Below are 47,590 nucleotides of genomic sequence, written 5' to 3'. Positions count from 1 at the left end.
GTGGAGGACGGGCTCCTCCGCGCCCGGGTAGCGGAAGCCGACGCCGTCGAGGTCGAGGCGGCCGGGGCCGGCCGGGATCCGGACGGGGTGGGCGGGCGGGGTGACGGAGGGGCGGGTGTCGAGGACCTCGCGGACGCGCTCGGCGCCGGCTTCGGCGCGGGGCATGTGCATGAGGAGGAAGAGGACCATCATCACGGACATGGAGGTCTGGAGGAGGTAGCCGAGGAAGGCGACGAGGCCGCCCGGCTGGAGGGCCCCCGCGTCGATGCGGTGGGCGCCGACGTACACCAGGGCGACGGTCGTCAGCTGCCAGACGATCAGGACCGTGGGGAACATGAGGGCCTGGAGCCGGCCGGCCCGGAGGCCGACGGCGAGGAGTTCGTCGTTGGCGGCGGCGAAGCGCTCCCGCTCGTGCCGGTCGCGGACGAAGGCGCGGACGACCCGGACGCCGGTGATCTGTTCGCGCAGGATGCGGCCCGCGCGGTCGACGCGCTCCTGCATGCCGTGGAAGAGGGGCCGCATGCGCAGGACGACGGTGCCGACGGCGCCGGTCATCACGGGCACGAAGAGGAGCAGGACGAGGGCGAGCGGCACGTCCTGGCGCAGGGCCATGACGATTCCGCCGGCGCAGAGGAGGGGAGCGGCGACCAGCATGGTGAGGACGAGGACGGTGAACGTCTGGATCTGCTGGACGTCGTTGGTGGTCCGGGTGATGAGGGAGGCGGCGCCGAAGCGGCCGCGCTCGCGGGCGGAGAAGTCCTGGACGCGGCGGAAGACCTCGGAGCGCAGGTCGCGGGCGACGCCCATGGCGATCCTGGCGCCGGTGTAGGTGGCGGCGGCGGCCGCGGCGGCCTGGAGGAGGGTGACGGCGATCATGGCGGCGCCGCCGCGGAGCACGCGGCCGGTGTCGCCGCGCAGGACGCCGTGGTCGATGACGCCGGCGTTGAGGGTGGGCAGGGCGAGGGAGGCGAGGGTCTGGACGAGCTGGAGGGCGACGAGGAGGACGAGGAGGGGTCCGTACGGCCGGAGGCGGGGGGCGAGCAGTCGGAACAGCATGCCGAGGATCGTGATACCTCAAGTTTGGTTGAGGTCAAGTGCCGCATGTCCCGCGCCCCGCCAAGTACCGCCTCCTCCAAGCCGGTCGAGGCCGGACGCCGTCCGTTCGCCGTACGGTGAGGGCATGACGACTCCTCCCGCGCACATCGAGGTCGACGGCGTCCCGGCGGCCGATCCGCAGCTCCTCGCCACCCTCATGAGCGGTTACGGCCACTTCACGGCGATGCAGGTGCGGGACGGACGCGTGAAGGGCCTCGACCTGCACCTCGACCGCCTCGACCGCTCGACCCGCGAGCTCTTCGGCCGGAAGCTGGAGGGCAAGCGGGTGCGCGGGCTCGTCGCCGGGGCGCTCACGACCGCCGGGCGGCGGGACGCCTCGGTCCGGGTGTACGTCTATCCGGGCGTCCGCACCGTCGTGACCGTCGCCGACCCCGCCCCGGACGGGCTCGGCGCCCCGCAGCGCCTGACCTCCGTCGACTACTGGCGGCCCGCCCCGCACATCAAGCACCTGGGCGGCTTCGGCCAGCGCTTCCACGGCGAGGCGGCCCGGCGGGCCGGCTACGACGACGCCCTGCTGACCTCTCCGCACGGCGAGATCGCCGAGGGCGCGGTCACCAACATCGCCTTCTGGGACGGCACTTCGGTGGTCTGGCCGGCGGCGCCCTGCCTCAACGGCATCACCATGGCCCTCCTGGAACAGCGCCTGGAGTCGGTCCGGCGGCCCGTCACCCTGGCCGATCTGCCGGGCTTCCGGGCCGCGTTCGTGACCAACTCCCGGACCATCGCCCCCGTGACGGGGATCGACGAGCTGGCGTTCACGGTGGACGAGGAGCTGATGGGGCGGGTGTACTCGGCGTACGAGAGCGTGACGGCGGACGCCCTGTAGCAGCGGATCCACCGGGCCAACAGGGAGCATCCACACCTTTGTTCACCCGCGCCGGTACCATCGAAGGTCCGGACAGGCGAAGAAGGGGACCGGCATGGTCGCGCGGTACGTCGTCTCTCCGCACGGCGGCCGCCGCACGTACTCCGACATCACGTCCGCGCTCCACGCCGCCGCGGCACGGGGACGGCCCGCGCTGATCGAGATCCGGCCCGGCCACTACGACGAGGCGCTCACGGTCCGGGGCGAGGTGCGTCTGACGGCGGTCGAAGGGCCGGGTTCCGTCGTGGTGAGCCGGCTCCGCGGCGCGGTCCTGGACACCTTCGGAGCGGTCCACGTCCAGGGACTCGCCCTGACGGGCCGCGACGCCGACGTCGTCACCTGCCACACGGGCGCACTGACCCTCGAACACGTGGAGATCCGGGCGCCGGGCGCGGTCGCCGTGCACGCCGGACCGCACACCTCCCTCACCCTGCGGGACAGCGTGGTCCTGCACGGACGCACGGTCTTCACGGGCTCGGCCGGCCTGGTCGAGCGGTGTCGGTTCACCGACGCCGCCGACAACGCGATCGCCGTGATCGAGGGCGCCCGCGCGGCCGTCCGGGACAGCCGGATCGAAGGCAGCCGCATCCACGGCCTGCGGGTCAGCGAGGCACGCGCCGAGGTCACCGGCTGCGAGGTGACCGGCACCGGGAACGCGGCCCTCGCGGCGGACAGCCGGGCGGAGCTCGCCGTGACGGAGTGCGCGATCACCGCCGTGCAGGCGGAGGGGATCATGTTCGCCGAACAGTCCCGGGGTTCCGTGGACCGCGCGCGCGTCACCGACGCCCTGCACGGCGTGGTCACGAAGAGCGGCGCCGCTCCGGTGGTGCGCGGCAGCGTGTTCGCGGCGTGCCGCGACACCGGCATCAACGTCCAGGCCCAGGGTCTGGGCCGGTTCGAGGACTGCGAGGTCCTCGACGCGCGCAACGTCGCCGTGTTCTCCACGAGGGGCGGGGCACCCGAGGTGCGCGACTGCCGCGTCGTGCGGGGGAACGTCGGCATCGCCGTCACCGACGGGGCCAGGGGCCGCTTCACGCGCGTCCGGATCGAGGACCTGACGAACTCCGCGCTGCGGGTCCTGGACGGGTCCGCGGGCGTGTTCGAGGACGTCCGGGTGGAGCGTTGCACGCTGGGCCTGGACACGAACGGGGACGGCGGCGCGACGGCCGACCTCACCGGGGTGGTGTTCCGCGACTTCGAGACCGCCGTGACCGCCCTCGGCCGGTCCAGGGTCACGCTCAGGAACGTGACGGCCGAGCGAGGGGTCGTGGGCTTCGGAGCCGGCGAGGAGGCGTGGGTGCTCGTGCACGACAGCACGGTCACGGCGGTGAGCATCAGCGGGGCCGCCGCGTTCGGCAAGGGGCGGCTCCTCGCGCGGAACCTCACCGTGAACGGGTCCGCGGGAACCGGCCTGACCGGGAGCGAGTCCGGCTACCTGGACGTCGCGGACAGCGAGTTCACCGACTGCGCCGGCGCGGGCGCCGCCTTCGCCGACCAGAGCTCCGGCCGCCTGGTGGACTGCTCCGTGAACGGGGCGGAGGGACCCGCCGTCCTGCACAACGGCCGCGTCGAGCTCGTCTCGCTGCAGACGTCGCTGCCGGTCGTCCGCAAGGCCGTCCGCACGGTCGACCAGACCCCGACGGTCGTCAACCACATCGGTCCGGTGTTCCACGGGGACGTCCACGGCTCCCAGTTCGCCTGGAACAACGACCGCGTCACCCAGCACCAGCGAACCGAAGGAGACGATGCCTCCCCATGAGCGACCAGCAGAACACCCCGCGCGACGGCGGACCGGTCTTCAACGGTGCCGTCTCGAACGCCCAGTTCGCCTGGAACAACGAGACCGTCACCCAGAACCAGCAGAGCAACGGCACGGTCGCACCGGGGTACGAGACGCTCGCCGAGCGGGTGAACGAACTCCTCCGGGAACTCCCCCGGTACGGCCTCGCCGAGCAGGACCGCCAGGACACCCGGGAGGCGGCCGAGGAGGTCCTGGCGGAGATCACCGGGCCGGAGCCCGTCGAGCCGGGCCGGCTGCGGCGTGCCCTCACCACCCTGCGGGGCGCCCTCGCCCCCGTCGCGACGGGAGTCGCGGTCGGTGCGACGGCGGGGGCGCAGGAGTGGGCCGTGGCGGCGATCGGCGGGCTGACCGGGATCGGATGAGGCCAGGGGCCCGGCCCGCGGGACCGGCCGGAGGCGGGGGCCCGCACGGGGTGATCACCCGTTCGGCGCGGGCCGTCACCCGACGGCCCCCAAACGTTTCCGACCTGCGGAAACGCCGGAAATCCAGGCGACACACCGTCTCGGACGGAGCAATCCTGATGCCTCATCAGGAGGCGGGGCGCGCGACGTGCCTCTTATCTCGGTCACAGAAGGTCCGGCTCCGGGACGTCCCTCCCGGCAGGACCAGCCGGCATGACCGCTCGCGCGCTCCGGAGGATCCCCATGCGCACCACTGCCCGCCTGTTCACCGGTACCGCCCTGGCGGTCGCCGCGATCGGGGCGCTCGCCGCCCCCGCGGCGTACGCGGAAGAGGACAGCTGGAACTCGAACAACGAGAGCTGGAACTCGAGCGGCGGCGGCCACGAGTCGCTGGAGATCACCCCGTCGTCCGCGTCCCCGGGCGAGACCGTCACCGTGAACACGCTCGCCTGCGGCAAGCACGGGCACGGCGTCGGCGACGCGAACTCGCTCGGCGCGGGCGATTTCAAGCTGAGGCCGAGCACGCACAAGGAGGTCGTGGTCGGACAGTTCACGGTGCCGGAGCACGTCAAGGCCGGCTCCTACGGGATCAGCGTGGCCTGCGACAACGGCAAGACCGCCCGGGGCGACCTGTGGGTCAAGCACCGGAGTCCGAGCGGCCACGTCCAGACCGGTGTCGGGGGCAGCGTCGGCCCCGACACCGCCCAGGTCACGGCGGGCGCGGCGGTGCTGGCCGCGGCTGCCGTCGGCGGTGTCTGGCTCCTGCGGCGCCGGGCGAGCGGCGCGCAGGGCCGCTGAGACCACCGCCTGTCCTGCCCCCGCCGCGCGCCCGCACACGGCCCGGCGGGGGCAGGGCCACACCCCCACGAAGCGACCGAGGAAACCCAGGTGAGCAACAGGAGCAAGGGCTGGGGCATAGCCCTGGCCGCCTGCGTCGGGATCTGGCTCGTCCACAGCGGCTCGGAGAACGTCACCCCGCCCGTGCCGTCGGCCGCGCAGGCCTTCGCCGCCGGGCCGAGCGTGCACACCGACGCCGCCGCCGACCCGCTGCCGCCCTCGGCGCCGGTCCGGCTCCGGATCCCCGAGACCGACGTGGACGCCCCGATGACGCGGCTCGGCCTCACCGCGGACGGCGCGCTCGACGTGCCGCCGGCCGCGGACCGCAACCTGGCCGGCTGGTACGGGGACGGCACCACGCCCGGCGCCAAGGGCACCGCGATCGTCGCGGGCCACGTCGACAACGCCGACGGGCCCGCCGTCTTCTACACGCTGGGCGCGCTCAAGAAGGGCCACCGGATCGAGGTGGTCCGGGAGGACGGGCGGACCGCCGTCTTCACGGTCGACGCGATCGAGGTGTACGACAACGAGCACTTCCCGGACCGCAAGGTGTACGACGAGGCCGACCGGGCCGAGATCCGGGTGATCACCTGCGGCGGCGGCTTCTCGAAGAAGAACGGCTACCAGGGGAACGTGGTCGCCTTCGGCCACCTCATCGGGGTGAAGTAGGGCCTCACGCCCACTGGTCGAAGGCCAGCTTCGCGACCAGCGACAGGACCACGACGAGCAGCACCCCGCGGACGAACTCGGCGCCCTTGCTCAGCGCCATCCGGGCGCCGAGCGTCCCGCCGACGAGGTTGAAGAGGGCCATGACGCCCGCGAGCTGCCAGTACACGCTGCCCTGGTAGGCGAACATGGCGAGCGCGCCCGCGTTGGTGCAGACGTTGACGATCTTCGCGGTGGCGGAGGCGGTCACCAGGTCCAGGTGGAGCACGGCGGTCAGCGCGAGGACCAGGAAGGTGCCGGTGCCCGGGCCGAACAGGCCGTCGTAGAAGCCGATGCCGCCGCCGACGACCACGATCGCGGTCACGATCCGCGCCCGGGTCAGCGGCGCCCGCTCCTCTCCCCCGGCCCCCGCGCCGAAGGAGGGCCGCAGCATCACGAAGGCCGCGACGCCCAGCAGCACCACCATGATCACCGGGCGCAGGACCTCGCTGCTGATCCCGGCCGCGAAGAAGGCTCCGCCCATGGAGCCGGCGAGGGCCGCGAGCCCGATCCGTACCGCCGTCCACACCTGTACGGGCGCCTTGCGGAGATAGGTGACGGCGGCCCCGGTGGTGCCCACGATCGAGACGGCCTTGTTGGTGCCGAGGACGTACGCGGCCGGGACGTGCGGGAGGCCGAGCAGCAGGGCGGGCAGCTGGAGCAGCCCGCCACCGCCCACCACGGCGTCGATCCAGCCCGCCACGAGCGCGGCGAGACAGAGCAGGACAAGGGTGGTCAGTGAGATGTCGGGCATGACCGCGAGCCTAGGGAGGCGATCGTTGCCCCGTCCATCGATCGCCTGATCGTTGAGCTGCTTCAGAGCTTGCGGCCTCACAGCGGCCCCCGGGCCGGACGGAGATCAGCGTTCCGTACGGGAAACAGTCGGGATGCCGACGGGTAACACCGGCCCCGCACCCTTCCGGTATGAGTACACGGATCGTGGTGGTCGGAGGCGGAACGGCGGGCGCCCGGCTCGCCCAGCGCCTGCCCGTCACCCTCCTCGGCGAAGAGCCGCACGCCCCGTACAACAGGGTGCTGCTCGCCGACGTCCTCGCCGGACGGTACGCCCCCGAGGTGATCGCCCTGCCCGGAACCCGCGAGCCGGTACGGCTCGGGGTGCGGGCGGTGCGGATCGACCGGGCGGCGCGGACCGTCGAGTGCGCGGACGGCTCGCTCGTCGCCTACGACCGGCTCGTCCTGGCCACCGGCTCCAACCCCGTGCTTCCGCCGCTGCGCGGACTGCGCGGGGCGGCGCTCCCGGCCGGCGTCCACCCCTTCCGCACCCTCGACGACTGCCTGGAGCTGCGCGCCCTGGTGCGGCCCGGGGTACGGGCGGTGGTCATCGGCGGCGGACTCCTCGGGGTCTCCGCCGCGCGGGCCCTCGCCGAGCGGGGCGCGGACGTGGTCCTCACCCAGCAGGGCGAGCGCCTGATGGAGCGGCAGCTCGACGAGCACGCCTCGGCGCTGCTCCGGGAGCACGTCGAGGCCCTCGGGGTCGAGGTGCACACCGAGTGCCGGGTCAGCGGCCTGCGGCAGCGGGACGGAGTGGTCACGGCGGTCGAGCTCGCCGACGGCTTCGTCCTCGACGCGCAGGTCGTGGTCCTGGCGTGCGGGGTCCGGCCCCGGGTCGCGCTCGCCCGGGAGGCGGGCCTGGAGGTCGCGACGGGTGTGGTCGTCGACGACGAGCTCCGCACCTCGGACCCGTACGTCCACGCGATCGGCGACTGCGCGGAGCACGCGGGGCGCGTGTACGGCCTGGCGGGCCCGGCACTGGACCAGGCGGACGCGTTGGCGGAGGTGCTGCTCGCGGGGGCGGCCGCCGCGCCCGGGGCGTCCGCCCCCGCCCACCCCCGTGCGGGCAGTCGTCCCGCTGGGGCGGGACGGGTGGGCACACGGGACGGCGCCCCTGGCGGCGCCTCCGCCCCCCGCACCGACCCGCACCACGAGGGCGACGCCGACGGGGTGGGCGTCCAGGCGCAGGAGCCCAGGCCCGGCAAGGGGCGCCGTTCCGTTGTGCCCACCCTCCCCCAAGCTCTCGGCTCCGCTCGAGCAGGGGGGACCCCCCTCGCCCCAGCGGAACGGGTGCCCACAACGGCGGAAGCGCCGCCCACAACGGGGTACACGGGGACCCGCTCCCTCACCCGTCTCACCCTCCGCGGCCCGAAGCCCCTCGATCTCGCCGCCTTCGGCGAAGTCACCGCGCTCCCCGGTGACGACGTCGTCCAGCTCACCGATGCCACGCGCAGCGCGTACCGGAAGGTCGTCGTCCGCGGTGACCGGCTCGTCGGGGGCGTCCTCCTCGGCGACCTGGCCGCGGTCGGCGCGCTCGCAAGGGCCTGGGAGGGCGACGAAGCCCTGCCCGACGAGGCCCCCCTGCTCCACCTGCTCACCCACGACGGAGGCCCCTCATGACCACCCCCACCATCGTCCTGGTCGGCCACGGAATGGTCGGTCAGCGGTTCCTGGAGGCGCTCGCCGACCGTGGCGTCACCGAGCGGGCCAGGATCGTGGTCCTCTGCGAGGAGCCGCGCCCCGCCTACGACCGCGTCCAGCTGACCTCGTACTTCTCCGGCAAGACGCCCGACGACCTGTCCATGGTCGAGGCCGGCTTCATGGAGCGGCACGGCATCGAGCTGCACACCGACGACCCGGCCGTCGCCGTGGACCGGGAGGCCCGGACCGTCACGGCCCGTTCGGGGCGGGTCCTCGCGTACGACACGCTGGTGCTCGCCACCGGCTCGTACCCCTTCGTGCCTCCCGTCCCCGGCAAGGACGCCAAGGGCTGTTTCGTCTACCGCACGATCGAGGACCTGCTCGCGATCGAGGAGTACGCGAAGACGGCGACGACCGGCGCGGTCGTCGGCGGCGGCCTGCTCGGTCTGGAGGCGGCGGGCGCGCTGAAGGGCCTCGGCCTGGACACGCACGTCGTGGAGTTCGCGCCGCGCCTGATGCCGGTGCAGGTCGACGAGGGCGGCGGCGCGGCCCTGCTGCGGACGATCGAGAAGATGGGCCTGACCGTCCACACCGGGACGGGCACGCAGGAGGTCGTGGCGGCGGACGGCGCCGTGACGGGCATGAAGCTGTCGGACGGTTCCGAACTGGCCACGGACATGGTCGTGTTCTCGGCGGGCGTGCGGCCCCGTGACCAGCTGGCCCGCGACTGCGGCCTGACGGTCGGCGAGCGCGGCGGCATCGCGGTCGACGAGCTGTGCCGTACGTCGGACCCGGCGGTCTTCGCGATCGGCGAGTGCGCGCTGGCCTCGGACGGCCGGGTATACGGCCTGGTGGCGCCGGGCTACGAGATGGCGCAGACGGCGGCGGCGGTGATCGCCGAGGAGGAGGCCGGGGACGGCTTCACGGGCGCCGACACGTCGACGAAGCTGAAGCTGCTCGGCGTGGACGTGGCCTCGTTCGGCGACGCGCACGGGACGGCCGAGGACTGCCTCGACGTCGTGTACTCCGACTCCCGCTCGGGCGTCTACAAGAAGCTGGTGGTCTCCGGCGACGGGGTGCTGCTCGGCGGTGTCCTGGTCGGCGACGCCGAGCAGTACGGACTCCTCCGCCCGCTCACCGGCACGGTGCCGCCGGTCTCGCCCGAGCAGCTGGTGCTGCCGGCGGGCGCGGGCGCGCCGGTCGCGCTCGGTCCCTCGGCGCTGCCGGACGACGCGGTGATCTGCTCCTGCCACAACGTGACGAAGCACGCGATCGGCCAGTGCGAGTCGCTGGCCGAGGTGAAGAAGTGCACCAAGGCCGGTACGGGCTGCGGCAGTTGCGTGAAGGTGATCGAGAAGCTGCTGCCGGCGCCCGAGGACAAGGGGCTCTGCGGCTGCTTCTCGTACACCCGGAGCGAGCTCTACGAGATCGCCCGCACCCTGCGGCTGACCTCCTTCGCGGCGCTGCTCGACTCGCACGGTCGCGAGGAGGCGCGGGGCGGCGAGGGCTGCGAGGTCTGCAAGCCGACCGTCGGCTCCATCCTCGCGTCCCTCGCCCCGACGATCGGTTTGGGCGGCTACATCCTCGACGGCGAGCAGGCCTCCCTCCAGGACACCAACGACCACTTCCTCGCCAACATGCAGCGCAACGGCTCCTACTCGGTGGTGCCGCGCATCCCCGGCGGTGAGATCACCCCGGACAAGCTGATCGTGATCGGCGAGGTGGCCCGCGACTTCGGGCTCTACACGAAGATCACCGGCGGTCAGCGGATCGACCTCTTCGGCGCCCGGGTGGACCAGCTGCCCTCGATCTGGACGCGGCTCGTCGACGCGGGCTTCGAGTCGGGGCACGCGTACGGCAAGGCGCTGCGCACGGTGAAGTCCTGCGTCGGGCAGACCTGGTGCCGCTACGGCGTCCAGGACTCGGTGAAGATGGCGATCCGGCTGGAGCTGCGCTACCGGGGCCTGCGCGCCCCGCACAAGCTGAAGTCGGCGGTCTCGGGCTGCGCCCGCGAGTGCGCGGAGGCGCAGTCGAAGGACTTCGGGATCATCGCGACGGCCAACGGCTGGAACCTGTACGTCGGCGGGAACGGCGGCGCGACCCCGCGCCACGCGGACCTGCTCGCGCAGGACCTCTCGGACGCCGAACTGGTCCGCCTCATCGACCGGTTCCTGATGTTCTACATCCGGACGGCGGACCGCCTGGAGCGGACGTCGACCTGGCTGGAGCGCCTGGAGGGCGGGCTCGACCACCTCAAGGACGTGGTGGTGCACGACTCGCTCGGGCTCTGCGACGAGCTGGAGGCGCTGATGGCCGCGCACGTCGCCGACTACCGCGACGAGTGGGCCGAGACCCTGGACGACCCGGAGCGGCTGCGGCGCTTCGTCTCCTTCGTGAACGCCCCCGGGGCGCCGGACCCGTCGGTCCGGTTCGTGCCGGAGCGGGACCAGATCAAGCCGGACCTCACGATTCTCACGATCGGAACGCTGGAAGGGGCCACCTCCCGATGACGACGACACTCGAACCGGCGGGGACACTCGAACTCTCCCTGTCCCCCGACCTGTCCGACGACTCCTGGATGACGGTCTGCGAGGAGACCCGGCTGACCCCGGGCCGGGGCGTGGCGGCGCTGCTGCCGGACGGCCGGCAGGTGGCGGTCTTCCGGGACCGGTCGGGCCGGACGTACGCGATCGACAACCGCGATCCGTTCACGGGGGCGCAGGTGCTGTCCCGGGGGCTCCTCGGCTCGGCGGGCGGGCGGGCGTTCGTGGCCTCGCCGCTCCTGAAGCAGCGCTTCGACCTGGAGACGGGCCGGTGCCTGGACGACGACGAGGTGGCGGTGGCGGTGTACCCGGTGCGCGTGAACCAGCCTGTTCGATCGTAAACTTGACCGACCGTTCCAGATGGCCGTACGGTCTTCTCGTGGCCAGGACCAAGGAATTCGATCCGGAGGCCGCGCTCCAGGCAGCCCTCGAACTGTTCTGGGCGCGCGGCTACGAGGCGACGACGATGTCGGACCTCGTGGAGCACCTCGGCATCGGCCGCGCCAGCATCTACGCGACCTTCGGCAACAAGCACGAGCTGTACCTGAAGGCGATGGACCGCTACCTGGAGACCCGCGACCCGCGGATCGTCGAGGAGCTGTCCGCGCCGGGCCCGGCGCTGCCGGCCGTGCGGGCCCTCGTCCGCCGTTTCGCCGCCGAGGCGGCGGCGGACGGGGAGCGGCTGAACGGCTGTTTCGTCACCAACTCGGCGGCGGAACTGGGGCCGCACGACGCGGTGGTCGCCCGGCGGGTCGAGCTGAGCTGGGAGCAGATCGAGACGCTCCTGCACGGGGCGCTGGCCCGGGCCCGGGCCGGGGGCGAGCTCCCGGCCGACCGGGATCCGCGGGCGCTCGCCCGGATGCTGCTCGTGCTGCTGCAGGGGATCCGGGTGGTCGGCAAGGTGTCGAGCGAGCCGGGCCGGGTCACGGACGCGGCGGAGCAGGCACTGGGACTGCTGGACTGAGGAAAGGGCGCCCACGGGGGCGCCCTTTCTTCGGACCTCATATTGGAACGTACGGTCAAGTTCAGGGGGGATGGATGTCGACGACGAAGGCACGGGAGGCCCGAGAGGTACGGGAGCCGCAGGAGGCCCGAGAGGTGCGGGAGGCCCGCGGGACCGGCGCCCGTCACGGTTTCCTGCTCCTCGGCGCCGTGCAGACGACGCTCGTCTTCACGCTCGCCTCCCTCGCCGTCCCGCTCCCCCGCATCGGCGCCGAGTTCCGGCTCGACCGCGCCCAGTTGATCCTGCTGAGCGCCGCCTACGGGCTGACCTTCGCCGGACTGCTGCTCCTCGGCGGCCGGCTCGCCGACCGCTCCGGCGGGCGTCGGGCCCTCACCGCCGGTCTCCTGGTCTTCGGCGCCGCCTCCGCCCTCGCGCCGCTCGCCCCCGGGTACGGGACGCTGCTCGCCGCCCGGTTCGGGCAGGGCGTCGGCGCGGCGCTCGTCGCCCCGGCCGCGATGGCGGTGCTCCGGGCGCTGTACCCCGAACCCGTCGCGCACGGCAGGGCGATGGCCACCTGGGGCGGACTCTCCGTCCTCGGCGCGACCGCGGGGAACCTGCTCTCCGGGGTCATCGCGGCGGCCGCCTCCTGGCGCGGCACCTTCGCGGTCCCGCTCGCGGTGACGGCGACGGCGCTCTTCCTGGCCCCGAGGCTCCTGCCGGGTCCCGCCCCGGCCTCCGGCGCCCGCCGTCCCCTCGACCTGCCCGGTGCGCTGCTCGCCACCGCCGGGATCACCCTCGCCGGCTACGGACTCGTCCTCACCGAGGCCCGTCCCTGGGGCTCCGCCCCGGTCCTCCTCCCGCTGCTCGCCGGGAGCGTCCTGCTCGCCGCCTTCGGGGCCGTCGAGCGGCGGGCCGCCGACCCGCTCCTGCCCCCGGGCTTCCTGCGCGACGGCCGCCGCGCCCTGGGCCTCGCGGCGATCGGGCTCACGGCGGCCGGCACGGCCACGGTCTTCGTCCTGCTGTCCCTCGCGCTCCAGCAGCGGCGCGACTGGTCCGCGCTGCTCACCTCCGCCGCCTTCGTGCCCTTCGCGGTCGCCCTGCTCGCCTCTGGCCGGCTCGCGGGGCCGCTGATCGGGCGGTACGGCCCCTGGCGGGTGACCGCCGCCGGGCTCGGCACCGCCGCCGCCGGGCTCGGGCTGCTGGCCGCGACCGGCTTCGACACCTCCGCTCCGTACGCGTACGGGCTGCTTCCCGGCCTGCTCCTGCTGCCGGCCGGCGGCGCGCTGTCCTTCGCGGGCGCGGCGGTCCTCGCCACCGACGGAGTCCCGGCGCACCGTGCGGGCCTCGCCGGCGGCGTCCTGAACACGGCGATGGAGCTCGGTCCGACCGTGCTCTTCGCCGCCCTGCTCACCCTCGGCGGCGACGCGGTGTCGCTGGCGGCCGCGGCCGTCCTGTTCACCGTCCTCGCCGCCGCCACTCTCCTCCACCAGAAGGGCTGACCACCATGTCCGCACGCTTCACCGGCCGCACCGTCCTCGTCACCGGCGCCGGTTCCGGTCTCGGGCGCGCCATCGCGCTCGCCTTCGCCGCCGAGGGCGCGAAGGTCGTCGTCGCCGGCCGTACGGCGGAGTCCCTCGACGGGACGGTCGCCCTGATCGAGGCCGCCGGGGGCACCGCCGCCGCGGTCACCGCGGACGTGGCGAGCGCCGGGTCCACCAGGGAGCTGGTCCGGCGCGCGGTCGAGCTGTTCGGCGGCCTGGACGTCGCCGTGAACAACGCGGGGGTCTTCCGGGGCGGCGGCCACAGCGCCGCCGACCTCCCCCTGGAGGACTGGCGGACGCTGCTCGACATCAACGTCACGGGCGTGCTGCACGCCCTCCAGGCCGAGGTCGCCCACATGCGGGCGAACGGCGGCGGGGCCATCGTGAACATCGCGTCCAACCTGGGCCCGCACGTCCGGTTCCCCGGCCTCTTCGGCTACCAGGTCTCCAAGGCGGCGGTCTCCGCGATCACCAGGGCCGCGGCCCTCGACCACATCGGCGACGGGATCCGGATCAACGCCGTCAGCCCCGGCGCCGCGGAGTCCACGATGTCGCTCCAGCCCGGCGAGACGGAGGCCGAGCGTGAGGTGCGGATGAAGGAGCAGTCTCCGCTCGGCCGCATCTCGTCCGCGGCCGAGGTGGCGGCGGCGGTGCTGTACCTGGCGTCGGACGACGCGGGCTCCGCCGTCGGCACGGACCTGGTGATCGACGGCGGCGTCTCGGCCTGACCGGGGGCCGGGCTCAGCCCTGGACGGCCGCCGGGTCCATCCAGAAGACCTCCCAGTGGTGGCCGTCCAGGTCGGTGAAGGAGCGGCCGTACATGGAGCCCATGTCCAGCGGCTCCTTCGCCGGGGAGCCGCCGGCGGCGAGGGCGGCGTCGGCGAGCTCGTCGCACTTCTCGCGGCTCTCGGCGCTCAGCGTGACCAGGACCTCGGTGGTCCTGGTCGCGTCGGAGATCTCCTTGCCGGGGGCCATGAAGGACTTGAACTTGGGCTCTTCGAGGAGCATCGCGTAGATCGTGTCGCTGATCACCACGCAGGCGGACGTCTCGTCGCTGAACTGCGGGTTCGAGGCGTATCCGAGCTTCTCGAAGAAGGCCTTGCTGGCGTCGACGTCCTTGACGGGCAGGTTCACGAAGATCATCTGCGGGGCCATGGCGCTCTCTCTTCCGTCGTGCGGTGCTGTCGAGAGGTAGGACGGGCCCGCCCCCCGGAACTCATCGCTCTCCGGAGGATTCTTTTCGCTCAGGCGACGGAGCGCAGTTCGAGGGCCGCCAGCGGGACGAACCCGCCGCCCGTGCCCCCGGTGGCCGCGTCGGGCCCGGCGAGCCGGCGCAGCATGGCGAGGGCGATCCGCTCGCCCTGCGCCTTGGCCCGCTCGGCCCGGGGCCCGCTGTGGAGCCCGTCGACGCTCGCGTGCCAGAGCTGCACCCAGCGGCCGAAGTGGGCGGCGGTGAGCGGCCGGGCGCTGTGCAGGGCGGCGTGCGGGGCGAAGGCGTCGCGGCCGTGGACGGCGGTGCGGAAGAGGGCTCGCTCCCAGAAGTCGGCGATGCGCGGGAGGTGGACCTCCAGGTCGGTCCCGGCGATCTCGGTGAAGAAGGGCCCGATCAGCGGATCGGCGAAGGCGGCGCCGTAGAAGCGCCGCAGCAGCACGTCGAGGTCGCGGCGGTCGCCGATGTCGGGGGTCTCACGCATGCCCTCCAGTGTCCCCGGCGCGCCCCGCTCCCCCAAGTGCCGAAGGTCCCGCCCTTCAGGCCGTCCAGCGCCGGACGGTGTCCGTGGCGCGGTCGTACGTGAGCCAGCTGCCGTCGCCGAGGGGGCGGACGAGGCCCTCGGCCGGACCCGAGGGGTAGCGGACGCGCGCACGTCTGCGCAGGGTGCGGGCGTCGAGGAGCCAGGTGCCGTGCGCCTCGGGGTCGGAGTCGTACTCGACCTGGGTGGTGGCGAGGACGGTGTCGCCGTCGAGGAAGCCGCAGGGATAGTCCCACCGCACCTCCTCGTTCTCGGCGAGGACCGTGCCGTCGAGGGCGTGCGCCTGGAGGTCGTTGCCGTGGTGCTCGACCGTCAGGAAGCCGTCGTGGGCGGGGTGGACGTCCATCAGGATGCGGTCCAGACCGTCGTTCAGCCCGTCGTGGACGGTCAGCTCCCGGCCGTCCCGGCGCCCCCAGTACACGAGGACGCCGTCCTGCCCCATGCCGACGCACAGGCCCATGTGGACGCCGTCGGGGTGGGCGAGGTGCCACGAGCCGGAGGCCACGCTGTCCGGGAGCGGGAGCCGGGCCAGCTCGCGGCCGTCCTCGGCGTCGAGGACGACCCAGCCCTCCAGGTAGTCGTCGGGGTCGTCGCCCGCCTCCAGGACGACGTGGGCCCAGACGAACCGCCCGTCGTGGGAGATCCCGCTGGAGCCGGACTCGCTCCCCGGGCAGACCTGCCGCTCGTCGCCGCTGTGCGGGTGGCCGACCTCCTGGTCCCAGCAGGCGTGCCCGTACACCCACCGGGTCGTGCCGTCGGCGTGCACCGCCCGCACCGACCGCTGCCCCGAGAAGGCGGCGAAGGCGAGGTCCGGGGCCACCGCGTGGACCCCGCCGCCCCAGCCGGGCCACGGCAGCGGGAAGACGGCCTCCGGCGCCCGGTCCCCCGCGAGCAGCGCCTCCAGTCCGTGCACTTCGAGGTCGGCGCCGTGCAGCAGCAGGGCGCGGTGCCGGCCCGTCCCCCGTTCCTCGAAGGGGCGGCCGTAGACCAGTTCGCGTGCTCCCGGGAGCGCGACCGAATCGAGCAGGTGTGCGTCGACGTCCATGCCGCGAACCTAGCGCCCCGCACCGACAACGAACGCCCGCTTCCACTTCACTGCTTGTTGATGCACAGTCAACTCTGTACTCCTAGGTTCCGGAAGCGCGCGACCCCGTCGCCGACCGGTGTGGCGGGGCGGTTCACCACCCATCTCAGGAGTGAGACGTGGAGCGACGCAGTTTCCTGCGTGGAGCGGTCATCGGCACCTCGGCGGCCGCCTTCGGCGGCACTCTGATGCGCGGGGCGGCCTACGCCGCCCCCGCCCAGCCCGGCGCCGGCCCGTACGGGGCGCTCGGCGCGGCGGACGCGAACGGCATCCAGCTGCCGGCCGGGTTCAGCAGCCGGGTGATCGCCCGGTCCGGCCAGACCGTGGCCGGCACCTCGTACGCCTGGCACAACGCCCCCGACGGCGGCGCCTGCTTCGCCGACGGCACGGGCTGGATCTACGTCTCGAACTCGGAGATCAACCCGGGCGGCGGCGCGAGCGCGGTGCGGTTCGACTCGGCGGGCACGATCACCGGCGCGTACCGCGTCCTCTCCGGCACCCGCCAGAACTGCGCCGGCGGCAAGACCCCGTGGAACACCTGGCTGTCCTGCGAGGAGGTGTCCCTCGGCTACGTCTACGAGACGAACCCGTGGGGCGGCACCGCCACCCGCCGGGACGCGATGGGCAGGTTCAAGCACGAGGCGGCGGCGGCCGACCCGGTGCGCCGGGCGATCTACCTGACCGAGGACGAGACGGACGGCTGCTTCTACCGGTTCGTCCCCACCACCTGGGGCGACCTGTCCTCGGGCACCCTCCAGGTCCTCAAGGCCGGCACGGCCACCTCGGGCACGTTCACCTGGCAGAACGTGCCGGACCCGGACGGCGCGCCGACCACCACCCGCAACCAGGTCTCCGGCGCCAAGCGCTTCAACGGCGGCGAGGGCTGCCACTACGCGAACGACACCGTCTGGTTCACCACCAAGGGCGACAACCGGGTCTGGCAGGTCAACCTGGCCGCCGGGACGTACGAGCTGGCCTACGACGACTCGCTCGTCGTGGGCGGCGGCGCCCCGCTGACCGGCGTCGACAACATCACCGGCTCCTCCTCCGGCGACCTGTACGTGGCCGAGGACGGCGGCAACATGGAGATCTGCCTGATCACGCCGGACGACATCGTGACGCCGTTCCTGCGGATCAACGGCCAGTCCGGCTCCGAGATCACCGGACCGGCCTTCTCCCCCGACGGCACCCGCCTGTACTTCTCCAGCCAGCGCGGCACGACCGGCAGCTCCTCGGGCGGCATCACCTACGAGGTGAAGGGCCCCTTCCGCGCGTAGCGGGCCCCGCGCGCTCCGCGCGTAGCTATGACGTGACCTGCCCGTTCCGCGCGTAACCGCCCGGGTGGCAGCGCAGGTCCACCGGCCGCTGGGCGCCGCCGAGGAGGGCGGCGCCCAGCGGCGTCAGCGTGTGCAGGACCGCGTTGCCGTGGCGGAGGGTCGCGATGAGCCCGGCCTCGCGCAGCACGCCCGCGTGCTGGCTGGCCGAGGCCAGCGACACCCCGGCCCTGCGGGCCAGCTCGCTGGTCGTCCCGCCGTCCCCGATGGCGTGCAGGACGGCCGAGCGGGTCTGGCCGACCAGCTTGGCCAGCGAGGAGCCGCCCGGCGCGCGGACGGTCGGCGCCTCGCCGTGCGTCACGGGGTAGACGAGGACCGGCGGCAGCGCGGGGTCGCGCAGCACCACCGGGGTCCCCCGGCAGAAGAACGAGGGCTGGAGGAGCAGCCCGCGCCCGTCGAGGTGGACGTCCCGGTCGACCGGGTAGTCCGCCTCCAGGACGGGCGCGCGCCAGCGCAGCATCGGCGGCAGCGAGGCGAGCAGCTCCTCGGCGCCGCCGTCCAGGAGGGCCCTGCCGCGGCGGGCCCGGTCGGCCTCGACGCGGGCCCGGATGTGCGGCCAGTACGGTTCGATCGCGGCCCGGTGGTAGCTCCGCAGGGCCCCCACGAGCCGGTCGAAGGGCTCCGCGCCGCCGTCGGCGAGGGCGCGCAGCGAATGGGGCACGGTCCGGCCGCCGGAACGGTCGGCGGCGAGCAGCGAGAGTTCGCCGCGCAGCCGGCCCGGTTCGGTGGCGCGGATCGCCTGGAGGCCCTCGTCGAGCCCGTGGACGCCTTCGGCGGGCGTCAGGAAGTCGGGAAAATAGCCGCGGCTGGGAACGAGCGCGGCGAGGAGCCGGGTCTCGCCGCCGAGCCGCATCCGGGCGTCCGAGCGCCATTCCCCGTAGACGACGGAGCCGCGCCGGTCTCTTAAACGGTGAAAGCTCAGAATCGTTTCCCACAGAACGTCCGGCCGGGCGGCCGTCCGCACTCCCGCCAAGTCGTCTCCGGTGAAATGAATCCGCAGCATGAACGTCCCCACCTGTGCACTCGCAACCACCCCCGACGACGAGTATGCACAGCATCACTGCACGTTACCAGGGTGTTTCAGCCACAGTTGAAAGGCATCGCGGCAATCAGGGGGGAACCGAAAAGCTGTACGGGTCGGGCAGGAAACCTTCAGGACCGAGGTGACGTGGTGAAGACCGTGGGGGGCTTTGCCCGTCCGGCGGCGGTCGGCGAGGTTGTGGCTCACCTGCCCGGCATCGGTAAAGGGCGCGGCCTCCGGGTGGGGATCCGGGGGTCGCGCCCGCTCCGTTCTTTGCGCTGAAGAATCCGGAAGTTCAATCGCCAATAATCCAATCGGCCGTAATTGAACATTGACTCACACCAGCTCGACAAGCAGACAAACAACGGGACGGACACCTCCGCACAAAGGTGTCCGTCCCGCCTCTTTTGTGAATCCGGAGCCGCCGCCCGTCGGTGAGGGTGAGAGAGACCGACGGCGGCCCCGGTGGACTCAGCGGCTGTCGCTGCCCTTGGCCCCGGACGCGGCCCGGCCGGCCTCCAGGCGCGCCACCGGGATCCGGAAGGGCGAGCAGGAGACGTAGTCGAGGCCGACCTCGTGGAAGAAGTGCACCGACTCCGGGTCACCGCCGTGCTCGCCGCAGACACCGAGCTTGATGTCGGGGCGGGTGGCCCGGCCGGCCTGGACGGCGCTGCGCACCAGGGAGCCGACGCCGTCCTTGTCGATGGTCTCGAAGGGGCTGACGCCGAAGATGCCCTTCTCCAGGTACGCGGTGAAGAACGAGGCCTCCACGTCGTCGCGGGAGAAGCCCCAGACCGTCTGCGTCAGGTCGTTGGTGCCGAAGGAGAAGAACTCCGCGGCCTCGGCGATCTGACCGGCGGTCACGGCGGCGCGCGGCAGCTCGATCATGGTGCCGAGCGCGAGCTTCAGCTCGACGCCGGTCTGCGCCTGGACCTCGGCGATGACCTGCTCGGCCTCCTCGCGGACGATCTCCAGCTCCTGGACGGTGCCGACGAGCGGGATCATGATCTCGGCGCGCGGGTCGCCCTTGGCCTCGATGCGGTGGGCCGCGGCCTCCGCGATCGCCCGGACCTGCATGGTGAACAGGCCGGGGATGACCAGGCCGAGGCGGACGCCGCGCAGACCCAGCATCGGGTTCTGCTCGTGCAGCCGGTGCACGGCCTGGAGCAGGCGCAGGTCGTTCTCGTGCGGCTCCTTGCGGGACTCGGCGAGGGCGACGCGCACCGAGAGCTCGGTGATGTCGGGCAGGAACTCGTGCAGCGGCGGGTCGAGCAGGCGGACCGTGACGGGCAGCCCGTCCATGGCCTCGAAGAGCTCGATGAAGTCCTGCTTCTGCAGCGGGAGCAGCGCCTTCAGCGACTCCTCGCGCTCGGCGTCCGTGTCGGCGAGGATGAGCCGCTCGACGTACTGGCGGCGCTCGCCGAGGAACATGTGCTCGGTGCGGCACAGGCCGATGCCCTGGGCGCCGAAGCGGCGGGCGCGCGAGGCGTCCTCGGCGTTGTCGGCGTTGGCGCGGACGCGCAGGCGGCGGACGCGGTCGGCGTAGGCCATGATCCGGTGGACGGCGGCGACGAGCTCGTCGGCGTCGTCGGCGCCGGCGTGCATGCGGCCCTCGAAGTACTCGACGACCGGGGACGGCACGACGGGTACCTCACCGAGGTAGACCTTGCCGGTGGAGCCGTCGATGGAGACGACGTCGCCCTCCTCGACGACCTGGCCGTCGGCCGTGGTCATCCGGCGGCGCTTGGTGTCGACCTCGAGCTCCTCGGCGCCGCAGACACAGGTCTTGCCCATGCCGCGGGCGACGACGGCGGCGTGCGAGGTCTTGCCGCCGCGGGAGGTGAGGATGCCCTCGGCGGCGATCATGCCGTCCAGGTCGTCCGGGTTGGTCTCGCGGCGGATCAGGATGACCTTCTCGCCGGAGCGGGACCACTTGACGGCCGTGTACGAGTCGAAGACGGCCTTGCCGACGGCGGCGCCCGGGGAGGCGGCGATGCCGCGCCCGATCTGCTCGACCTTGGCGTTCTCGTCGAACTTGGGGAACATCAGCTGGGCGAGCTGGGCGCCGGTGACGCGCTGGAGCGCCTCGGCCTCGTCGATCAGGCCCTGGTCCACGAGCTGCGTGGCGATGCGGAAGGCGGCACCGGCGGTGCGCTTGCCGACGCGGGTCTGGAGCATCCAGAGCTGGCCGCGCTCGATGGTGAACTCGATGTCGCAGAGATCCTTGTAGTGGGTCTCCAGCGTCTCCATGATCTGCATGAGCTGGTCGTACGACTTCTTGTCGATCGACTCGAGGTCGGCCAGCGGCACGGTGTTGCGGATGCCGGCGACGACGTCCTCGCCCTGCGCGTTCTGCAGGTAGTCGCCGTAGACGCCCTGGTGGCCGGAGGCGGGGTCGCGGGTGAAGGCGACGCCGGTGCCGGAGTCCGGGCCGAGGTTGCCGAAGACCATGGAGCAGACGTTGACGGCGGTGCCGAGGTCGCCCGGGATGCGCTCCTGGCGGCGGTACAGCTTGGCGCGGTCCGTGTTCCAGGAGTTGAAGACGGCCTCGATGGCGAGGTCCATCTGCTCGCGCGGGTCCTGCGGGAAGTCGCGGCCGGTCTGGGCCTTCACGATCTTCTTGAAGTGCTTGACGACCTTCTTGAGGTCGGCGGCGTCCAGGTCGGTGTCGCTGGCGACCTTCTTCGCGGCCTTGGCCTCGTCGAGGGCCTCCTCGAAGAGCTCGCCGTCGACGCCGAGGACGGTCTTGCCGAACATCTGGATCAGGCGGCGGTACGAGTCCCACGCGAAGCGGTCGTTGTCGGCCTGGCGGGCGAGGCCGTTCACGGACTCGTCGGAGAGGCCGATGTTGAGGACGGTGTCCATCATGCCCGGCATGGAGAACTTCGCGCCCGAGCGGACGGAGACGAGCAGCGGGTCGTCGGCCTGGCCGAGCTTCTTGCCCATCTTCTGCTCGAGGGCGTCGAGGTGGGCGGTCACCTCGTCGCGGAGCTCGACCGGCTCCGAGCCGCTCTCGAGGTAGACTTTGCACGCCTCGGTGGTGATCGTGAAGCCCGGAGGCACCGGCAGGCCGAGGTTGGTCATCTCGGCGAGGTTGGCGCCCTTGCCACCGAGCAGGTCCTTCAGGTCCCTGTTGCCCTCGGTGAAGTCGTACACGAACTTCTGATCAATGTTTCCCGACACGGGTCTCGACTCCTCGACGACTCGGTTGGCTGCCCTGACGGCGAGGAACATACCCAGATCGAAGGCTTCTAGGGAGGTACGCCTGCCGGTCACGCGGTCTTAACCACCCATCCGCCACCACTTCGAAAGTTACCGATGCGAAGTATCCGGTTTCACGCCCCGAAGGCCGGTTGACCCAAATCAGGGAAAGGCCGCTCTTCTGAGCGCCCAATCGAGCATTTGCGTTCAACTCTTGAACGCAAAAGGGGTGGCACTCGGTGCCACCCCTTCAGGCTCCACAATCGCCCCCTATGTGCTCATCTGAGCGCAACACCCCTCAAGGGTGGCGAGGATCACTCCTCCGGAAGGGGCCGAATCTCAGCCGCCGGACGTGTCCAGCTCGGCGTCCTCGCTCACTCCGGCGCAGTCGTACGGGTCCTTCAGCCAGCCATCCGGCAGGACAACCCGGTTGTTTCCGGACGTACGGCCCCGGGGGCCGTCCGCACCCACCGGCCACGGCTGGTCCAGTTCGAGCTCGCTCAACTGAGCGCGCAGCTCGTCCAGGGAAGAGGTGATCGCGAGCTTCTTGCGCATCTCGGAGCCGACCGCGAAGCCCTTCAGGTACCAGGCCACGTGCTTGCGGAAGTCGATGACACCGCGTGCCTCGTCGCCGAGCCACTCGCCCAGCAGCCGCGCGTGCCGCACCATCGCGTCCGCGACCTCCCGCAGCCCCGGCTGCGCGTAGTCCCCGGTTCCCTCGAAGCCCGCCACCAGGTCCCCGAAGAGCCAGGGGCGGCCCAGGCAGCCGCGGCCCACGACGACGCCGTCGCAGCCCGTCTCGCGCATCATCCGCAGGGCGTCGTCGGCGGACCAGATGTCGCCGTTGCCGAGCACCGGGATCTCCGGCACGTGCTCCTTGAGCCGCGCGATGGCGTCCCAGTCGGCCGTGCCGCCGTAGTGCTGCGCCGCCGTCCGCCCGTGCAGGGCGATCGCCGTGACGCCCTCCTCGACCGCGATCCGGCCGGCGTCGAGGTAGGTGATGTGGTCGTCGTCGATGCCCTTCCGCATCTTCATCGTGACCGGCAGGTCGCCCGCGTTGGACACGGCCTCGTGGAGGATCGCCCGCAGCAGCGGCCGCTTGTAGGGCAGGGCCGAGCCGCCGCCCTTCCGCGTCACCTTGGGGACCGGGCAGCCGAAGTTCAGGTCGATGTGGTCGGCCAGGTCCTCGTCGACGATCATCCGCACGGCCTTGCCGACCGTCACGGGATCGACCCCGTACAGCTGGATCGAGCGCGGCTTCTCCGTCTCGTCGAAGCGGATGAGCTGCATCGTCTTCTCGTTGCGCTCGACCAGGGCGCGCGTCGTGATCATCTCGCTCACGAACAGCCCCTTGCCGCCCGAATACTCGCGGCAGAGGGTGCGGAAGGGAGCGTTGGTGATGCCGGCCATCGGGGCGAGCACCACCGGGGGCTGCACGATGTGCGGGCCGATGGCGAGAGGAGTGAACGCGGTCATTCGGCCATTGTCCCGCACTGCGGAGTTTCTTAGACAGCCATACGATCCGCACATGCCCGAGCTCACACGCGGTCGCCGTCTCGTCGTCCTCGCGATCTGCTGCATGAGCCTGCTGATCGTCAGCCTGGACAACACCGCCCTCAACGTCGCCCTGCCCGCGATGCGGCGCGATCTCGGCGCCACCGTCGCCGGCATGCAGTGGACGATCGACGCCTACACCCTGGTCCTCGCCTCCCTGCTGATGCTCGCGGGCTCCACCGCCGACCGGATCGGCCGCCGCAAGGTCTTCGTCACCGGCCTGGCCGTCTTCGCGCTCGGCTCGCTGCTCTGCTCCCTCGCGCCGAACCTGGAGGCCCTCGTCGCCTTCCGGGCGGTCCAGGCCGTGGGCGGCTCGATGCTGAACCCGGTGGCCATGTCGATCATCACCAACACGTTCACGGATCCGGCGGCACGCGCGCGTGCCATCGGGGTCTGGGGCGGGGTCGTCGGCGTCTCCATGGCCGCCGGGCCGCTGGTGGGCGGCGTGCTCGTCCAGTCGGTCGGCTGGCGGGCGATCTTCTGGGTGAACCTGCCGGTCGCCCTCGTCGCCCTCCTCCTGACCCTGCGGTACGTCCCCGAGTCCCGCGCGCCCCGGCCCCGCCGCCCCGACCCCGTCGGGCAGGTCCTGGTGACGGCGCTCCTCGGTTCGCTCACGTACGCGATCATCGAGACCGACCCGCTCTTCGCCGGGATCGCGGCCGTCGCGCTCGCCGGTCTCCTCGTCCACGAGCCCCGGCGCCGCGAGCCCCTGATCGACCTGCGGTTCTTCCGCAGCGCGCCGTTCAGCGGGGCCACCGTGATCGCGGTCTGCGCCTTCGCCTCGCTCGGCGGCTTCCTCTTCCTGAACACGCTGTACCTCCAGGACGTGCGCGGGCTCTCCCCGCTGTCCGCCGGACTCTGGATGCTGCCGATGGCCGGCATGACCTTCGTCTTCGCCCCGCTGTCGGGGCGCCTCACGGCGGCGCGCGGGCCTCGCCCCTCGCTGCTGCTGGCGGGGACGGCGATGGCGGCCGGGCCGCTGCTCTTCGCGGCCTTCGCGGCCGAGACGAGCGACGTGCTGCTCTTCACCGGATACGTGGTCTTCGGCATCGGCTTCGGCCTGGTGAACGCCCCGATCACGAACACCGCCGTCTCCGGGATGCCCCGTGCGCAGGCCGGGGTGGCGGCGGCGGTGGCCTCGACGAGCCGCCAGGTCGGGCAGACGCTGGGGGTCGCGGTGATCGGCACGGTCCTGGCCGCCGGGGTCGGCGCGACGCCGCAGGCGGACGCGTTCGTGGCGGCGGCCCGCCCCGGCTACTGGATCATCACGGGCTGCGGGCTCGCCGTCCTGGCGGTCGGGGCGCTGACCAGCGGGGAGTGGGCGCGGCGCACGGCGGAGCGGACGGCCCGGTGCCTGGCGCCGCAGGAGGAGGTCCGGCCGGAGGGCGGACCGCACGCGGAGGGCGGCCCTCAGGCCGCCGTCAGGGCGCCCTGAGCCTCCCGCTCCCGGACCACCAGGTCGAGCAGGCGGGCGATGCCGGCCTGGGTGGCGTCGTCCACGGGGACGTAGGTGACGAGGTGGGTCCCGGCGTTCGGGCCGAGCCAGAGGTTGGTGTGCTCGAAGCTGAGGAGCCCGACGCGGGCGTTGCGGATGACCTTCACGCGGCCGCCGGGGGCGACCACCTCGTGCCGGGCCCAGATCTCCCGGAACTCGGGCGAGGCCTCTTCGAGGCGCCGGACGAGCTCCTTCCAGGCGGGTTCGGCCAGGTGCTCGGCCATGGCGGCGCGGAGCTTCCCGGCGAGCATGCGCGTGACCTCGGGCAGGTCGGTGACCGAGGCCCGGAAGTCCTCGTTCGTGAAGGCCAGCCAGAGGGAGTTGCGGTCCTCCCGGGGCAGCGCGTCGAGGTCGCAGAAGAGCTGCCCGAAGGTGCGGTTGTGGGCGAGGAAGTCGTAGCGGCTGTTCTGGATGGCGGCGGGCACGGGCTCCAGCTGGTCGAGCAGCCGGCGCAGGGTGGGCGTGACGGTGGGGCAGGGCGCCTCGGGATGCGGGTCGGCGGCCCCGGCGAGGGCGAAGAGGTGGCTGCGCTCGGTCGGGTCGAGCAGCAGGGCTCCGGCGAGGGCGTCCAGGACCTGCGGGGAGACCTGGATGTCGCGGGCCTGTTCGAGCCAGGTGTACCAGGTGACGCCGACGGCGGAGAGGTGGGCGACCTCCTCGCGGCGCAGGCCGGGGGTGCGGCGGCGCCGGCCCCGGGGCAGGCCGACCTGCTCGGGGGTGATGCGCTCGCGCCGGCTGCGCAGGAAGGCGGCCAGTTCATGGCGCCGTACGTCGGTCTCGCTCGCGGGTCCGCTCATCGCCATGACGGTCATGTCTCCAGGGTGCCGGGGCGGTCAGCCGGTTTCCAGGTAGTGCTTGTACCAGGATAAAGACACTCTGGTACCAGGCTGAGCGGAGGCGGAGGCTCGGTCGCGTGACTACCTCCGCTTCCGTCCGCACCGCGGCCCCGGCCGGCCGCCAGGCGCCGCCCGCGGCGCTCGGCCCCCTCGGCCTGTTCACCGTCCTCCTCGGCGCCGCGCTCCCCCTCGTCGACTTCTTCATCGTCAACGTCGCCCTGCCGTCCATCGACCACGACCTGGCCGCGGGGCCGGCGCTCCTGGAGCTGGTCGTCGCCGGGTACGGCCTGGCGTACTCGGTGCTGCTCGTCCTCGGCGGGCGCCTCGGCGACCTCTTCGGCCGCCGGCGCCTCTTCCTCGCCGGCATGGCCGCCTTCGGAGCGACCTCGCTCGCCTGCGGGCTCGCGCCGGACTCCTGGACCCTGGTCGCGGCGCGGGTGGCGCAGGGCGCGGCGGCGGCGCTGATGCTGCCGCAGGTGCTCGCGACCATCCACTCCTCGACGGAGGGGCCGCGCCGGGCGCGGGCGCTGAGCCTGTACGGGGCGACGGCCGGTCTCGCGATGGCGGGCGGCCAGATCCTGGGCGGGGTGCTCGTGACCGCGGACATCGCGGGCTCCGGCTGGCGCGCGGTGTTCCTGGTCAACGTGCCGGTGGCGGTGGCCGGCCTGTTCCTCGCCCTCCGCACCGTGCCGGAGACCCGGTCGGACCGCCCGGCTCCGGTGGACGTGCCGGGCACGCTGCTCCTGGCGCTGGCGCTGCTCGCCCTGCTCGCGCCGCTGACGGAGGGCCGGGCGGCGGGCTGGCCGCTGTGGACCTGGGTGTCGCTCGCGCTGTTCCCGTTCGCGGCGGGGGCCTTCTGGTGGGTGGAGCGGCGGGCGGCCCGCCGGGGCGCCGTGCCGCTGGTCCCGCCGAGCCTGCTCGCCCTGGTGCCGCTGCGGCGCGGACTGTTGGTGGTGCTGCCGCTCTCGCTGGGCTTCAGCGGCTTCATGTTCGTGGTCGCGGTGGCGCTCCAGCAGGGCCTGGGGACGGGCGCGGTGGCCTCGGGCATGGCGCTCGTGCCGATGGCGCTCGCGTTCTTCGGCGCCTCGCTGGCGGGGCCGCGGCTGGTACGGCGCTGGGGCACCCGGGTCGTGCCGGTGGGGGCCGTGCTGCAGGGGCTCGGCGTGGCCGCCATCGCGTGGTCGGTGGGGCACGACTGGCAGGGGCTGTCCGTGTGGGACCTGGTGCCGGGGATGGCGGTGGCGGGTCTCGGTCAGGGGCTGCAGCTGCCGGTGCTGTTCCGGGTGGTGCTGTCCGAGGTGCCGTCGGAGCGGGCGGGCGTGGGCAGCGGGGTGATGGTGACCACGCAGCAGTCGGCGCTGACGCTGGGCGTGGCGACGCTGGGTTCGCTCTTCCTCTCGCTGGCCTCCTCGCCCGCGGAGATGGGAGCGGCGCTGAGGACGACGCTCCTGGTCCAGCTGGGTGTGGTGGCGCTGACGCTGCTGCTGGGCCTGCGCCTTCCCCGTGCGGTGAAGTGAGCGGCGGAGTGGGAGATGGAGTGACAGATATTGAAATCTGTCATCGCTCATGCCATGGTTGTTCCATGACCACGACACCGAAGACCTCCGTCCCCACCCGCCCGCTCGGCACCACCGGCCCCGCCGTCTCCGCGCTCGGCCTCGGCTGCATGGGCATGTCCGCGCTGTACGGCGAGAGCGACCGCGCCGAGTCGATCGCGACGATCCACGCCGCCCTGGACGCCGGGATCACCCTGCTCGACACGGGCGACTTCTACGGCATGGGCCACAACGAGCTGCTCATCAACGAGGCGCTGCGGACGGCGCCCGCCGCCGCCCGCGAGCAGGCGCTGACCAGCGTGAAGTTCGGCGCCCTGCGCACGGTCGAGGGCGGCTTCACCGGGTACGACGGCCGCCCGGCCGCCGTGAAGAACTTCGCGGCGTACTCGCTGCAGCGCCTCGGCACCGACCACATCGACGTCTACCGGATCGCCCGCGTCGACCCGGAGGTCCCGATCGAGGAGACCGTCGGCGCCATCGCCGAGCTGGTCGAGGCGGGGCACGTCCGGCACATCGGCCTCTCCGAGGTCGGCGCGGACACCCTCCGCCGGGCGGCGGCCGTCGCCCCGATCGCGGACCTCCAGATCGAGTACAGCCTGATCTCCCGCTCCATCGAGGAGAAGATCCTCCCGACCGCCCGCGAGCTGGGCATCGGCGTCACGGCGTACGGAGTCCTCTCCCGGGGGCTGATCAGCGGCCACTTCACCCGGGACCGGGAGCTCGGCCCCGGTGACTTCCGCGGGATGTCCCCGCGCTTCCAGGGCGAGAACCTCGGCCGGAACCTGGACCTGGTGGACCGGCTGCGCGCGGTCGCCGAGGCCAAGGGCGTCACGGTCGCGCAGATCGCGATCGCCTGGGTACTGGCCCAAGGACCTCGTCACGGCGCCGACATCGTGCCCCTGGTCGGCGCCCGCCGCCGGGACCGCCTCACGGAGGCGCTCGGCGCCCTGGACGTCACGCTCGAAGCCGCCGACCTGGCCGCGATCGAGGAGGCCGTTCCGGCGGGCGCGGCGGCCGGCGAGCGCTACCCGGCGGCCCAGATGGCCCACCTGGACAGCGAGCGCTGACGGGTAATGTCATTTCCATGGCCGCCACCGAGACCCTGACCGCAGAGCGCATCCTCGAAGCCACCGAGGAGGTGCTGCGGCGCTACGGCCCGGGGAAGGCGACCGTCGTCGACGTGGCCCGGGTCCTCGGCGTCAGCCACGGCAGCGTCTACCGCCACTTCCGCACGAAGGCGGCGCTGCGCGAGGCGGTCACCGAGCGGTGGCTGGAGCGGACGATCACGGCCCTCGGGCCGCACGTCGAGGCCGGGGGTCCGGCGGACGAGCGGCTGACCGACTGGCTCACGGCCCTGTTCTCGCTCAAGCGCAAGAAGGCGGGCGGCGATCCGGAGCTGATGGCCACCTTCCAGGTGCTGATCGGCGAGAACAGCGCGGTCGTCGACCGGCACGAGGAGCACCTGGTCGGACAGATCGCGCGCATCCTGGAGGACGGTCACCGCGAGGGCGTGTTCGCGGCCCCGGAGCGGGACTTCACGGCCACGGCGCGCGCGGTCTTCCACGCCACGGACCGCTTCCACAACCCGGCGCACGCGGCCGACTGGTCGGCTCCGGACGTCGAGGAGGCGTTCACGGCGGTCGTGTCCCTGGTGCAGCGGGCACTGCGCGCCTGAAGAACCTCCCGCCTTGAAGATCATTTGGCGTGGAGTTTCCCCTTCCCTGTCCGGTACATGACTAGCGTTCCCCCGCACCGCGACCGCGAGACCGTGAAAAACCAGGGGGAACCATGTCCACACCCGCCAAGCCGGCCCGGTCGGGCGGGGCCTCCGCGATCGGCTGGGTCCTCACCATCGGCCTCAACGTCGTCGCGCCGATCGTCACGTACGACACGCTGACGGAGGGCCACGGCTGGTCCGAGTTCTCCGCCCTGCTCCTCAGCAGCGCGTGGCCGGTCCTCGACACCGCGATCATGGCCGCCTGGCGCCGCAAGATCGACGAGTTCGCCGTGGTCACCCTGGTCTTCCTGGTGATCACGGCCGTGGTGTCGCTGGTCGGCGCCCACACCGCCCGCGCGCTCCTGGTCAAGGACTCGTCGGTCACGGGCCTGTTCGGCCTGCTCTGCCTGGGGACGCTGCTCGCCCCGCGCCCGCTGATGTTCTACTTCGGCCGCAAGTTCGCGACCGACGGCACCCCGGAGAGCACGGCCTGGTGGAACGGCATGTGGCAGTTCGAGGGCTTCCGCTCCACCATGCGCACGATGACGCTGGTGTGGGGCGTGGCGTACGTGGCGGAGGCGCTGGTCCGCATCGTCCTCGCGTACGCGCTGCCGACCAGGACCATGGTCACGCTCAGCCCGCTCATGATCTACGGCGTCCTCGGTGCCCTCGGCGCCTGGACGGCCTGGTTCGGGAAGCGCCGCGCGGCGGAGGGGGCCCGACGCCGGGCCGAGACCGAAGCGGCGGCCGCGACGGCCTGACGCCGACGGGAAAGCCCCCGGTTCCGAGAGACGGAACCGGGGGCTTCCCCGTGTGTGCGATCGGATTCAGCAGCCCAGCAGACGGCTGCCCAGGTAGCCCTGGATCTGGTCGAGGGAGACGCGCTCCTGCTTCATGGTGTCGCGCTCGCGCACGGTCACCGCGTTGTCGTCGAGGGTGTCGAAGTCGACGGTGACGCAGAACGGGGTGCCGATCTCGTCCTGACGGCGGTAGCGGCGGCCGATGGCGCCGGCGTCGTCGAACTCGATGTTCCAGTTCTGGCGCAGATCCGCCGCGAGGCCCTTGGCCTTCGGGGAGAGCTGCGCGTTGCGGGAGAGCGGGAGGACCGCGACCTTGACCGGGGCCAGGCGGTGGTCGAGGCGCAGCACCGTGCGCTTCTCCATGACGCCCTTGGCGTTCGGGGCCTCGTCCTCGATGTACGCGTCGAGCAGGAAGGCCAGCATCGCGCGGCCGACACCGGCGGCGGGCTCGATGACGTACGGCGTGTAGCGCTCGTTGGACTCCTGGTCCAGGTACGTGAGGTTGGCGCCGGAGGCCTTGGAGTGGGCGCTCAGGTCGTAGTCGGTGCGGTTGGCGACGCCCTCGAGCTCGCCCCACTCGCTGCCGCCGAACTGGAAGCGGTACTCGATGTCGGCGGTGCGCTTCGAGTAGTGGGAGAGCTTCTCCTGCGGGTGCTCGTACCAGCGCATGTTCTCCTCACGGAGACCCAGACCGGTGTACCAGTTCCAGCGCTGCTCCATCCAGTACTCCTGCCACTGCTCGTCCTCGCCCGGCTTGACGAAGAACTCCATCTCCATCTGCTCGAACTCGCGCGTGCGGAAGATGAAGTTGCCCGGAGTGATCTCGTTCCGGAAGGACTTGCCCATCTGCGCGATGCCGAACGGGGGCTTCTTGCGCGAGGTGGTCTGCACCTGGGCGAAGTTGGTGAAGATGCCCTGGGCCGTCTCGGGACGCAGGTACGCGACGGAGCCGGTGTCCTGGGTGGGGCCGAGGTGCGTGGAGAGCAGGCCGGAGAACTGCTTGGGCTCGGTGAAGGTGCCCTTGTTGCCGCAGTTCGGGCAGTTGAGGTCGGTGAGGCTCTCGGGGAGACGGCCGTGCTTCTCCTCGTACGCCTCCTCCAGGTGGTCGGCGCGGAAGCGCTTGTGGCAGGAGGTGCACTCGGTCAGCGGGTCGGTGAAGGTCGCGACGTGACCGGACGCCTCCCACACCTCGGTGGCCAGGATGACGGACGAGTCGATGCCGACGACGTCCTCGCGCGCGGTGACCATGTAACGCCACCACTGGCGCTTCAGGTTCTCCTTCAGCTCGACACCCAGCGGTCCGTAGTCCCAGGCGGCACGCTGGCCGCCGTAGATCTCGCTGCACGGGTAGACGAAGCCACGGCGCTTGCTCAGGCTGACGATGGTGTCGATCTTGTCGGCGGCCACGGTGCTCTCTTCATTACGACGACGAAGTGCGAATGCCACAGGTTACCGGCGCCCGCGGCCCCTGAATCAAATCGGTTCCGCCCCGGGCCCCGGTGGCCGGGAGCACACCGAAGGCAATTGACAACCGTTTCCAGTTTTGTTGAAAATGAGTGTCATGAACGTACGCCGTCTGATACCCACCACCGCCCTCGCCGGAGCCGTCGCGCTCGGCGTCGTCTCCCTCTCCGCCTGCTCCGGCACCTCCGACGCCGCGGACAAGGGGAGTGACGGCAAGCTGGACGTGGTCGCGTCGTTCTACCCCGTGCAGTACCTGGCCGAGCAGATAGGCGGCGGCCACGTCGCCGTGAACACGCTCACCAAGCCCGGCGTCGAACCCCACGACCTGGAGCTCAAGCCCAAGCAGATCGGCGAGCTCGGCGAGGCCGACGTCATCCTCTACCTCAAGGGCATCCAGCCCGCCGTCGACGAGGCCATCGCCCAGGCCGGCGTGAAGAACACCGTCGACGCCGGCACCCTCACCGAGCTGGAGGAGCACGGCACCGAGGTCGGCCACGACCACGGCTCCGAGGAAGGGCACGAGACCCACGAGGGCGAGGCCGGCGCCGACCCCCACATCTGGCTCGACCCCGTGAAGTACGCCGAGGTCGCCAAGGGCGTCGGCAGCGCCCTGGAGAAGGCGGACCCGGACCACGCCGCCGACTACCGGAAGAACACCGAAGCCCTGGTGAAGAAGCTCGGCGACCTGGACACCGAGTTCGAGACGGGCCTGAAGAACACCGCCACCAAGACCTTCATCACCACCCACTCCGCCTTCGGCTACCTCGCCGAGCGGTACGGCCTGGAGCAGGAGGGCATCTCCGGCCTCGACCCCGAGTCCGAGCCGAGCCCCGCCCGCATCAAGGAACTCCAGGACATCGCGGAGCACGACAAGGTCTCCACCGTCTTCTTCGAGACCCTCGCGAGCGACAAGACCGCGAAGACCCTCGCCGGCGACACCGGTCTGAAGACCGACGTGCTCGACCCGCTGGAGGGAATCACGGAGCAGTCCAAGGGCGATGACTACATCGAGGTCATGCAGTCCAACCTCGCCGCGCTGAAGAAGGCCCTCGGCGCCAAGTGACCACAGCACAGCAGGAGGCACTCGTGAGCGACGAGCCCGTCATTTCCGTCCGCGGAGCCACGGCGACCCTCGGCGCCCGCCCCGTCCTCCGGGGCGTCGACCTCACCGTCCACCGCGGCGAGGTCGTCGCCCTGCTCGGCGCCAACGGCTCCGGCAAGTCCACCGCCGTCCGCGCGGTCATCGGCCAGGTGCCGCTGACCGGCGGCACGATCGAGCTGTTCGGCACCGAGCGGAAGCGGTTCCGCGACTGGGCCCGTGTCGGCTACGTGCCGCAGCGCACCACCGCGTCCGCCGGGGTGCCGGCCACCGTCCGCGAGGTCGTCGCCTCCGGCCGCCTCGCCCGCCGCCGGTTCGGCCTGCCGACCAAGGCCGACAAGGCCGCCGTCCACCGGGCGATGGAGCTGGTCGGTCTCGCCGACCGCGCCGGGGACTCCGTCTCCGCGCTCTCCGGCGGCCAGCACCAGCGGGTCCTGATCGCCCGCGCGCTCGCCTCCGAGCCCGAACTCCTGATCATGGACGAGCCGATGGCGGGCGTCGACCTCGGCAGCCAGGAGATCCTCGCCGCGACCCTGCGCGAGCAGGTCGCCGGCGGCACCTCGGTGCTCCTCGTCCTGCACGAGCTGGGCCCCCTGGAGCCGCTGATCGACCGCGCGGTCGTCCTGCGCGACGGCTGCGTCGTCCACGACGGCCCGCCGCCCGAGGCCCTCGGCCAGCACGCGCTGCCCGGCCACGACCACGTTCATCCGCACGCGGCCGGCGAGCCGCTCCGCACGGGACTGCTGACCTGATCATGGACTTCCTCGAACCCGCCTTCATGCAGCGGGCGCTGCTCGCCGCCGTCCTCGTCGGCATCACCGCCCCCGCCGTCGGCATCTACCTCGTGCAGCGCCGCCAGGCCCTGATGGGCGACGGCATCGGCCACGTCGCCATGACCGGCGTCGGCCTCGGCTTCCTGCTCAACTCCAGCCCGGTCTGGATGGCCACCCTCGTCGCCGTCGCGGGCTCGGTCGCGATGGAACTGATCCGGGCGTACGGCAAGACCCGCGGCGACCTCGCGCTCGCGCTGCTCTTCTACGGCGGCATGGCCGGCGGCGTCCTGCTGATCAACCTCTCGCCGACCGGTTCCAACGCCAACCTCAGCTCGTACCTCTTCGGCTCGCTCTCCACCGTCTCGACGGAGGACATCACCGCGATCGGCGTCCTCGCCGCCTTCGTGGTCCTGGTCACGGTGGGCCTGCGCCGGCAGCTCTTCGCCGTCAGCCAGGACGAGGAGTTCGCCCGGGTCACCGGCCTGCCGGTCCGCGCCCTGAACCTGCTCATCGCGGTCACCGCCGCGGTGACCGTCACGGTCGCCATGCGGGTGGTCGGCCTGCTGCTCGTCAGCGCCCTCATGGTGGTGCCGGTGGCGGCCGCCCAGCAGCTGTCGAAGTCCTTCCGCGCGACCTTCGTCCTCGCGGTGGCGACCGGCGTCACGGTCACCCTGGCGGGCACCGTCACCTCGTACTACCAGGACGTGCCGCCCGGCGCGACGATCGTCCTGTACGCGATCGGGGTCTTCATCGTCCTGACCCTGCTCGCCGCTCCGCTCGCCAAGCGACGGGCCAGGGCCGCGGTCCGGGCCGCCGCGGACTGCGACACCCGCTGCGTTCCGGCCACCCGTCGGCCGACGGACGACGTGAAGGTCTGATCCGCGACTGATCCGCGGGGTACGGGGGGCTGGCAGAATGTCGGGGGCAGACAAGCATCCAAGGAGGCCCCCGTGGCGACGGCAGGACCCCCCGTACGCGGCCGCTCGACCAAGCAGCGGGCCGCCGTGTCGGCGGCACTGAACGAGGTGGACGAGTTCCGCAGCGCCCAGGAGCTGCACGACATGCTCAAGCACCGCGGCGACTCCGTCGGCCTCACCACCGTCTACCGCACGCTCCAGTCCCTCGCGGACGCGGGCGAGGTGGACGCGCTGCGCACCAGCGACGGCGAGACGGTCTACCGCCGCTGCTCGACCGGCGACCACCACCACCATCTGGTCTGCCGCCTCTGCGGCAAGGCCGTGGAGGTGGAGGGCCCGATGGTGGAGCAGTGGGCCGAGGCGATCGCGTCGGAGCACGGCTTCGTGAACGTGGCGCACACGGTCGAGATCTTCGGCACGTGCGCGGACTGCGCGGAGAAGTGACCTGATACGCGAAGGGGCCCGCACCGGATCGATCCGGTGCGGGCCCCTTCGCGTGGGGCTCAGGCCCGGACGGTGCTCCGGTCCAGGAGCGCCCGGAGCCGGTCGGCGTCGGCGGGGTCGGCGAGGCCGCGCTTGGGCAGGTAGGCGAAGCCCGTGCCCGACTGCTTGGCCGTGAGGAGCACGAACATCCGGGGCGTCTCCACGTACCGGGGCAGCATCGCCCACCGGATCACCATGTCGGTGTCCCGGGTGGTCCAGCGGCCCCCCTCCTCGTCCACGACGGCCCGGGCCTCGCCCTGGGAGCCGATCAGCCGGAAGAGGCTGTAGGCCGTCGTCCAGGGCACCAGCTCGGCGGCGCCCGCGGCCACCAGTCCGAGGACGATCATCTTGGCGGCGGCCGCCGGTTCCGGGTCGCCCGGCAGGAACAGCACGAGCCCCGCCGCAGCGAAGGCCAGCGCTCCGGCCGCCCAGGCCGCCCAGCGCAGCAGTCGCCACCAGACCGTGGCCCGCAGCCGCACCCGTACCGCTTCCTTCACCTCGGCGAACTCGGCCGAGTAGACGAGCTCCACCCCCTCCCCCACGGCCGGCTCAGGCCTTGTCGAGGACGGCGAGGTCGGCCGGGTCGACGCCTCCGAAGCGACGGTCGCGCTGGGCGTACTCGACGCAGGCGCGCCACAGGTCGCGGCGGTCGAAGTCGGGCCACAGCACGTCCTGGAAGACCATCTCGGCGTACGCGCTCTGCCAGATCAGGTAGTTGGAGGTGCGCTGCTCGCCGCTGGGCCGCAGGAACAGGTCGACGTCCGGCATGTCCGGGTAGTACAGGTACTTCTGGATGGTCTTCTCGGTGATCTTCGCCGGGTCGAGGCGGCCCGCCTTCACGTCCTCGGCCAGCGCCTGCGCCGCGTCCGTGAGCTCGGCGCGGCCGCCGTAGTTCATGCAGAAGTACAGCGTGAGCTTCGTGTTGTCCTTGGTCTGCTCCTGCGCGACCTGGAGCTCCTTGGCGACCGACTTCCACAGCTTGGGCATCCGGCCGACCCAGCGCACGCGGATGCCGAGCTCGTCGAGCTGGTCACGGGTCTTGCGGATGAAGTCGCGGTTGAAGTTCATCAGGAAGCGCACCTCCTCGGGCGAGCGCTTCCAGTTCTCGGTGGAGAAGGCGTACAGCGAGATCGCCCCCACGCCCATCTCGATCGCGCCCTGGAGCACGTCGAGCACCTGCTCGGCGCCGACCTTGTGCCCCTCGGTGCGCGGCAGGCCGCGCTCCTTGGCCCAGCGGCCGTTGCCGTCCATGACGATCGCGACGTGCTCCGGCACCAGCTCGGTCTGGAGCTTCGGCGGGCGTGCGCCGGACGGGTGCGGCTCGGGGGTCCTGTACTCCCGACGCTGGCGCCCGAGGAGTCGTGCGATGGCCATGAGTGGTCTCTCCTAGCTTTTCTCTACGTACCGCAGGGAGCGCAGGCCGCGCTCCAGGTGCCAGTGCAGATAGGCGGACACGAGTCCGCTGCCCTCCCTGACGTGACGCGGCTCGCACGCGTCCGCCGTCGCCCAGTCGCCGGTGAGCAGCGCGCTGAGCAGGCCGATGGCCTCCGCAGAGGGTACGACGCTTCCGGGCACCCGGCAGTCGCCGCATATGACCCCGCCCGCCGCGACCGAAAAGAACCGGTTCGGCCCGGGGAGTCCGCATTTCGCACAGTCCTCGAAACTGGGCGCGTAGCCGTTCACGGCGAGGGAGCGGAGCAGGAAGGCGTCCAGGATGAGGTGCGGCGCGTGCTCGCCCCGGGCGAGCGTCCGCAGGCCGCCGACGAGCAGCAGGTACTGCTGCACGGCGGGCTCGCCCTCGTGGTCGGTGAACCGCTCCGCCGTCTCCAGCATGGCCGTGCCGGCGGTGTACCGGGCGTAGTCGGTGACGATCCCGCCGCCGTACGCGGCGATGGTCTCGCTCTGCGTGCACAGCGGCAGGCCGCGCCCGACCAGCTCACTCCCCCGGGCGAAGAACTGCACGTCCACGTGCGAGAAGGGTTCGAGGCGCGCCCCGAACTTCGACTTCGTCCGGCGTACGCCGCGCGCGACGGCGCGTACGCGGCCGTGACCGCGCGTGAGGATCGTGATGATGCGGTCCGCTTCGCCCAGCTTCTGGGTGCGCAGCACGATGCCGTCGTCGCGGAACAGACTCATGCCTCCATTCTCGCGCACGCCGACGGAGCCCCGGGCCGGTACCCGGGGCTCCGTCGTGGGGGGTGCGGCTCAATAACCGCCGGCGTGGACGAGGTGCCCGTAGTAGCGCCCGGTGACGGGAGCGTTCGGGTCGCCCGCGAAGCCGTACGAGGCGGACTGGGCCGCGGCGTCGGCACGGAGCTGGGCGGCCACGGCGGCCGGGGACGGGTCCGAGCACTGCCCGGTGGCGAGGCACAGCGCGGCCGTGCCGGCCACGTGCGGGGAAGCCATGGAGGTGCCGGAGTAGACCACCGTGCCCGTGCTCCTGCGCGTGGACCGGATGCACACGCCCGGACCGGCGATGGTGTGGGCGGCGTCCGCGACGGTCACGGCGAAGTTGGAGAAGTTCGCGGCGGTGTCGTCCTGGTTCCCCGTCCGGCAGCTCGCGGCGGCGCCGCCGCCGGACTGCCCGTCGAAGTCGGCCATCGCGGTCACCGCGAGGACCTCGTCGAAGGCCGCGGGGGTGTGGTTCGCGAGGTCGTCGGTCTCGTTGCCGGCCGCGGCCACGACCGTGACTCCGGCGTCGTTCACCACACGGCAGATCGCCTGGTGCTCGGGGTCCTGGTTGGTGAACCCGCAGTTGCCGTCGTCGGTGCCCTCGCCGCCGAGGCTCATGTTCGCGACCTTGATGCCGAGCGTGGCGGCGTTCTGCGCCAGCCAGTCGAGCCCGCAGACGATGGTGGAGGTGAATCCGCCGCCGCTGGCGCCGAGCACCTTCACCGCGTACAGCCGGGCGCCGGGCACGACCCCGACGACGTCGTCGCCGTTGTCCCGGGCGGCGACCGTGCCGGCCACATGGGTGCCGTGGCCGTTGTTGTCCCGCCACGCGTTGGGCCGCGAGGTGTCCATGCAGTTGAACCCGCCGACCACGTTGAGATCGCGGTGCCGCTCGTCGATGCCGGTGTCGAGGATCGCGACCGCCGTGTCGACGGCACCCGTCCCGTTCCCGGCGAGTGCGCTGCTCGCGTCGCCCTGGATCCGGTCCACGCCGGTCGGCAGCACCTGCTGGGTGGCGTGCACGGGCCGGTCGGGGGCGACCGCCTTCACGTTCGGGTCCGCCCGCAGCGCGGCCACCTGGGACTCCGGCACCACCGCCGAGTACCCGACCAGCGCGTGCCGGTACCGGAGGCCCACCCGCACCCCGTGGTCCCGGCCGTGCGCCCGCTCGACCGAGTCGGCCCGGCCGCGTGCCGAGTCGTCGAGGACGACGATGTACCGCCCCTCCGGTTCCGCCGCCTCCGCCCCCGTGAGTCCCCCCGCGAGCAATGCCCCCGTCGCCGCGGACACCGCCGCCAGCCGGTACGCCGGTCTCGCGACCCGGCCTCGTCCCACCATGCCGAACACCTCGTCTCCTTTCGTGGTCGACGAACGCGAACTGGTTCGCGGCAACCACGTAACCGGTGCGGCGAGGCGCGTGCAGCGCGGGCGCGGCGGATGGACCAACGGCCCGCCGGACGGCGTTCACCCGAGCGGGCGCAGGAGCCGGAGGGCGGGGTCCCGGGGCGGGAAGCCCCGGGGCGGGACCCTCAGGAGACCTCGCCGCGGCTGCGGGCGTTGACGTGCGCCGTGGCCGCCCTCAGCCGCTCCGCCGAGGTGGCCTCCCGCACCCCCTCCGGCTCCACGTCCCACTCCCGCCCGCCGCCCAGCGGGCGGATCTGGACATAAGGGCCCTCGCGCCCCATGAGCCTCCCGACCCGTCCGGTGCGGATCTCGACGACGTACGACCCGATGGGCAGCGTCATGAGCGACTCTCCTCCCTCGGCAGTACGGCGGCGGCGAGGAGCCGGGCCGTTTCCACCGTGCAGCATCCCAATTCCACGAGCGGCCGCGGGGGCTCGGCGGCGAGGGTGACGACGTCGAGCCCGAGCGAGGGGAGCGTGATTCCCGCCCTCGCGAGGGCCTCGCGCAATTCCGCCACTGCCTCCTGTGCGGTTCCGAGTGCCCCCGTGGTCGTCTTCATGATGTCTTCCTTCACCAACGTATGCCTTTCCGAATCCATTTCCCGCTTCGCCTCTCCAGAGTGGGGGCAGATCCGTAGAATCGGCAGACGCGCAGGTCGTACAACTGCAGCGTAGGGTTGGGAAGTTAATCCATGGCCAGAAGCAAGCAGCAGGACGCGTGGGAGTTCTTCGGCGAGCTCCTGAAGGAACGCCGGGAGGCGGCGGGGTTCTCGCAGGGCGAACTGGGCAGACGGGTGTTCGTATCCGGGGCGTACATCGGCCTGTTCGAGCAGGGAATCCGAAAGCCTCAGCTGGATGTGGCGCGGCGAATCGACGAAGTCCTACAAACCGGCGGTATTTTCGAACGCACGTGGCGCAAGCTCATCGACAAGTCGCCGTACGCGTCTTATTTCAGCGCGGTGGCGGAGCTGGAGGGGGTGGCGACGAAGCTGTGCGAGTTCGCGCCGCTGGTGGTGCCGGGTCTGCTCCAGACGGATGCGTACGCGAGGGCGGTCACGCTGGCGGCCAACCCGTTCGCCACGGAAGAGTACGTCGAGGAGAAGGTCACCTCGCGAATCGAGCGGGCGAGAATCCTCGCGGACGCTACAAGGCCCGAGTATTGGGTGACCTTGCACGAGAACGCGATCCGCATCCCGGTCGGCGGCCCCTTGGTCATGGCCGAGCAACTGGGGCACATCGCGACGCTGATCCGGCAGCGGTGGGTGCTGGTGACCGTCGTGCCCCGCGCGGCGGGAGCACACGCCTCCATGGACGGCTCACTCCGGCTCATGGAGTTCGATGACCAGCCGCCAACGGCCTATACGGAGACCTCGTTTTCGGGAACGCTCCTGGACGATCCGGCAGTGGTGAAGCGTGCACAGCGCGCCTACGATCTGCTCAGGGTCGCCGCCTTGTCGCCGGAGGCGTCCCAGGCCCTGATCGAATCGGCGGCGGAGGACTTCAGACGATGCGCGAGTACGACCTGAGCAACGCCCGCTGGTTCAAGAGCTCCTACAGCAACGGCGAGGGCGGCAACTGCGTCGAGGTCTCGTACGACTTCACCGGGATCGTGCCGGTCCGGGACAGCAAGGTCGCCGACGGGCCCGTCCTGATCGTGCCGGCCGCCGCCTGGGCCGCCTTCGTCGCCGGCGTGGCGAGATGACGACGTCCCCCTCCCTCGTACTGCGGGGCAGCGGCTCCGCCGTGCTCCGCTTCGCGGGAGGGGCCGTCACGCTCGGGCTCCCTGACAAGGGGCACCACATACCCCTGGCGGCGATCGCGGTGGTGCACGCGCGGGGGCGGACCGTCGAGGTCGAGCTGACCGCCCCGAACGGGGCCGAGCCGGTCGTCTACCGGGTCGAGGACGTGAGCGAGGCCGCGGCGACCGCGTTCGCGGACTCCGTGAACGACGCGCTGCCGGAGGAGGAGGCGTACGACGGCGCGGAACTCGTCACGACCCGCGCGGTCGAGGCGGCCGCTCCTCGGCGGTGGCCGCTCGCGATCGGCGCCGCCGTGCCGGTGCTCGCCCTGGACGTGTTCCTCGGGGCGGCCGGCGGGGCCCGAAGCGCGGGTCTGTTCTGGCCGGCGCTCCTGGTCGTCGCCGTCGGTGTCCTCCTGGTGCACGTCATGGGCCGGGGCCTGTACCGGATGTGGCACCTGCCGAGGCACGGCATCACGGTGGTCGCGGAGTTCTCGCACCACACGAACAGGACCCGGGTCTACCGCTACACCGACACCAGGGGCGCCTCCCACACCTACGACCACAACGTGGGCGGGGCATCGGTCGAGGTGTCCTACGACCCGCGGGACCCGAAGACGGCCGTCCACCGCGAGGGCCTGTACGTGCGCTGCATGATGGCGCTGATGACCCTCGTCGGCTGCGGGGCGGCGGGCGGCGGCCTCTACGGGATCGGGTGGCTGGTCATGGACGCCCTCCGGCACTGAACCCGCGGCCCCGGAGGGCTTCTGCGGCGCGTGACCGGACCCTACGATCTCCGTCATGTCGATCACCCCGTCCACACCCGTCGTCGAGGGCGCCAGGAAGACCTCCCTCCGGCTCGACGGCGACGCCGTGCTCCTGAGCACCCCGCACGAGGAGGCGCGCATCCCGCTGGCGGCGATCGAGCGGATACGGGCCGAAGGGCGGTCGGTCACCGTCGAGCTGACGGCCCCCGCGGGGGCCACGCGCTATGCGCACCGGGTCGCCGGGGCGAGCGCGGCGGCGGCCGCCATGTTCGCCGACACCGTGAACGCCGCCCTCCCCGGGGTGGCGGGCCGGGACACCACGGCCGACGGGACCATGCTCGTCGAGACGCGCACGCTGCCGCTGAGCAGACGGACGAGGAAACTGCGGCGCATCATGTGGCTGTCGGCCGGCGCCCTCGGCCTGATCGTCGTCACGTCCGTGCTCGTCGCCGTCGCCGGGGTGCCGGCCGCCATGGCCGCCCTCATACCCGCGGGCCTCGTCCTGACGGCCGCCCTCGCCATCGGCGCGAACGCGCTGGCCAACTGGTACCGCGAGTGGCGCCTGATCCGGCACGGCATCACGGCCTTCGCCGCCGAGGTCCCGGACAGGCCGGGGATGTACCTCTACACGGACCCGGCGGGCCTGATCCGCCACGTGTTCACCTGGGCGGGCGGCATCGCCGTCAAGGTCAGCTACGACCCCGCCGACCCGGGGGATGTCGTCCTGCCGAGGACCGCCCTCTTCCGGCGCGGGGAGCTCGCGCTCGGACTGTTCTTCGCCCTCTTCGCGCTGATCGGCTTCGCCGCCCTGATCGCCCTGACCGTCGTCGCGTTCGTCGACCCCGAGGCGATCACCGGAACCGCCTAGGCCTGCTTATGGAAGTCATAAGTTCACCTTATGAGGCCATAGACCGGGGGCGGGTACTCCTCCGCGCGACGAGTTATTTAGGGTGTCCTAAGTGTCGGCGGCCTCGCCGCCACGTCGCTTGCGAAGGGAAACCCCGTCATGCCCCGCCCCCTCCGGGTCGCGATCGTCGGCGCCGGCCCCGCCGGAATCTACGCCGCCGATGCGCTGCTGAAGTCCGAGGCCGCCGCCGAGCCGGGCGTGTCGATCGACCTCTTCGAGCGGATGCCCGCGCCCTTCGGCCTGATCCGCTACGGCGTCGCCCCCGACCACCCCCGCATCAAGGGCATCATCACCGCCCTCCACCAGGTCCTCGACAAGCCGCAGGTCCGCCTCTTCGGCAACGTGAACTACGGCACCGACGTCCACCTCGACGACCTGCGCTCCTTCTACGACGCGGTGGTCTTCTCTACCGGCGCCATGTTCGACCGCGAGCTGAAGATCCCCGGCGTCGAGCTGGGCGGCTCGTACGGCGCCGCCGACTTCGCCTCCTGGTACGACGGCCACCCGGACGTGCCGCGCACCTGGCCGCTGGAGGCCGAGAAGGTCGCCGTCCTCGGTGTCGGCAACGTGGCGCTCGACATCGCCCGCATCCTCGCCAAGACGGCGGACGAGCTCCTGCCGACCGAGATCTCGGCGAACGTCTACGACGGCCTCAAGGCCAACAAGGCCGTCGAGATCCACGTCTTCGGCCGCCGCGGCCCGGCGCAGGCCAAGTTCAGCCCCATGGAGCTGCGCGAGCTCGACCACTCGCCGAACATCGAGGTCATCGTCAACCCCGAGGACATCGACTACGACGAGGGCTCGATCGCCGAGCGCCGCAAGAACAAGCAGACCGACATGGTCGCCAAGACCCTGGAGAACTGGGCGATCCGCGACGTCGGCGACCGCCCGCACAAGCTCTTCCTGCACTTCTTCGAGTCCCCCGTCGAGATCCTCGGCGAGGACGGCCGGGTCGTCGGCCTGCGCACCGAGCGCACCGAGCTCGACGGCACCGGCAACGTCAAGGGCACCGGCACCACCACGGACTGGGACGTCCAGGCCGTGTACCGCGCCGTCGGCTACCTCTCCGACGAGCTGCCCAAGATCCCCTGGGACGCCGTCTCCGGCACCATCCCGGACGAGGGCGGCCGCGTCATCGAGGAGACCGGCGCGCACATGGCCTCCACCTACTGCACCGGCTGGATCCGGCGCGGCCCCGTCGGCCTCATCGGCCACACCAAGGGCGACGCCAACGAGACCGTCGCGAACCTCCTGGACGACTTCGCGAACGGGCGCCTGCTCACGCCGGAGACCCCGGAGGAGGACGCGGTCGTGTCCTTCCTGGAGGACAAGGGCGTCACGTACACCACCTGGGAGGGCTGGTACGCCCTGGACGCCGCCGAGAAGGCCCTCGGCGAGGCACAGGGCCGTGAGCGCGTGAAGATCGTCGAGCGCGAGGACATGCTCCGCGCGTCCGGCGTCGACCTCGGCTGACGGACCCGCTCCGGTCTCCGGGCCCCCACCGGTCGCGTACCGGTGGGGGCCCGGCCCTTTCCCCGGGTCTCCGGCCGACGGGCCCGGGGGCGTACCCGCTCATATTCTGGAAGGGTCCGGAAGGGAAGTGAGCGGCGATGGCCGTCCCCCTCGAACAGGCCCCCGCCGTCGAGCGGGCGCGGTCAGCGGCGGCCCGGGAGTCCTGGGCCGAGGCGTACGCGCTGCTGCGCGAGGCCGACCGGCACCCCACGCGCGCCCTGACCGCCGAGGACCTCGACGTCCTCTCCGACGCGGCCTGGTGGTCCGGACACGTCGACGAGTCCGTCGCCGCCCGGCTGCGGACGCACGCCGCGTACGTCGCGGCCCATGACCACAGGGGCGCCGGCCTCGCCGCGTGGTGGCTCCACTACGAGTACGCGGCACTCGGGCGGCCCGCGGCCGCCGCCGGCTGGCTGCACCGCGCCCGGCACCACCTGGAGGGCCTGCCGGCCTGCCCCGAGCACTGCTTCCTCGCCTGGACGGACGCCGAGGAGGCCACCGCGCGCGGCGACCACGCGGCGGCCCTCGCGGCGACCGGCCGCATGACCCGCCTCGCCCTCCGTGCCGAAAGCCCCGACCTGCTGGCCCTCGCCCGCCAGGCCACCGCCGCGGCCCTCCTCGCCCAGGGCCGCCGCACCGAGGCCCTGGCCCACCTGGACGACGCGATGTGCGCGGTGACGGCGGGCGAACTGAGCGGCACGTTCACGGGCTTCCTGTACTGCCTGGCCATCACCCAGTGCATGGAGTCCGCGGACTTCGCCCGTGCCGTGGAATGGACGAACGCGGCGATGGAGTGGTGCGCCCCGCCGTGGACGGGCCGCCGCGACGAGGGGACGCCGCCGCTCGGTGTCACGCCCTCCGGCGACAACCCCTTCCGGGGCGTGTGCCGGGCGCACCGGGTTGAGGTGCTCGACCTCCTCGGGGCGTGGGCGCTCGCCGAGGCGGAGGCCCGGCAGGCGTGCCGGGAGGTGCCGGTGGACTGCCTGGAGGCGGCGGCCGCCGCGTACTACGCGGCCGGGGACGTCCAGCGGCGCCAGGGCCGTCTGGAGGAGGCCGCCGTCTCGTACGCGCACGCCCACGCGCTGGGCCGGATCCCGCAGCCGGGCCTCGCGCTGCTGCGCCTCGCCCAGGGCCGGGCCGAGGCCGCGGTGGCCGGCGTCGGCCTGGCGCTGGCCTGCCAGAGCGACCCCCGCCACGACCTCCTCGGCCGGGCCCGGCTGCTCGCCGCCCGTACCGAGGTGGCCCTCGCCGTCCGGGACGTGCCGGGGGCGGCGGGCGCGGCGGCGGAGCTGGAGGTACTGGCCGGGGACGTACCGCTGCTCCGGGCGATGGCCGACACGGCGCGGGGCGCGGTGGCCCTGGCGGAGGCCCGGCCGGAGCCCGCGCTGCGGCTGCTGCGCCGGGCGCTCGCCGGCTGGCTGGAGCTGCGGGTGCCGTACGAGGCGGCGCAGGTGCGGATGCTGCTCGCGGCGGCCGACCGGACGGTGGGCGACGAGGAGGCGGCCCGTCTGGAGCTGGGCGCGGCGCGGGCGGTGTTCGAACGGCTGGGGGCCGCGCCGGACACCCGGCGGGCGGCGGCACTGCTGACCCGCGGGACGCGGCGGCGGCTGCCGGGCGGGCTGACCGCGCGGGAGGCGGAGGTGCTGCGGCTCGTCGCCTCGGGCGGGACGAACAGGGACATAGCGCGGGCGCTGGTGATCAGTGAGCACACGGTGGCCCGGCACCTGAACAACATCTTCGCGAAGCTGGGGGTCGGGTCCCGGGCGGCGGCCACGGCCTACGCCTACGCCCACGACCTGACCTGACGGCCACCCCCTCACCCCCGTTGTGGGCAGTCGCTCTGCCGGGCCGACGCCCACCCCGCACCCCGTTGTGGGCAATCGTTCCGCTGGGGCGGAACGGGTGGGCACAACGGACGGCGCCCTTGCCGGCGCCCGAGGCTCCCGAGCCTGAACCCGCACCGGCAGGTACGGCGCACTCGTGGTGCGGGTCCAGGCGCGGGACGCGGAGGCGCCGCTATGGGCGCCGTCCCGTGTGCCCACCCGTCCCGCCCAGCGGGACGGGTGCCCACACGGGCGGGGGGATCGGGGCGCCGCCCCGCCGGGCGCGGTGCCCACACGGCGGGTGGGCCGGGGCGCCGCCCAGCAGGGCGCGGCGCTCGTGCGGCGGGGGTGCCGTTCCCGGGGGCGCGCGGCCGTACGGGGGCGTGGGTCGAATCGCCCATCCCGTCCCGCCCCGCCCATGGGCCGTTCCGGCGATGCGCGTCCCGGGGACGGCGGGCTACACCGGGAGCATGACCACCACGACCCACCCCCTGGACACGCTCCGCGGTGCCGTGCGCGGCACCGTCGTGACCCGTGGCGACCCGTCGTACGACGTCTCCCGCCGGGTCTACAACGCCCTGCACGACCGCCACCCGGCCGTCGTCGTGCACGCCGTGGACGCCGGCGACGTGATCGCGGCGGTGCTGTACGCCCGGGAGCACGAGCTCCCGCTGGCCGTGCGCGGCGGCTCCCACTCCGTCGCCGGCTTCGGCACCGTCGACGACGGTCTCGTCGTCGACCTGTCCCGGATGCGCGGCGTCCGGGTCGACCCGGAGGCCCGTACGGCGCGGGCCGAGGGCGGCGCCACCTGGGGCGACTTCAACCACGCGACCCACGCCTTCGGGCTCGCCACCACCGGCGGAGTGATCTCCACGACCGGCCTCGGCGGCCTGACGCTCGGCGGCGGCATGGGGCACCTGGCCCGGCGCTGCGGCCTGAGCTGCGACAACCTGATCGCGGCGGACGTGGTGACCGCCGAGGGCACGCTCGTCTCCTGCGACCGGGACCGGAACCCCGACCTGTTCTGGGCGCTGCGCGGCGGCGGCGGGAACTTCGGTGTCGTCACCTCGCTCGCGTACCGGCTGCACCCCGTCGACGTGGTCTTCGGCGGCATCACCTGCTATCCGCTCGACGGGGACGTGGCCCGCGCCTGGCGGGAGCTGAACGCCGCCGCGCCGGTCGAGCTGAACGTGATCCTCGTCCTGTCGCTGGGCCCGGAGGAGCCGTTCCTGCCGGAGCGGTGGCACGGGCGCCCGGTCTGCGTCGCGTTCACCTGCTTCAGCGGCTCGCCGGCGGAGGACGAGAAGGTCCTCGCCCGCCTGGACGGGCTGGGGCCGGTCATCGGCCGGTTCATGGACCGGATGCCGTACCCGGTGATCAACACCCTCTTCGACGAGCAGCTGCCGCCCGGGCTCTACCACTACTGGAAGGGCAACTTCAGCCGCGAACTGTCGGACGGGGCGATCGCGGCCCACATGGAGTTCGGTGCGACGATGCCGTCGATGGAGTCGGACACGGCGATCTTCCCGATCGACGGCGCCTGCCACGAGGTGGGACCGGAGGAGACCGCGTTCGCCTACCGGGACGCCGCCTTCTCGCACTCCTTCGGCGGCACGTGGGCCGACCCGGGGGACTCGGAGCGGAACATCGCCTGGACCCGCGCCTACGACAGGGCGCTGCGCCCGCACACCCAGGAGGGCGGTTACGTGAACTTCATGGACACCGACGACCAGGACCGGGTGCGGGTGAACTACCGCCAGAACTACGACCGGCTGCGTGCGGTCAAGCGCGGGTACGACCCCGACAACGTGTTCCGGCTGAACCAGAACATCGTCCCCTGAGGTCCGGGAGGCTCCGGGAAGCCCTAGGAGACGGTCCGGGCCGAGTCGAGGAGGCGGACGGTGTCCTCGGGGGCGAGCGCGAGGGCGTTGCCGACGGTCCCGAGGACCTCCGTCTCGGCGGGGGTGTACGCCCCGTCCGCGAGGGCGATCCGGGCGGCCTGGAGCAGGATCGCCTCCCGGCCGGCGGGCGCGAGGTGCGGGGTGAGCGGCTCCAGGGCCTCGTGGAGCTCGATCGACAGGAGCGCCCCCTCGGGGTTCACCTCGGGCATGAAGCGTCCGGTGTCGGCCTCCAGTGCCTCGACGAGGTCGACGAGCTGGACGGCCGTGCACTCGTCGAAGCCGGCGGACCGGACGGCGGTGACGGCCCGGTCCAGGACCTCGCGGGAGTCGGTCCCGCCGGCCGCGAGGACGGCGAGGGCGACGGTGTGCACGGCGTCCCGCAGCATCGCGGAGAAGCGGCTCGTCGTCGGGTGGTCGAGCACCTCCGTGCCGAAGTGCGTGTGACAGGCCGCGCACTCGACGACGGGGCCGGTACAGCCCCGGGGCAGGACGGGGACGCCCAGGACGGCGAACCTGCGGCGGCCGGTGCGCCGCCGGTAGTTGCGGTCGCCCCCGCACTCCTCGCAGAAGAACTCGCCGTCTCCGACGGTGTTCCAGGAGGTGCGGATTCCGCAGACGCCCACTTTCCCACCACGTGAATTCCGGGCAGACCGCACACGCACCTCCTCAACGGCCCGGCTGCACTGCCGGCGTTGGCGTGATGTTAGCCACATCCTTGATGTGACGTCAGCACCCCGTCGGGACTTCGCCGTGGAGATGGCCGAGACACGTCACCGGCCCGGAGGCCCTCAGGAAGCGCGGCGGCGGCGCTTCGCAAAGGCCAGGAAGCCGCCGCCGACGGCGACGGCGGCCACGGCTGCGCCGATCGCGCCGGGCCCGATGGCCGAACCGGTCGCCGCGAGATCACCCTCCGGGGTGGCGGACGGGGCGGGGGCGGGGGCCGTGGTGACCTCACCGGGGGTGGTGGGCGCGGCGGGGGGCGGAGGGGGCCCGGGGGGGCCCGGGGGGGAGCCGCCCCCGCTGGGCGTGGGCGCGGGGGGGGCCGGGGGGGCCGGGGCGGGGGGGGCGGGCGGCCGGGGGGGCCCGGGGGGGGCGGC

45 protein-coding genes are annotated in these 47,590 nt (G+C 72.6%); 28 read left to right on the top strand and 17 right to left on the bottom strand.

All coding sequences use genetic code 11. The features are described from left to right. Positions 1 to 1,056: ABC transporter permease (locus tag K7G60_RS27110; protein WP_225803577.1), on the bottom strand; the 1,056-nt coding region annotated here is incomplete at its 3' end. Positions 1,057 to 1,180: 124 nt separating this feature from the next. On the opposite strand from K7G60_RS27110, the gene K7G60_RS27105 reads away from it, so the two are divergent. The 5 genes from K7G60_RS27105 (at position 1,181) to K7G60_RS27085 (ending at position 5,689) form a co-directional block, all read left to right on the top strand. Beyond that, positions 1,181 to 1,942 (top strand): aminotransferase class IV, encoded by a 762-nt coding sequence (locus tag K7G60_RS27105; protein WP_225803576.1) that lies wholly within the window; start codon positions 1,181 to 1,183, stop codon positions 1,940 to 1,942. Positions 1,943 to 2,036: 94 nt separating this feature from the next. Continuing rightward, a complete protein-coding gene (locus tag K7G60_RS27100) occupies positions 2,037 to 3,740 on the top strand; it encodes a right-handed parallel beta-helix repeat-containing protein (protein ID WP_225803575.1) in 1,704 nt (567 codons plus the stop codon). Beyond that, positions 3,737 to 4,144 (top strand): hypothetical protein, encoded by a 408-nt coding sequence (locus tag K7G60_RS27095; RefSeq protein WP_225803574.1) that lies wholly within the window; start codon positions 3,737 to 3,739, stop codon positions 4,142 to 4,144. The genes K7G60_RS27100 and K7G60_RS27095 overlap by 4 nt, the downstream gene beginning before the upstream one ends. 282 nt (positions 4,145 to 4,426) lie before the next feature. Next, entirely contained in the window at positions 4,427 to 4,981 is a 555-nt protein-coding gene (locus K7G60_RS27090) for a hypothetical protein (protein ID WP_225803573.1), read from the top strand. A 90-nt stretch (positions 4,982 to 5,071) separates the two neighbouring features. Continuing rightward, positions 5,072 to 5,689 carry a class F sortase gene (locus tag K7G60_RS27085; RefSeq protein WP_225803572.1) on the top strand — a complete coding sequence of 206 codons (618 nt, stop codon included), beginning with the start codon at positions 5,072 to 5,074 and terminating at the stop codon, positions 5,687 to 5,689. Positions 5,690 to 5,693: 4 nt separating this feature from the next. Here K7G60_RS27085 and K7G60_RS27080 read toward each other — a convergent pair whose 3' ends face one another. Continuing rightward, entirely contained in the window at positions 5,694 to 6,479 is a 786-nt protein-coding gene (locus tag K7G60_RS27080; protein ID WP_225803571.1) for a TSUP family transporter, read from the bottom strand. 170 nt (positions 6,480 to 6,649) lie between these two features. Between K7G60_RS27080 and K7G60_RS27075 the strand changes: the two genes are divergently transcribed. The 6 genes from K7G60_RS27075 (at position 6,650) to K7G60_RS27050 (ending at position 13,913) form a co-directional block, all read left to right on the top strand. Then, positions 6,650 to 8,137, top strand: a complete 1,488-nt coding sequence (locus K7G60_RS27075) for an NAD(P)/FAD-dependent oxidoreductase (protein WP_225803570.1) — start codon at positions 6,650 to 6,652, stop codon at positions 8,135 to 8,137. Further along, positions 8,134 to 10,668: a nitrite reductase large subunit NirB gene (gene nirB / locus K7G60_RS27070; RefSeq protein ID WP_225803569.1), complete on the top strand. Its 2,535-nt coding sequence runs from the start codon at positions 8,134 to 8,136 to the stop codon at positions 10,666 to 10,668. The genes K7G60_RS27075 and nirB overlap by 4 nt, the downstream gene beginning before the upstream one ends. Further along, positions 10,665 to 11,042: a nitrite reductase small subunit NirD gene (nirD, locus tag K7G60_RS27065; RefSeq protein ID WP_225803568.1), complete on the top strand. Its 378-nt coding sequence runs from the start codon at positions 10,665 to 10,667 to the stop codon at positions 11,040 to 11,042. Before nirB ends, nirD begins: the two co-directional genes overlap by 4 nt. 38 nt (positions 11,043 to 11,080) lie before the next feature. Next, entirely contained in the window at positions 11,081 to 11,665 is a 585-nt protein-coding gene (locus K7G60_RS27060; RefSeq protein ID WP_225803567.1) for a TetR/AcrR family transcriptional regulator, read from the top strand. 74 nt (positions 11,666 to 11,739) lie between these two features. Next, a complete protein-coding gene (locus K7G60_RS27055; RefSeq protein ID WP_225803566.1) occupies positions 11,740 to 13,143 on the top strand; it encodes an MFS transporter in 1,404 nt (467 codons plus the stop codon). 5 nt (positions 13,144 to 13,148) lie between these two features. Continuing rightward, positions 13,149 to 13,913, top strand: a complete 765-nt coding sequence (locus tag K7G60_RS27050; protein WP_225803565.1) for an SDR family NAD(P)-dependent oxidoreductase — start codon at positions 13,149 to 13,151, stop codon at positions 13,911 to 13,913. 13 nt (positions 13,914 to 13,926) lie between these two features. Here K7G60_RS27050 and K7G60_RS27045 read toward each other — a convergent pair whose 3' ends face one another. The 3 genes from K7G60_RS27045 to K7G60_RS27035 all read right to left on the bottom strand — a co-directional run bounded on the left by K7G60_RS27045 (position 13,927) and on the right by K7G60_RS27035 (position 15,981). After that, entirely contained in the window at positions 13,927 to 14,340 is a 414-nt protein-coding gene (locus K7G60_RS27045; protein ID WP_225803564.1) for a VOC family protein, read from the bottom strand. Between the two features lie 89 nt (positions 14,341 to 14,429). Further along, positions 14,430 to 14,879, bottom strand: a complete 450-nt coding sequence (locus K7G60_RS27040; RefSeq protein ID WP_225803563.1) for a group III truncated hemoglobin — start codon at positions 14,877 to 14,879, stop codon at positions 14,430 to 14,432. A gap of 55 nt (positions 14,880 to 14,934) precedes the next feature. After that, positions 14,935 to 15,981: a hypothetical protein gene (locus K7G60_RS27035; RefSeq protein ID WP_225803562.1), complete on the bottom strand. Its 1,047-nt coding sequence runs from the start codon at positions 15,979 to 15,981 to the stop codon at positions 14,935 to 14,937. A gap of 158 nt (positions 15,982 to 16,139) precedes the next feature. On the opposite strand from K7G60_RS27035, the gene K7G60_RS27030 reads away from it, so the two are divergent. Next, positions 16,140 to 17,297: a PhoX family phosphatase gene (locus tag K7G60_RS27030; RefSeq protein WP_225803561.1), complete on the top strand. Its 1,158-nt coding sequence runs from the start codon at positions 16,140 to 16,142 to the stop codon at positions 17,295 to 17,297. A gap of 25 nt (positions 17,298 to 17,322) precedes the next feature. Here the strand turns inward: K7G60_RS27030 and K7G60_RS27025 are convergent, their stop codons facing one another. The 3 genes from K7G60_RS27025 to dusB form a co-directional block, all read right to left on the bottom strand. Beyond that, on the bottom strand, positions 17,323 to 18,357 hold the full coding sequence (locus K7G60_RS27025) for a helix-turn-helix domain-containing protein (protein WP_225803560.1): 1,035 nt from the start codon (positions 18,355 to 18,357) through the stop codon (positions 17,323 to 17,325). 489 nt (positions 18,358 to 18,846) lie between these two features. Next, positions 18,847 to 21,558 (bottom strand): pyruvate, phosphate dikinase, encoded by a 2,712-nt coding sequence (gene ppdK / locus K7G60_RS27020; RefSeq protein WP_225803559.1) that lies wholly within the window; start codon positions 21,556 to 21,558, stop codon positions 18,847 to 18,849. Positions 21,559 to 21,915: 357 nt separating this feature from the next. Then, a complete protein-coding gene (gene dusB / locus K7G60_RS27015; protein WP_225803558.1) occupies positions 21,916 to 23,052 on the bottom strand; it encodes a tRNA dihydrouridine synthase DusB in 1,137 nt (378 codons plus the stop codon). A gap of 52 nt (positions 23,053 to 23,104) precedes the next feature. Here dusB and K7G60_RS27010 point away from each other — a divergent pair, with 52 nt between their 5' ends. Beyond that, the gene (locus K7G60_RS27010; RefSeq protein ID WP_225803557.1) at positions 23,105 to 24,565 is read left to right on the top strand and encodes an MFS transporter; all 1,461 of its coding nucleotides are present in this window, start codon (positions 23,105 to 23,107) and stop codon (positions 24,563 to 24,565) included. Here the strand turns inward: K7G60_RS27010 and K7G60_RS27005 are convergent. Continuing rightward, on the bottom strand, positions 24,541 to 25,437 hold the full coding sequence (locus K7G60_RS27005; RefSeq protein ID WP_225803556.1) for a helix-turn-helix domain-containing protein: 897 nt from the start codon (positions 25,435 to 25,437) through the stop codon (positions 24,541 to 24,543). The genes K7G60_RS27010 and K7G60_RS27005 overlap by 25 nt on opposite strands. A gap of 101 nt (positions 25,438 to 25,538) precedes the next feature. On the opposite strand from K7G60_RS27005, the gene K7G60_RS27000 reads away from it, so the two are divergent. The 4 genes from K7G60_RS27000 to K7G60_RS26985 all read left to right on the top strand — a co-directional run bounded on the left by K7G60_RS27000 (position 25,539) and on the right by K7G60_RS26985 (position 29,495). Next, entirely contained in the window at positions 25,539 to 26,978 is a 1,440-nt protein-coding gene (locus K7G60_RS27000; RefSeq protein ID WP_225803555.1) for an MFS transporter, read from the top strand. Positions 26,979 to 27,043: 65 nt separating this feature from the next. Further along, complete coding sequence (locus K7G60_RS26995; RefSeq protein WP_225803554.1) at positions 27,044 to 28,084, top strand: aldo/keto reductase; 1,041 nt, start codon at positions 27,044 to 27,046, stop codon at positions 28,082 to 28,084. A 17-nt stretch (positions 28,085 to 28,101) separates the two neighbouring features. Beyond that, on the top strand, positions 28,102 to 28,692 hold the full coding sequence (locus K7G60_RS26990) for a TetR family transcriptional regulator (protein WP_225803553.1): 591 nt from the start codon (positions 28,102 to 28,104) through the stop codon (positions 28,690 to 28,692). A gap of 113 nt (positions 28,693 to 28,805) precedes the next feature. Next, positions 28,806 to 29,495, top strand: a complete 690-nt coding sequence (locus K7G60_RS26985; protein WP_225803552.1) for a VC0807 family protein — start codon at positions 28,806 to 28,808, stop codon at positions 29,493 to 29,495. A gap of 66 nt (positions 29,496 to 29,561) precedes the next feature. Here the strand turns inward: K7G60_RS26985 and K7G60_RS26980 are convergent, their stop codons facing one another. Continuing rightward, complete coding sequence (locus tag K7G60_RS26980) at positions 29,562 to 30,941, bottom strand: glycine--tRNA ligase (protein ID WP_225803551.1); 1,380 nt, start codon at positions 30,939 to 30,941, stop codon at positions 29,562 to 29,564. A 154-nt stretch (positions 30,942 to 31,095) separates the two neighbouring features. Here K7G60_RS26980 and K7G60_RS26975 point away from each other — a divergent pair, with 154 nt between their 5' ends. The 4 genes from K7G60_RS26975 (at position 31,096) to K7G60_RS26960 (ending at position 34,231) form a co-directional block, all read left to right on the top strand. Then, entirely contained in the window at positions 31,096 to 32,061 is a 966-nt protein-coding gene (locus K7G60_RS26975; RefSeq protein WP_225803550.1) for a metal ABC transporter substrate-binding protein, read from the top strand. Between the two features lie 23 nt (positions 32,062 to 32,084). Beyond that, positions 32,085 to 32,849, top strand: coding sequence for a metal ABC transporter ATP-binding protein (locus K7G60_RS26970; protein WP_225803549.1), 765 nt, complete (start codon positions 32,085 to 32,087; stop codon positions 32,847 to 32,849). A 2-nt stretch (positions 32,850 to 32,851) separates the two neighbouring features. Beyond that, the gene (locus K7G60_RS26965) at positions 32,852 to 33,748 is read left to right on the top strand and encodes a metal ABC transporter permease (protein ID WP_225803548.1); all 897 of its coding nucleotides are present in this window, start codon (positions 32,852 to 32,854) and stop codon (positions 33,746 to 33,748) included. Between the two features lie 72 nt (positions 33,749 to 33,820). Next, positions 33,821 to 34,231, top strand: coding sequence for a Fur family transcriptional regulator (locus tag K7G60_RS26960; protein WP_225803547.1), 411 nt, complete (start codon positions 33,821 to 33,823; stop codon positions 34,229 to 34,231). A gap of 59 nt (positions 34,232 to 34,290) precedes the next feature. Here K7G60_RS26960 and K7G60_RS39250 read toward each other — a convergent pair whose 3' ends face one another. From K7G60_RS39250 to K7G60_RS26930, 6 genes are all read right to left on the bottom strand, one after another. Beyond that, positions 34,291 to 34,812 carry a YcxB family protein gene (locus tag K7G60_RS39250; protein ID WP_225803546.1) on the bottom strand — a complete coding sequence of 174 codons (522 nt, stop codon included), beginning with the start codon at positions 34,810 to 34,812 and terminating at the stop codon, positions 34,291 to 34,293. Positions 34,813 to 34,819: 7 nt separating this feature from the next. Continuing rightward, positions 34,820 to 35,644: an isoprenyl transferase gene (locus tag K7G60_RS26950; RefSeq protein WP_225803545.1), complete on the bottom strand. Its 825-nt coding sequence runs from the start codon at positions 35,642 to 35,644 to the stop codon at positions 34,820 to 34,822. A gap of 12 nt (positions 35,645 to 35,656) precedes the next feature. Continuing rightward, positions 35,657 to 36,406: a DNA repair protein RecO gene (gene recO / locus K7G60_RS26945; protein ID WP_123452137.1), complete on the bottom strand. Its 750-nt coding sequence runs from the start codon at positions 36,404 to 36,406 to the stop codon at positions 35,657 to 35,659. A gap of 69 nt (positions 36,407 to 36,475) precedes the next feature. Continuing rightward, complete coding sequence (locus tag K7G60_RS26940) at positions 36,476 to 37,780, bottom strand: S8 family serine peptidase (RefSeq protein ID WP_225803544.1); 1,305 nt, start codon at positions 37,778 to 37,780, stop codon at positions 36,476 to 36,478. A gap of 191 nt (positions 37,781 to 37,971) precedes the next feature. Beyond that, positions 37,972 to 38,187, bottom strand: a complete 216-nt coding sequence (locus K7G60_RS26935; RefSeq protein ID WP_225803543.1) for a hypothetical protein — start codon at positions 38,185 to 38,187, stop codon at positions 37,972 to 37,974. Further along, a complete protein-coding gene (locus tag K7G60_RS26930; RefSeq protein WP_189801901.1) occupies positions 38,184 to 38,405 on the bottom strand; it encodes a hypothetical protein in 222 nt (73 codons plus the stop codon). Before K7G60_RS26930 ends, K7G60_RS26935 begins: the two co-directional genes overlap by 4 nt. A gap of 132 nt (positions 38,406 to 38,537) precedes the next feature. Between K7G60_RS26930 and K7G60_RS26925 the strand changes: the two genes are divergently transcribed. From K7G60_RS26925 to K7G60_RS26895, 7 genes are all read left to right on the top strand, one after another. Next, a complete protein-coding gene (locus K7G60_RS26925) occupies positions 38,538 to 39,371 on the top strand; it encodes a helix-turn-helix transcriptional regulator (RefSeq protein WP_225803542.1) in 834 nt (277 codons plus the stop codon). Continuing rightward, entirely contained in the window at positions 39,353 to 39,547 is a 195-nt protein-coding gene (locus tag K7G60_RS26920; protein ID WP_225803541.1) for a DUF397 domain-containing protein, read from the top strand. Before K7G60_RS26925 ends, K7G60_RS26920 begins: the two co-directional genes overlap by 19 nt. Next, the gene (locus tag K7G60_RS26915; RefSeq protein ID WP_225803540.1) at positions 39,544 to 40,329 is read left to right on the top strand and encodes a DUF3592 domain-containing protein; all 786 of its coding nucleotides are present in this window, start codon (positions 39,544 to 39,546) and stop codon (positions 40,327 to 40,329) included. The genes K7G60_RS26920 and K7G60_RS26915 overlap by 4 nt, the downstream gene beginning before the upstream one ends. Positions 40,330 to 40,384: 55 nt before the next feature. Next, positions 40,385 to 41,218 (top strand): hypothetical protein, encoded by an 834-nt coding sequence (locus K7G60_RS26910; protein ID WP_225803539.1) that lies wholly within the window; start codon positions 40,385 to 40,387, stop codon positions 41,216 to 41,218. A gap of 138 nt (positions 41,219 to 41,356) precedes the next feature. Continuing rightward, on the top strand, positions 41,357 to 42,730 hold the full coding sequence (locus tag K7G60_RS26905; protein WP_225803538.1) for an FAD-dependent oxidoreductase: 1,374 nt from the start codon (positions 41,357 to 41,359) through the stop codon (positions 42,728 to 42,730). A 137-nt stretch (positions 42,731 to 42,867) separates the two neighbouring features. Then, positions 42,868 to 44,574 carry a LuxR family transcriptional regulator gene (locus tag K7G60_RS26900; RefSeq protein WP_225803537.1) on the top strand — a complete coding sequence of 569 codons (1,707 nt, stop codon included), beginning with the start codon at positions 42,868 to 42,870 and terminating at the stop codon, positions 44,572 to 44,574. A gap of 488 nt (positions 44,575 to 45,062) precedes the next feature. Then, a complete protein-coding gene (locus K7G60_RS26895; RefSeq protein ID WP_225803536.1) occupies positions 45,063 to 46,433 on the top strand; it encodes an FAD-binding oxidoreductase in 1,371 nt (456 codons plus the stop codon). 23 nt (positions 46,434 to 46,456) lie between these two features. On the opposite strand, the gene K7G60_RS26890 is transcribed toward K7G60_RS26895, so the two are convergent. Beyond that, complete coding sequence (locus K7G60_RS26890) at positions 46,457 to 47,149, bottom strand: TerB family tellurite resistance protein (protein WP_225803535.1); 693 nt, start codon at positions 47,147 to 47,149, stop codon at positions 46,457 to 46,459. Positions 47,150 to 47,590: the final 441 nt, after the last annotated feature.

It is taken from the genome of Streptomyces sp. NK15101 (genome assembly GCF_020400725.1).
GTDB lineage: Bacteria > Actinomycetota > Actinomycetes > Streptomycetales > Streptomycetaceae > Streptomyces.
This window is presented reverse-complemented; position numbering and strand designations above follow the sequence as displayed.

Excerpts from the sequence above, each read along its gene's own strand:
- K7G60_RS27105 (WP_225803576.1), top strand. The coding sequence starts at position 1,181 with ATGACGACTCCTCCCGCGCACATCGAGGTCGACGGCGTCCCGGCGGCC.
- K7G60_RS27100 (WP_225803575.1), top strand. The coding sequence starts at position 2,037 with ATGGTCGCGCGGTACGTCGTCTCTCCGCACGGCGGCCGCCGCACGTAC.
- K7G60_RS27095 (WP_225803574.1), top strand. The coding sequence starts at position 3,737 with ATGAGCGACCAGCAGAACACCCCGCGCGACGGCGGACCGGTCTTCAAC.
- K7G60_RS27090 (WP_225803573.1), top strand. The coding sequence starts at position 4,427 with ATGCGCACCACTGCCCGCCTGTTCACCGGTACCGCCCTGGCGGTCGCC.
- K7G60_RS27080 (WP_225803571.1), bottom strand. The coding sequence starts at position 6,479 with ATGCCCGACATCTCACTGACCACCCTTGTCCTGCTCTGTCTCGCCGCG.
- K7G60_RS27075 (WP_225803570.1), top strand. The coding sequence starts at position 6,650 with ATGAGTACACGGATCGTGGTGGTCGGAGGCGGAACGGCGGGCGCCCGG.
- nirB (WP_225803569.1), top strand. The coding sequence starts at position 8,134 with ATGACCACCCCCACCATCGTCCTGGTCGGCCACGGAATGGTCGGTCAG.
- nirD (WP_225803568.1), top strand. The coding sequence starts at position 10,665 with ATGACGACGACACTCGAACCGGCGGGGACACTCGAACTCTCCCTGTCC.
- K7G60_RS27055 (WP_225803566.1), top strand. The coding sequence starts at position 11,740 with ATGTCGACGACGAAGGCACGGGAGGCCCGAGAGGTACGGGAGCCGCAG.
- K7G60_RS27050 (WP_225803565.1), top strand. The coding sequence starts at position 13,149 with ATGTCCGCACGCTTCACCGGCCGCACCGTCCTCGTCACCGGCGCCGGT.
- K7G60_RS27045 (WP_225803564.1), bottom strand. The coding sequence starts at position 14,340 with ATGGCCCCGCAGATGATCTTCGTGAACCTGCCCGTCAAGGACGTCGAC.
- K7G60_RS27040 (WP_225803563.1), bottom strand. The coding sequence starts at position 14,879 with ATGCGTGAGACCCCCGACATCGGCGACCGCCGCGACCTCGACGTGCTG.
- K7G60_RS27035 (WP_225803562.1), bottom strand. The coding sequence starts at position 15,981 with ATGGACGTCGACGCACACCTGCTCGATTCGGTCGCGCTCCCGGGAGCA.
- K7G60_RS27025 (WP_225803560.1), bottom strand. The coding sequence starts at position 18,357 with ATGCTGCGGATTCATTTCACCGGAGACGACTTGGCGGGAGTGCGGACG.
- dusB (WP_225803558.1), bottom strand. The coding sequence starts at position 23,052 with ATGACCGCGTTCACTCCTCTCGCCATCGGCCCGCACATCGTGCAGCCC.
- K7G60_RS27010 (WP_225803557.1), top strand. The coding sequence starts at position 23,105 with ATGCCCGAGCTCACACGCGGTCGCCGTCTCGTCGTCCTCGCGATCTGC.
- K7G60_RS27005 (WP_225803556.1), bottom strand. The coding sequence starts at position 25,437 with ATGACCGTCATGGCGATGAGCGGACCCGCGAGCGAGACCGACGTACGG.
- K7G60_RS26995 (WP_225803554.1), top strand. The coding sequence starts at position 27,044 with ATGACCACGACACCGAAGACCTCCGTCCCCACCCGCCCGCTCGGCACC.
- K7G60_RS26990 (WP_225803553.1), top strand. The coding sequence starts at position 28,102 with ATGGCCGCCACCGAGACCCTGACCGCAGAGCGCATCCTCGAAGCCACC.
- K7G60_RS26985 (WP_225803552.1), top strand. The coding sequence starts at position 28,806 with ATGTCCACACCCGCCAAGCCGGCCCGGTCGGGCGGGGCCTCCGCGATC.
- K7G60_RS26975 (WP_225803550.1), top strand. The coding sequence starts at position 31,096 with ATGAACGTACGCCGTCTGATACCCACCACCGCCCTCGCCGGAGCCGTC.
- K7G60_RS26965 (WP_225803548.1), top strand. The coding sequence starts at position 32,852 with ATGGACTTCCTCGAACCCGCCTTCATGCAGCGGGCGCTGCTCGCCGCC.
- K7G60_RS26950 (WP_225803545.1), bottom strand. The coding sequence starts at position 35,644 with ATGGCCATCGCACGACTCCTCGGGCGCCAGCGTCGGGAGTACAGGACC.
- recO (WP_123452137.1), bottom strand. The coding sequence starts at position 36,406 with ATGAGTCTGTTCCGCGACGACGGCATCGTGCTGCGCACCCAGAAGCTG.
- K7G60_RS26940 (WP_225803544.1), bottom strand. The coding sequence starts at position 37,780 with ATGGTGGGACGAGGCCGGGTCGCGAGACCGGCGTACCGGCTGGCGGCG.
- K7G60_RS26935 (WP_225803543.1), bottom strand. The coding sequence starts at position 38,187 with ATGACGCTGCCCATCGGGTCGTACGTCGTCGAGATCCGCACCGGACGG.
- K7G60_RS26930 (WP_189801901.1), bottom strand. The coding sequence starts at position 38,405 with ATGAAGACGACCACGGGGGCACTCGGAACCGCACAGGAGGCAGTGGCG.
- K7G60_RS26925 (WP_225803542.1), top strand. The coding sequence starts at position 38,538 with ATGGCCAGAAGCAAGCAGCAGGACGCGTGGGAGTTCTTCGGCGAGCTC.
- K7G60_RS26920 (WP_225803541.1), top strand. The coding sequence starts at position 39,353 with ATGCGCGAGTACGACCTGAGCAACGCCCGCTGGTTCAAGAGCTCCTAC.
- K7G60_RS26915 (WP_225803540.1), top strand. The coding sequence starts at position 39,544 with ATGACGACGTCCCCCTCCCTCGTACTGCGGGGCAGCGGCTCCGCCGTG.
- K7G60_RS26910 (WP_225803539.1), top strand. The coding sequence starts at position 40,385 with ATGTCGATCACCCCGTCCACACCCGTCGTCGAGGGCGCCAGGAAGACC.
- K7G60_RS26905 (WP_225803538.1), top strand. The coding sequence starts at position 41,357 with ATGCCCCGCCCCCTCCGGGTCGCGATCGTCGGCGCCGGCCCCGCCGGA.
- K7G60_RS26900 (WP_225803537.1), top strand. The coding sequence starts at position 42,868 with ATGGCCGTCCCCCTCGAACAGGCCCCCGCCGTCGAGCGGGCGCGGTCA.
- K7G60_RS26895 (WP_225803536.1), top strand. The coding sequence starts at position 45,063 with ATGACCACCACGACCCACCCCCTGGACACGCTCCGCGGTGCCGTGCGC.